This is a genomic window from uncultured Nocardioides sp., from assembly GCF_947488025.1.
In the GTDB taxonomy this organism is placed as follows: domain Bacteria; phylum Actinomycetota; class Actinomycetes; order Propionibacteriales; family Nocardioidaceae; genus Nocardioides.
In genome coordinates this window covers 56,841-112,677 of sequence record NZ_CANKYS010000002.1, presented here as the reverse complement: position 1 = coordinate 112,677, position 55,837 = coordinate 56,841, and the positions used below count along the sequence as shown (strand labels likewise).

At 72.2% G+C, this 55,837-nt stretch carries 59 protein-coding genes (1 of these 59 running past the window's edge); 44 read left to right on the top strand and 15 right to left on the bottom strand.

Annotated features, from left to right (window positions below):
* The 19 genes from Q1B24_RS03905 to Q1B24_RS03815 form a co-directional block, all read left to right on the top strand.
* Positions 1 to 1,295, top strand: the 3' portion of a protein-coding gene (locus tag Q1B24_RS03905) for a dipeptide ABC transporter ATP-binding protein (RefSeq protein WP_366916421.1). 34 nt of this gene lie to the left of the window's left edge; 1,295 of the gene's 1,329 nt are visible here — the last part of the coding sequence; the start codon falls outside the window, past its left edge; its stop codon occupies positions 1,293 to 1,295.
* A 46-nt stretch (positions 1,296 to 1,341) separates the two neighbouring features.
* A complete protein-coding gene (locus Q1B24_RS03900) occupies positions 1,342 to 2,700 on the top strand; it encodes a replication-associated recombination protein A (protein WP_299925063.1) in 1,359 nt (452 codons plus the stop codon).
* A gap of 18 nt (positions 2,701 to 2,718) precedes the next feature.
* A complete protein-coding gene (locus Q1B24_RS03895) occupies positions 2,719 to 3,675 on the top strand; it encodes a TIGR03885 family FMN-dependent LLM class oxidoreductase (protein ID WP_299923483.1) in 957 nt (318 codons plus the stop codon).
* Between the two features lie 32 nt (positions 3,676 to 3,707).
* Complete coding sequence (locus Q1B24_RS03890; RefSeq protein WP_299923480.1) at positions 3,708 to 5,378, top strand: alpha-amylase family protein; 1,671 nt, start codon at positions 3,708 to 3,710, stop codon at positions 5,376 to 5,378.
* A gap of 19 nt (positions 5,379 to 5,397) precedes the next feature.
* Complete coding sequence (locus Q1B24_RS03885) at positions 5,398 to 5,901, top strand: hypothetical protein (protein ID WP_299923477.1); 504 nt, start codon at positions 5,398 to 5,400, stop codon at positions 5,899 to 5,901.
* Complete coding sequence (locus Q1B24_RS03880; protein ID WP_299923474.1) at positions 5,901 to 6,191, top strand: DUF6167 family protein; 291 nt, start codon at positions 5,901 to 5,903, stop codon at positions 6,189 to 6,191. The genes Q1B24_RS03885 and Q1B24_RS03880 overlap by 1 nt, the downstream gene beginning before the upstream one ends.
* Positions 6,191 to 8,908: an alanine--tRNA ligase gene (gene alaS, locus Q1B24_RS03875; RefSeq protein ID WP_299923471.1), complete on the top strand. Its 2,718-nt coding sequence runs from the start codon at positions 6,191 to 6,193 to the stop codon at positions 8,906 to 8,908. The genes Q1B24_RS03880 and alaS overlap by 1 nt, the downstream gene beginning before the upstream one ends.
* Before the next feature lie 2 nt (positions 8,909 to 8,910).
* On the top strand, positions 8,911 to 9,378 hold the full coding sequence (ruvX, locus tag Q1B24_RS03870) for a Holliday junction resolvase RuvX (protein WP_299923468.1): 468 nt from the start codon (positions 8,911 to 8,913) through the stop codon (positions 9,376 to 9,378).
* On the top strand, positions 9,371 to 10,567 hold the full coding sequence (gene mltG / locus Q1B24_RS03865) for an endolytic transglycosylase MltG (RefSeq protein WP_299923465.1): 1,197 nt from the start codon (positions 9,371 to 9,373) through the stop codon (positions 10,565 to 10,567). Before ruvX ends, mltG begins: the two co-directional genes overlap by 8 nt.
* Positions 10,561 to 11,415 carry a shikimate dehydrogenase gene (locus Q1B24_RS03860; RefSeq protein ID WP_299923462.1) on the top strand — a complete coding sequence of 285 codons (855 nt, stop codon included), beginning with the start codon at positions 10,561 to 10,563 and terminating at the stop codon, positions 11,413 to 11,415. The genes mltG and Q1B24_RS03860 overlap by 7 nt, the downstream gene beginning before the upstream one ends.
* 8 nt (positions 11,416 to 11,423) lie before the next feature.
* Positions 11,424 to 12,182 carry an A24 family peptidase gene (locus Q1B24_RS03855; protein WP_299923459.1) on the top strand — a complete coding sequence of 253 codons (759 nt, stop codon included), beginning with the start codon at positions 11,424 to 11,426 and terminating at the stop codon, positions 12,180 to 12,182.
* Between the two features lie 12 nt (positions 12,183 to 12,194).
* Positions 12,195 to 13,373 carry a chorismate synthase gene (aroC, locus tag Q1B24_RS03850; protein ID WP_299923456.1) on the top strand — a complete coding sequence of 393 codons (1,179 nt, stop codon included), beginning with the start codon at positions 12,195 to 12,197 and terminating at the stop codon, positions 13,371 to 13,373.
* A 13-nt stretch (positions 13,374 to 13,386) separates the two neighbouring features.
* Positions 13,387 to 13,887, top strand: coding sequence for a shikimate kinase (locus Q1B24_RS03845; RefSeq protein ID WP_299923453.1), 501 nt, complete (start codon positions 13,387 to 13,389; stop codon positions 13,885 to 13,887).
* The gene (gene aroB / locus Q1B24_RS03840; protein WP_299923450.1) at positions 13,884 to 15,059 is read left to right on the top strand and encodes a 3-dehydroquinate synthase; all 1,176 of its coding nucleotides are present in this window, start codon (positions 13,884 to 13,886) and stop codon (positions 15,057 to 15,059) included. Before Q1B24_RS03845 ends, aroB begins: the two co-directional genes overlap by 4 nt.
* Entirely contained in the window at positions 15,056 to 15,499 is a 444-nt protein-coding gene (locus Q1B24_RS03835; protein WP_299923447.1) for a type II 3-dehydroquinate dehydratase, read from the top strand. The genes aroB and Q1B24_RS03835 overlap by 4 nt, the downstream gene beginning before the upstream one ends.
* Positions 15,500 to 15,574: 75 nt before the next feature.
* A complete protein-coding gene (locus tag Q1B24_RS03830) occupies positions 15,575 to 16,273 on the top strand; it encodes a hypothetical protein (protein WP_299923444.1) in 699 nt (232 codons plus the stop codon).
* Positions 16,274 to 16,397: 124 nt separating this feature from the next.
* The gene (locus tag Q1B24_RS03825) at positions 16,398 to 16,964 is read left to right on the top strand and encodes a hypothetical protein (protein WP_299923441.1); all 567 of its coding nucleotides are present in this window, start codon (positions 16,398 to 16,400) and stop codon (positions 16,962 to 16,964) included.
* Positions 16,965 to 17,014: 50 nt separating this feature from the next.
* Positions 17,015 to 17,854 (top strand): PhzF family phenazine biosynthesis protein, encoded by an 840-nt coding sequence (locus Q1B24_RS03820; RefSeq protein ID WP_366916420.1) that lies wholly within the window; start codon positions 17,015 to 17,017, stop codon positions 17,852 to 17,854.
* A 263-nt stretch (positions 17,855 to 18,117) separates the two neighbouring features.
* A complete protein-coding gene (locus Q1B24_RS03815; protein WP_299923438.1) occupies positions 18,118 to 18,306 on the top strand; it encodes a hypothetical protein in 189 nt (62 codons plus the stop codon).
* 138 nt (positions 18,307 to 18,444) lie between these two features.
* On the opposite strand, the gene Q1B24_RS03810 is transcribed toward Q1B24_RS03815, so the two are convergent.
* From Q1B24_RS03810 to Q1B24_RS03795, 4 genes are all read right to left on the bottom strand, one after another.
* Positions 18,445 to 19,983 carry a Ppx/GppA family phosphatase gene (locus Q1B24_RS03810; protein WP_299923435.1) on the bottom strand — a complete coding sequence of 513 codons (1,539 nt, stop codon included), beginning with the start codon at positions 19,981 to 19,983 and terminating at the stop codon, positions 18,445 to 18,447.
* Positions 19,980 to 21,746: a SulP family inorganic anion transporter gene (sulP, locus tag Q1B24_RS03805; protein ID WP_299923432.1), complete on the bottom strand. Its 1,767-nt coding sequence runs from the start codon at positions 21,744 to 21,746 to the stop codon at positions 19,980 to 19,982. The genes Q1B24_RS03810 and sulP overlap by 4 nt, the downstream gene beginning before the upstream one ends.
* 253 nt (positions 21,747 to 21,999) lie before the next feature.
* The gene (locus Q1B24_RS03800; RefSeq protein ID WP_299923429.1) at positions 22,000 to 22,410 is read right to left on the bottom strand and encodes a DUF4186 domain-containing protein; all 411 of its coding nucleotides are present in this window, start codon (positions 22,408 to 22,410) and stop codon (positions 22,000 to 22,002) included.
* A 17-nt stretch (positions 22,411 to 22,427) separates the two neighbouring features.
* Positions 22,428 to 23,078, bottom strand: a complete 651-nt coding sequence (locus Q1B24_RS03795) for an SDR family oxidoreductase (RefSeq protein ID WP_299923427.1) — start codon at positions 23,076 to 23,078, stop codon at positions 22,428 to 22,430.
* A gap of 50 nt (positions 23,079 to 23,128) precedes the next feature.
* Here Q1B24_RS03795 and Q1B24_RS03790 point away from each other — a divergent pair, with 50 nt between their 5' ends.
* The 4 genes from Q1B24_RS03790 to Q1B24_RS03775 all read left to right on the top strand — a co-directional run bounded on the left by Q1B24_RS03790 (position 23,129) and on the right by Q1B24_RS03775 (position 25,913).
* Positions 23,129 to 23,944: an aminoglycoside phosphotransferase family protein gene (locus Q1B24_RS03790; RefSeq protein ID WP_299923424.1), complete on the top strand. Its 816-nt coding sequence runs from the start codon at positions 23,129 to 23,131 to the stop codon at positions 23,942 to 23,944.
* Between the two features lie 77 nt (positions 23,945 to 24,021).
* Positions 24,022 to 24,585, top strand: coding sequence for an elongation factor P (efp, locus tag Q1B24_RS03785; RefSeq protein ID WP_299923420.1), 564 nt, complete (start codon positions 24,022 to 24,024; stop codon positions 24,583 to 24,585).
* Positions 24,586 to 24,591: 6 nt separating this feature from the next.
* Positions 24,592 to 25,002 carry a transcription antitermination factor NusB gene (nusB, locus tag Q1B24_RS03780; protein ID WP_299923416.1) on the top strand — a complete coding sequence of 137 codons (411 nt, stop codon included), beginning with the start codon at positions 24,592 to 24,594 and terminating at the stop codon, positions 25,000 to 25,002.
* A gap of 98 nt (positions 25,003 to 25,100) precedes the next feature.
* A complete protein-coding gene (locus Q1B24_RS03775; RefSeq protein WP_299923413.1) occupies positions 25,101 to 25,913 on the top strand; it encodes a DUF1206 domain-containing protein in 813 nt (270 codons plus the stop codon).
* On the opposite strand, the gene Q1B24_RS03770 is transcribed toward Q1B24_RS03775, so the two are convergent.
* A complete protein-coding gene (locus Q1B24_RS03770; RefSeq protein WP_299923409.1) occupies positions 25,910 to 26,635 on the bottom strand; it encodes a TetR/AcrR family transcriptional regulator in 726 nt (241 codons plus the stop codon). The two genes, Q1B24_RS03775 and Q1B24_RS03770, sit on opposite strands and share 4 nt — an antisense overlap.
* 54 nt (positions 26,636 to 26,689) lie before the next feature.
* On the opposite strand from Q1B24_RS03770, the gene Q1B24_RS03765 reads away from it, so the two are divergent.
* Complete coding sequence (locus tag Q1B24_RS03765; protein WP_299923406.1) at positions 26,690 to 27,550, top strand: serine protease; 861 nt, start codon at positions 26,690 to 26,692, stop codon at positions 27,548 to 27,550.
* Positions 27,551 to 27,566: 16 nt separating this feature from the next.
* On the opposite strand, the gene Q1B24_RS03760 is transcribed toward Q1B24_RS03765, so the two are convergent.
* A complete protein-coding gene (locus Q1B24_RS03760; RefSeq protein WP_299923402.1) occupies positions 27,567 to 29,084 on the bottom strand; it encodes an ATP-dependent DNA ligase in 1,518 nt (505 codons plus the stop codon).
* A 60-nt stretch (positions 29,085 to 29,144) separates the two neighbouring features.
* Here Q1B24_RS03760 and Q1B24_RS03755 point away from each other — a divergent pair, with 60 nt between their 5' ends.
* Positions 29,145 to 29,759, top strand: a complete 615-nt coding sequence (locus Q1B24_RS03755) for an FMN-binding negative transcriptional regulator (protein WP_299923397.1) — start codon at positions 29,145 to 29,147, stop codon at positions 29,757 to 29,759.
* Complete coding sequence (locus tag Q1B24_RS03750; protein WP_299923394.1) at positions 29,756 to 30,364, top strand: hypothetical protein; 609 nt, start codon at positions 29,756 to 29,758, stop codon at positions 30,362 to 30,364. Before Q1B24_RS03755 ends, Q1B24_RS03750 begins: the two co-directional genes overlap by 4 nt.
* Here the strand turns inward: Q1B24_RS03750 and Q1B24_RS03745 are convergent.
* Positions 30,361 to 31,311, bottom strand: coding sequence for a class II glutamine amidotransferase (locus Q1B24_RS03745; RefSeq protein WP_299923391.1), 951 nt, complete (start codon positions 31,309 to 31,311; stop codon positions 30,361 to 30,363). The genes Q1B24_RS03750 and Q1B24_RS03745 overlap by 4 nt on opposite strands.
* 77 nt (positions 31,312 to 31,388) lie before the next feature.
* Positions 31,389 to 32,405 (bottom strand): phosphatase domain-containing protein, encoded by a 1,017-nt coding sequence (locus tag Q1B24_RS03740; protein ID WP_299923388.1) that lies wholly within the window; start codon positions 32,403 to 32,405, stop codon positions 31,389 to 31,391.
* Positions 32,406 to 32,645: 240 nt separating this feature from the next.
* On the opposite strand from Q1B24_RS03740, the gene Q1B24_RS03735 reads away from it, so the two are divergent.
* Positions 32,646 to 33,422: a resuscitation-promoting factor gene (locus tag Q1B24_RS03735; protein ID WP_299923385.1), complete on the top strand. Its 777-nt coding sequence runs from the start codon at positions 32,646 to 32,648 to the stop codon at positions 33,420 to 33,422.
* Positions 33,423 to 33,497: 75 nt separating this feature from the next.
* On the opposite strand, the gene kynA is transcribed toward Q1B24_RS03735, so the two are convergent.
* Complete coding sequence (gene kynA, locus Q1B24_RS03730; protein ID WP_299923382.1) at positions 33,498 to 34,364, bottom strand: tryptophan 2,3-dioxygenase; 867 nt, start codon at positions 34,362 to 34,364, stop codon at positions 33,498 to 33,500.
* A gap of 40 nt (positions 34,365 to 34,404) precedes the next feature.
* Here kynA and Q1B24_RS03725 point away from each other — a divergent pair, with 40 nt between their 5' ends.
* The 3 genes from Q1B24_RS03725 (at position 34,405) to Q1B24_RS03715 (ending at position 37,990) form a co-directional block, all read left to right on the top strand.
* Positions 34,405 to 35,352 (top strand): DNA-3-methyladenine glycosylase 2 family protein, encoded by a 948-nt coding sequence (locus Q1B24_RS03725; RefSeq protein ID WP_299923379.1) that lies wholly within the window; start codon positions 34,405 to 34,407, stop codon positions 35,350 to 35,352.
* Between the two features lie 80 nt (positions 35,353 to 35,432).
* A complete protein-coding gene (locus tag Q1B24_RS03720; protein WP_299923376.1) occupies positions 35,433 to 37,124 on the top strand; it encodes an FAD-dependent oxidoreductase in 1,692 nt (563 codons plus the stop codon).
* Positions 37,121 to 37,990, top strand: a complete 870-nt coding sequence (locus Q1B24_RS03715) for a hypothetical protein (protein ID WP_299923373.1) — start codon at positions 37,121 to 37,123, stop codon at positions 37,988 to 37,990. Before Q1B24_RS03720 ends, Q1B24_RS03715 begins: the two co-directional genes overlap by 4 nt.
* On the opposite strand, the gene Q1B24_RS03710 is transcribed toward Q1B24_RS03715, so the two are convergent.
* Positions 37,950 to 39,194: a phospholipase D-like domain-containing protein gene (locus Q1B24_RS03710; protein ID WP_299923370.1), complete on the bottom strand. Its 1,245-nt coding sequence runs from the start codon at positions 39,192 to 39,194 to the stop codon at positions 37,950 to 37,952. The two genes, Q1B24_RS03715 and Q1B24_RS03710, sit on opposite strands and share 41 nt — an antisense overlap.
* 62 nt (positions 39,195 to 39,256) lie before the next feature.
* Here Q1B24_RS03710 and Q1B24_RS03705 point away from each other — a divergent pair, with 62 nt between their 5' ends.
* Complete coding sequence (locus Q1B24_RS03705) at positions 39,257 to 39,841, top strand: dihydrofolate reductase family protein (RefSeq protein ID WP_299923367.1); 585 nt, start codon at positions 39,257 to 39,259, stop codon at positions 39,839 to 39,841.
* A 19-nt stretch (positions 39,842 to 39,860) separates the two neighbouring features.
* On the opposite strand, the gene Q1B24_RS03700 is transcribed toward Q1B24_RS03705, so the two are convergent.
* Complete coding sequence (locus tag Q1B24_RS03700; RefSeq protein ID WP_299923364.1) at positions 39,861 to 40,667, bottom strand: hypothetical protein; 807 nt, start codon at positions 40,665 to 40,667, stop codon at positions 39,861 to 39,863.
* A gap of 62 nt (positions 40,668 to 40,729) precedes the next feature.
* On the opposite strand from Q1B24_RS03700, the gene uvrB reads away from it, so the two are divergent.
* A complete protein-coding gene (gene uvrB / locus Q1B24_RS03695) occupies positions 40,730 to 42,859 on the top strand; it encodes an excinuclease ABC subunit UvrB (RefSeq protein ID WP_299923361.1) in 2,130 nt (709 codons plus the stop codon).
* 113 nt (positions 42,860 to 42,972) lie between these two features.
* Here the strand turns inward: uvrB and Q1B24_RS03690 are convergent, their stop codons facing one another.
* Positions 42,973 to 43,488: a DUF1707 domain-containing protein gene (locus Q1B24_RS03690; protein WP_299923358.1), complete on the bottom strand. Its 516-nt coding sequence runs from the start codon at positions 43,486 to 43,488 to the stop codon at positions 42,973 to 42,975.
* Between the two features lie 78 nt (positions 43,489 to 43,566).
* On the opposite strand from Q1B24_RS03690, the gene Q1B24_RS03685 reads away from it, so the two are divergent.
* The gene (locus Q1B24_RS03685; RefSeq protein ID WP_299923355.1) at positions 43,567 to 44,127 is read left to right on the top strand and encodes a hemerythrin domain-containing protein; all 561 of its coding nucleotides are present in this window, start codon (positions 43,567 to 43,569) and stop codon (positions 44,125 to 44,127) included.
* A gap of 24 nt (positions 44,128 to 44,151) precedes the next feature.
* Here the strand turns inward: Q1B24_RS03685 and Q1B24_RS03680 are convergent, their stop codons facing one another.
* Complete coding sequence (locus Q1B24_RS03680; RefSeq protein WP_299923352.1) at positions 44,152 to 44,811, bottom strand: ion channel; 660 nt, start codon at positions 44,809 to 44,811, stop codon at positions 44,152 to 44,154.
* Between the two features lie 66 nt (positions 44,812 to 44,877).
* Between Q1B24_RS03680 and Q1B24_RS03675 the strand changes: the two genes are divergently transcribed.
* The 7 genes from Q1B24_RS03675 (at position 44,878) to Q1B24_RS03645 (ending at position 50,598) form a co-directional block, all read left to right on the top strand.
* Entirely contained in the window at positions 44,878 to 45,372 is a 495-nt protein-coding gene (locus Q1B24_RS03675) for a hypothetical protein (RefSeq protein WP_299923349.1), read from the top strand.
* 4 nt (positions 45,373 to 45,376) lie between these two features.
* Positions 45,377 to 45,907: a hypothetical protein gene (locus tag Q1B24_RS03670; protein WP_299923346.1), complete on the top strand. Its 531-nt coding sequence runs from the start codon at positions 45,377 to 45,379 to the stop codon at positions 45,905 to 45,907.
* Between the two features lie 64 nt (positions 45,908 to 45,971).
* Complete coding sequence (locus tag Q1B24_RS03665; RefSeq protein ID WP_299923343.1) at positions 45,972 to 46,943, top strand: NAD(P)/FAD-dependent oxidoreductase; 972 nt, start codon at positions 45,972 to 45,974, stop codon at positions 46,941 to 46,943.
* A gap of 42 nt (positions 46,944 to 46,985) precedes the next feature.
* The gene (locus tag Q1B24_RS03660; RefSeq protein WP_299923340.1) at positions 46,986 to 47,360 is read left to right on the top strand and encodes a hypothetical protein; all 375 of its coding nucleotides are present in this window, start codon (positions 46,986 to 46,988) and stop codon (positions 47,358 to 47,360) included.
* A 76-nt stretch (positions 47,361 to 47,436) separates the two neighbouring features.
* The gene (locus Q1B24_RS03655; protein WP_299923337.1) at positions 47,437 to 48,705 is read left to right on the top strand and encodes a glycosyltransferase family 4 protein; all 1,269 of its coding nucleotides are present in this window, start codon (positions 47,437 to 47,439) and stop codon (positions 48,703 to 48,705) included.
* Positions 48,692 to 49,438: a class I SAM-dependent methyltransferase gene (locus Q1B24_RS03650; RefSeq protein ID WP_299923334.1), complete on the top strand. Its 747-nt coding sequence runs from the start codon at positions 48,692 to 48,694 to the stop codon at positions 49,436 to 49,438. The genes Q1B24_RS03655 and Q1B24_RS03650 overlap by 14 nt, the downstream gene beginning before the upstream one ends.
* Before the next feature lie 62 nt (positions 49,439 to 49,500).
* Positions 49,501 to 50,598, top strand: a complete 1,098-nt coding sequence (locus tag Q1B24_RS03645) for a prenyltransferase (protein ID WP_299923332.1) — start codon at positions 49,501 to 49,503, stop codon at positions 50,596 to 50,598.
* On the opposite strand, the gene Q1B24_RS03640 is transcribed toward Q1B24_RS03645, so the two are convergent.
* The gene (locus Q1B24_RS03640; protein ID WP_299923329.1) at positions 50,557 to 51,204 is read right to left on the bottom strand and encodes a class I SAM-dependent methyltransferase; all 648 of its coding nucleotides are present in this window, start codon (positions 51,202 to 51,204) and stop codon (positions 50,557 to 50,559) included. The genes Q1B24_RS03645 and Q1B24_RS03640 overlap by 42 nt on opposite strands.
* A gap of 86 nt (positions 51,205 to 51,290) precedes the next feature.
* Here Q1B24_RS03640 and Q1B24_RS03635 point away from each other — a divergent pair, with 86 nt between their 5' ends.
* Positions 51,291 to 51,629 (top strand): VOC family protein, encoded by a 339-nt coding sequence (locus Q1B24_RS03635; RefSeq protein WP_299923326.1) that lies wholly within the window; start codon positions 51,291 to 51,293, stop codon positions 51,627 to 51,629.
* On the opposite strand, the gene Q1B24_RS03630 is transcribed toward Q1B24_RS03635, so the two are convergent.
* The gene (locus tag Q1B24_RS03630; protein WP_299923323.1) at positions 51,616 to 52,923 is read right to left on the bottom strand and encodes an alpha/beta hydrolase; all 1,308 of its coding nucleotides are present in this window, start codon (positions 52,921 to 52,923) and stop codon (positions 51,616 to 51,618) included. The genes Q1B24_RS03635 and Q1B24_RS03630 overlap by 14 nt on opposite strands.
* 219 nt (positions 52,924 to 53,142) lie before the next feature.
* Between Q1B24_RS03630 and Q1B24_RS03625 the strand changes: the two genes are divergently transcribed.
* From Q1B24_RS03625 to Q1B24_RS03615, 3 genes are all read left to right on the top strand, one after another.
* Positions 53,143 to 53,769, top strand: coding sequence for a hypothetical protein (locus Q1B24_RS03625; protein WP_299923319.1), 627 nt, complete (start codon positions 53,143 to 53,145; stop codon positions 53,767 to 53,769).
* Positions 53,770 to 53,794: 25 nt separating this feature from the next.
* The gene (locus Q1B24_RS03620; protein ID WP_299923316.1) at positions 53,795 to 54,688 is read left to right on the top strand and encodes an aminoglycoside phosphotransferase family protein; all 894 of its coding nucleotides are present in this window, start codon (positions 53,795 to 53,797) and stop codon (positions 54,686 to 54,688) included.
* Between the two features lie 83 nt (positions 54,689 to 54,771).
* A complete protein-coding gene (locus Q1B24_RS03615) occupies positions 54,772 to 55,782 on the top strand; it encodes a MerR family transcriptional regulator (RefSeq protein ID WP_299923313.1) in 1,011 nt (336 codons plus the stop codon).
* Positions 55,783 to 55,837: the final 55 nt, after the last annotated feature.

Below are 55,837 nucleotides of genomic sequence, written 5' to 3'. Positions count from 1 at the left end.
ACGCCAGCGAGGTCGGTGCCAATGCTGCGGAGACGGGCGATCGCGACCTGTCGCACCACACCGACGTCGTGGACGATCACGAGGCGTCCCGCGAGTCGCCGGACTTCCACGCGCTGGCCGAGCACGGGCACGTCGCCACCGCGCTCGACCCCGACGCCGAGCCCATCATCAGCGTCGACAACCTCAAGATGTACTTCCCCGTGAAGTCCTCCGGCCTGGTCCGGCGCACGGTCGGCCACGTGCAGGCGGTGGACGGGGTGTCGTTCCAGGTGCCGCGCGGCGGCTCGCTCGGCCTGGTCGGCGAGTCCGGTTGCGGCAAGTCCACGACCGGTCGGCTGATCACGCGCCTCTACACGCCGACCGGCGGATCGATGATGTTCGAGGGCCAGGACCTGGCCAAGCTCTCCAACCGCGAGATGCGACCCCTGCGCCGCGACGTGCAGATGATCTTCCAGGACCCCTACACCTCGCTCAACCCCCGTCACACCGTCGGCTCGATCGTGGGGGCGCCGCTCGCGGTCCACAACGTCGTGCCGAAGAACAAGATCCTGTCGCGGGTGCAGGAGCTGCTCGAGGTCGTGGGCCTCAACCCGGAGCACTACAACCGCTACCCCAACGAGTTCTCCGGCGGCCAACGCCAGCGCATCGGCATCGCGCGGGCGCTCACCCTCAACCCCAAGCTCCTGGTGGCCGACGAGCCGGTCTCGGCCCTCGACGTGTCGATCCAGGCGCAGGTCGTCAACCTGCTGCAGGACCTGCAGAAGGAATTCGACATCGCGTTCCTGTTCATCGCCCACGACCTCGCGGTGGTGCGTCACTTCTGCCCCGAGGTGGCCGTGATGTACCTCGGCAAGATCGTCGAGATCGGTGACCGCGAGACCATCTACGGCCACGCCCACCACCCGTACACGCAGGCGCTGCTCTCGGCCGTGCCCGACGTGAAGCAGGCCGCCATCGGTGGTCGGCGCGAGCGCATCCGGCTCGAGGGTGACGTGCCCAGCCCGATCAACCCGCCGTCGGGGTGCCGGTTCCGCACCCGGTGCCAGTTCGCCCAGGAGATCTGCGCGAAGGTCGAGCCGCCGCTCCTGCAGATCGGCAAGCGCCACAAGGTGGCCTGCCACTTCGCCGGCGAGCTGGGTGCCCACCCGGCGACCCCGGTCACCACCGACCTGCTCGCCGTCGACGACCAGGGCAGCCCGGTTCCGGGTGCCACGCCGACCAACGAGCAGCTCACCATCCCGGGCTACGAGAAGACCTGGTACGACCTGGAGTCCAAGCAGACCACGGGGGCCTGAGGCCGCCGCCTGACGCGGTCGGGGGATACTTCCCGGCGTGGACGGCTTGTTCGAGATTCCGGGCGCGGGGCAACCCGCGCCCGGAGCCGTACCCAGCGCCGGTTCGCTCGGTGCCAACACCCATGCCTCGGCGCCCCTGGCCGTGCGGATGCGTCCGCGCACGATCGACGAGCTCGTCGGTCAGCAGCAGCTGCGGGCCGCGGGCTCACCGCTGCGCCGGCTGATCGAGGGCGACCAGTCGATGTCGCTGCTGCTCTGGGGACCCCCGGGCACCGGCAAGACGACCATCGCGGCGATCGTGAGCCAGCAGACGCGGCGCAGGTTCGTGGAGGTGTCGGCCGTCGCCGCGGGCGTGAAGGAGGTGCGCGCCGCGATCGACGGCGCCCGCGCCGAGCTCGCCCGGGGTGGGCAGGAGACCGTCCTGTTCGTCGACGAGGTGCACCGCTTCACCAAGGCCCAGCAGGACGCGCTGCTGCCCGGGGTGGAGAACCGGTGGGTCACCCTGATCGCCGCCACCACCGAGAACCCCTTCTTCTCCGTCATCAGCCCGCTGCTGTCGCGCAGCCTGTTGCTGCGGCTGCAGTCGCTCACCGACGACGACGTCGCGGAGGTGATCGACCAGGCACTGGCCGACGAGCGCGGGCTGGCCGGCGGCACCACGCTCGACGAGGACGCCCGCGCCCACCTCGTACGACTGGCGGGCGGTGACGCGCGGCGTGCCCTGACCTACCTCGAGGCAGCCGCCGGTGCCGCGGCGAGCAACGGTCACGCCGCGATCGACCTCGCCACCGCCGAGACCGCCGTCGACCAGGCCGCCGTGCGCTACGACCGGCAGGGCGATCAGCACTACGACGTCATCTCCGCCTTCATCAAGTCCATCCGCGGCTCCGACCCCGACGCCGCGCTGCACTACCTCGCGCGCATGATCGAGGCGGGGGAGGACCCGCGGTTCATCGCCCGGCGCCTGGTCGTGCACGCGAGCGAGGACGTCGGCCTGGCTGACCCGACCGCGCTGCAGGCGGCCGTCGCTGCGGCTCAGGCCGTGCAGCTGATCGGCATGCCCGAGGCCCGGATCAACCTCGCGCAGGCCACCATCCACCTCGCCGTCGCGCCCAAGTCCAACGCGGTGATCACCGCGATCGACGCAGCGATCTCCGACGTGCGGGCCGGCAAGATCGGCCAGGTACCCGCCCACCTGCGCGACGCGCACTACGGAGGCGCCAAGGACCTCGGCCACGGCAAGGGCTACGCCTACCCGCACGACGAGCCCTACGGCGTGGCCGAGCAGCAGTACCTCCCCGACGTCCTCGTCGACGCCAGCTACTACCGGCCGACGGCGCTGGGGGCCGAGGCCGGGGTGAAGGAACGCTGGGAGCGCGTACGACGCATCGTGCGGGGTGGCTGACGCGGCTACGGTGGCGACATGCGCCTCGGATTCCACGCCTCCCACGAGCAGATCGCGCCGTCGCAGCTGCTCACCGATGTTCAGCACGCCGAGCGGGCCGGGTTCGACATGGCCATGTGCTCGGACCACTTCGGCCCCTGGAGCCGCCGGCAGGGTCACTCCGGCTATGCCTGGTCCTGGTTGGGGGCGGCGCTCGCCACGACAGGGCTCGAGCTCGGCTGCGTGTGCGCCCCGGGTCAGCGCTACCACCCCGCCGTCGTGGCGCAGAAGATCGCCACCCTCGCGGAGATGTTCCCCGGGCGGTTCTGGACCGCGTTGGGGAGTGGCGAGGCCAGCAACGAGCACATCACCGGTGAGCGGTGGCCCCGGAAGGAGGTGCGGACCCGACGGCTCGAGGAGTGCGTCGAGGTGATCCAGCGCCTGCTCGACGGCGAGGAGGTCAGCCACGACGGTCTCATCACTGTCGATCGGGCGCGCCTCTGGGACGTCCCGGCGGTGCGGCCCCGCCTCATCGGCCCGGCGGTGTCCGTCCCGTCCGCTGCGAGGGTGGCCGCGTGGGCCGACGGTCTCGTCACGATCAACCAGCCCGTCGACGTGCTGCGCGACATCGTGGCGGCCTATCGCGACGCGGGCGGCCGTGGACCGCTCGCGCTCCAGGTGCACCTGTCGTGGGCTCCGACGAGCGAGGAGGCGAACGCCATCGCCTTCGACCAGTGGCGCAGCAACGTCTTCACCGAGCCGGTGAACTGGGACACCGAGACCCCGGAGGGGTTCGACGTCATGGCCGAGCACGTCGACATGGAGGCGGTGCGCGGCGCCGTCGAGGTGTCTGATGACCTCGCGTGGCACCGCGACCGGATCGCCGAGCTGGCCTCCGTGGGCTTCGACGACGTCTACCTCCACTTCGTGGGCCAGCAGCAGGAGGGTTTCCTCGACACCTTCGGCGAGCACGTCCTCCCCGCCCTCCGGGGCTGACGCCGACGTCCGGTGTCTGCTTGTCTGGTCCGGTGAGAGTGACCGACACGAGCGACCTGTGGTGGAAGAGCGCAGTGATCTACTGCCTCGACGTCGAGACCTTCTACGACGCCGACGGCGACGGGACCGGCGACCTGGAGGGCCTGGCGCAGCGCATCGACTACCTCGCCGAGCTCGGCATCACCTGCCTGTGGCTCATGCCGTTCTATCCCAGCCCGGACCGCGACGACGGCTACGACCTGACCGACTTCTACGGCGTCGACCCGCGCCTGGGCAACCACGGCCAGCTGGTCGAGGTGATCCGCACCGCGCACGACCGCGGCATCAACGTGATCGCCGACCTGGTGGTCAACCACACCTCCGACCGGCACCCGTGGTTCCAGGCGGCGCGGCGCAGCACGTCGAACCGCTATCGCGACCACTACGTCTGGCGTGACACCGAGCCCCCGGACACGTCGAAGCTCGTCGTCTTCCCCGACCGGGAGGACTCCATCTGGGAGCTCGACGACCGCACGGGGGAGTGGTACCTCCACAACTTCTACAAGCACCAGCCCGATCTCAACCTCGCCAACCCCGAGGTGGTCGATGAGATCCTGCGGGTCGTCGGGTTCTGGCTGGAGCTGGGGTTCGACGGCTTCCGGGTCGACGGCATCCCGTTCCTGGAGCAGAACGCGAAGAACATCGGTGACCCGGCGCTGGTCGTCGACCCGCACGAGCTGATGCGGACCATCCGCAGCTTCCTCAACCGTCGCGCCGGCCACGCGATGATGCTGGGCGAGGTCAACCTGGCGCACGCGCAGCAGCTGGCGTTCTTCGGCGGCGAGGCGGCCGACGAGCTGCAGATGCAGTTCGACTTCATCGGGATGCAGGCGACCTACCTCGCGCTGGCCAGGGAGGACGCAGGTCCGATCGTCACCGCGCTCGAGGAACGCCCGGCCATCGGGGCCACCTGCCAGTGGGCGACGTTCCTGCGCAACCACGACGAGCTCACCCTCGACAAGATCTCCGACGCCGAGCGCCAGGAGGTCTTCGCGGCCTTCGGGCCGGAGCCGGAGATGCAGCTCTACGACCGCGGCCTGAAGCGGCGGCTCCCCACCATGCTCGGCGGCGACCCCCGTCGGATCCGGATGGCCTACAGCCTGATGTTCTCCCTCCCCGGCACGCCGACGCTCTACTACGGCGAGGAGATCGGCATGGGCGAGGACCTCGAGGCCGAAGGCCGCATGGCCGTACGCACCCCGATGCAGTGGAGCGGCGGGCGCAACGGCGGGTTCTCCACCGCCGCACCCTCCCGTCTCGTGCAGCGGGTCGTTCCGGACGCCTACGGGCCCGAGCACGTCAACGTCGTGTCGCAGATGCACGACCCGGAGTCGCTGTGGAGCTTCATGCGCAAGCTGATCAGCATCCGGCGCACCTGTCCCGAGCTGGGGTGGGGGACGTGGAGCGTGGTCGAGCAGCCGTCCGCCCAGGTGCTGGTGCAGCGGTGCCAGCTCGACGGCAGCGCCGTCGTGACGGTGCACAACCTCGGTGCCGAGCCCGTCGTCGTCGACGTACCGGTCGATCCGCGCGACGAGGACCTCGAGGCGGTGGACCTGATGGCCGAGGAGGTGGTGACCGGGGCCGCGACGACGCGCGTGGCGCTGGACGGCTACGGGTTCCGCTGGCTGCGGGTGCGCCCGACGGGTGACCTCTCGATCCCATGAGGCTTGTAGGCTCGGCGCCGTGACGAACGAGCAGGTGGGGCTGGCGGCAGCCGGTGCGGTGGCGCTGGTGGCGCTCGTCGTCGCCCTGCTCGCGCAGCGCCGCGCCCGCCGCGCCGAGGCGCTGGTGTCGTCGCTGGCCGAGCGTGTCGCCCTGGTGTCGACCCCCGCCGCCCAGGCGCCCCCCGTCGCCGACAGCGGCACGACCGCCTTCGTGATCACCGAGGTGGGAGCGTCCGACGACGAGCCCGACGAGGCACCCGGTGCCGCTGCGGCGGTGCCCGTGGCCCGGCCCACCGACGGCCGGCTCTTCACCGACATCGTCGCGCGCGAGACGGTGGTGAAGGCCGCCGGCTGGACCCACGGCCTGCGCCGCGCCCTGTCGCCCGAGACGCGCAACCGGATCCGGTTCGCGGTGCGGCAGGAGACCAGGGTCGCCGGACGCGAGCGCCGCGCGGAGATGAAGCAGGCCCTGCGTGAGTTCCGCGCCCGCGAGCGCGCAGCCGTGCGGGAGGACGTCGCCTGATGGGTCGCCCTCTCTGGTTCGTCGCCGGGGCGGGGGTCGGGGTGTACGCCGCTGCCCGCGCCCGCCGCGCCGCCGAGTCCCTCACCGCCGACGGCCTGCGCGACCGGGTCCGCGGCTGGCAGGCCGGTGCCCGGGTCTTCGCCGAGGAGGTCCAGCAGGGCCGCACCGAGCGCGAAACCGAGTTGCGCGAGCAGCTCGGGCTGAGGCCCCATGGACCACCCGAGCTCTCGAGTGGTTTCGAGGCTCGCACCGCTCGCCCCTCAACCACCGACGCAGAGAAGGACCACTGATGGACACCGCCGAGATCCGCCGCCGCTTCCTCGCGCACTTCGAGGCCGCCGGACACGCCGTGGTGCCCTCCGCCTCGACCCTCGCCGACGACCCCAACCTGCTGTTCGTCAACGCCGGCATGGTGCCGTTCAAGCCCTACTTCCTCGGGCAGGAGACGCCGCCGTTCGACCGCGCGACGAGCGTCCAGAAGTGCATCCGCACGCCCGACATCGAGGACGTCGGCAAGACCACCCGGCATGCCACCTTCTTCGAGATGTGCGGCAACTTCTCCTTCGGCGACTACTTCAAGGAGGGCGCCATCGAGCTGGCGTGGTCGCTGGTCACCAACTCCGTGGAGGAGGGCGGCTACGGCCTGGACAAGGAACGCCTCTACCCGTCAGTGCTGGTCGGCGACGAGGAGGCCATCGGCCTCTGGATGAAGGTCACCGGGCTGCCCCGCGAACGGATCGTCCAGCTCGGCCCCAAGGAGAACTACTGGTCGATGGGCGTGCCCGGACCCGGTGGACCGTGCTCGGAGATCCTCTTCGACCGCGGCCCCGAGTTCGGCCCGGACTTCGACGTCGCCACCCTCGGTCCCGACATGCCGGTCGAGCTCGAGGACCGACTCCTGGAGATCTGGAACCTCGTCTTCATGCAGGACGACCTGAGCGCCGTGCGATCGAAGTCCGATTTCGACATCGCCGGCTCGCTGCCGAAGAAGAACATCGACACGGGCATGGGCCTCGACCGCGTCGCCCTGCTGCTCCAGGGCAAGAAGAACATGTACGAGATCGACATCGTCTACCCCGTCATCGCGCGGGCCGAGGAGCTGACCGGCAAGAAGTACGGCGTCGATCGTGCCGACGACGTTCGCTTCTGCGTGGTTGCCGACCACGTCCGGTCCTCGATGATGCTCATCGGCGACGGCGTCACCCCCGGCAACGACGGACGTGGCTACGTCCTGCGCCGGCTGCTGCGCCGCGCGGTGCGCTCCATGCGCCTGCTGGGCTGCGAGGACCGCGTGCTGCCCGAGCTGATGCCCCTCTCCCGCGACGTGATGGGGCCGGTCTACGGCAACCTGGTCTCCGACTGGGAGCGCATCTCGCAGGTGGCCTACGCCGAGGAGGACGCGTTCCGCAAGACGCTGCAGGCCGGCACCCAGATCTTCGACACCGCCGCGTCCGAGGTGAAGACGTCAGGCGGGACCACGCTGTCCGGTGAGCGGGCCTTCGCCCTGCACGACACCTACGGCTTCCCCATCGACCTCACGCTCGAGATGGCGGCCGAGCAGGGCCTCGCCGTCGACGAGCAGGGCTTCCGCGGCCTGATGGCCGAGCAACGCGAGCGCGCCAAGGCCGACGCCCGCGCCAAGAAGGGCGCCCACGGCGACACGGCCGTCTACCGCGGCGTCTTCGACGAGCACGGCCCCACCGAGTGGCTCGCCTACGAGACGCTGGAGACGGAGTCGAAGCCGCTCGCCCTCCTCAGCGGAGGTTCACCGGTGACGCGGCTGGCCGAGGGCGAGGTCGGCGAGCTGGTGCTCGACCGCACCCCGTTCTACGCCGAGTCCGGCGGCCAGGTCGCCGACGCCGGCACGATCGTCTTCGACGGCGGACGGCTCGAGGTGCTCGACGTCCAGCGCCCCATCAAGGGTCTCGTCGTCCACCAGGTGCGCGTGCTCGAGGGCGAGCTGGTTTCGACAGGCTCAACCGGCGAGAAGGGGCTGCTCCACGCCCGCGTTGACCCCGAGTGGCGCACCGGCGCCCGTCAGGCGCACTCCGGCACCCACGTCGTGCACGCCGCGCTGCGCGAGGTGCTCGGCCCGACCGCGCTGCAGTCCGGCTCCTACAACCGCCCCGGCTACCTCCGTCTCGACTTCGGCTGGACCTCGGCGCTCAGCCCCGAGCAGGTGCGCGACATCGAGCTCGTCTCCCAGCAGGCGCTGCGCGCCGACCTGCCGGTGTCGTGGGACTACATGACGCTCGAGCGGGCCAAGGAGTGGGGCGCGATCGCCCTGTTCGGCGAGACCTACGACAACACCAAGGTCCGGGTCGTCGAGATCGGCGGACCCTGGTCGCGCGAGCTCTGCGGCGGCACGCACGTCGACCACGCCTCGCAGATCGGCACCGTCGTGGTCACCGGCGAGACGAGCGTGGGGTCGGGCAACCGGCGCATCGAGGCGCTCACCGGCGTGGAGGGCTTCGGCTACCTCGCCCGCGAGCGCGACGTCGTCGCCCAGCTCACCGGCCTGCTCAAGACCCAGCCCGACGACCTCGTCGGCCGCGTGCAGGGCCTCACCGAGCGGCTGCGCGCCGCGGAGAAGGAGCTGGAGAAGGCCCGCCTCGCCCAGCTCCTCGGCGCGAGCGCCGACCTGGCTGCCGGTGCGGCGCAGGTCGGTCCCGTCAAGGTCGTGGCCCACCGCGCCGACGGCGCCGGCGGGGGTGACGTACGCAACCTGGCGATGGACGTGCGTGGCCGGCTCCCTCAGGGTGAGCCCGGCGTCGTGGTCATCATCGGTCAGGCCGACGGCAAGGTGTCGGTCGTGGCCGCCACCAACGACGCGGCACGGGCGCGCGGGTTGTCCGCCGGCGAGCTGGTCCGCTCGGTCGGACCGTTGCTCGGCGGCAAGGGCGGCGGCAAGGACGACGTCGCCCAGGGCGGCGGCACCGACGCCTCGCGCATCGACGAGGCCCTCGAGCTCGTCACCCGTGAGGTCGCCGCGAGGGCGCAGGTCTGAGCGTGCGGTTCGGAGTGCGGCTGGGCGTCGACCCGGGGGATGCCCGGATCGGCGTCGCCAGCAGCGACCCCTCCGGGTTCCTCGCCACGCCGGTCGAGACGGTGCGCAGCGGCGGGGGCGACGTACGTCGTCTTGCGCAGCTGGTGACCGAGCTCGGGGCGGTCGAGGTCGTGGTCGGCCTGCCGCGCTCCCTCAACGGGACCGAGGGGCCTGCCGCGGCGAAGGCGCGTGCGCTCGCCGGGCGGCTGGCCCGCCGAGTTGCCCCCGTGCCCGTCAGGCTGTGTGATGAACGACTGACCACGGTGTCGGCCGAGTCGATCCTGCGCGAGCAGGGCCGGCGCGGGGCCAAGCGACGCGCCGTGGTGGATCAGGCAGCCGCTGTGCTGATCCTGCAGACTGCACTCGACACGGAGCGGTCGAGCGGGCAGCCACCGGGAGAGATCGTCGAGGTGACGGAGACAGATGACTGAGCACGAGGGCCGGGCGGACGAGGCCGTGCGTCCGGACGAGCGCGAGGAGCTCGACGAGCTCGAGGACCGCGACTACGTCCCGGGCGGCAGGCGCCGCAAGGGACGCGGTCTCAAGGGCTGCGTCGCCGTCCTGGTCGCCCTCGTCGTGCTCCTCGGGGGCTTCTACGTCGCGCTGACCCAGGGCGTCTCCTGGGTCGCCGACCAGTTCCAGGGTCCCGACGACTATCCCGGGCCCGGCACCGGCTCCGTCGAGTTCACCGTCAACGAGGGCGACTCCACCGCCCAGATCGGTCGCAACCTCAAGGCCGACGGCGTCACCAAGTCCGTCCAGGCCTTCATCGACGCCGCCGCCGGGGAGCCCGACGCGGCCGGCATCCAGGTCGGCGCCTACGAGCTCCAGAAGGAGATGAAGGCCGCCGACGCCCTCGAGGTCCTCATCGACCCCGACAACCTCATCGGCTTCCCGACCGTCACGATCCCCGAGGGCCTGCGGCTCACCGAGATCGTCTCGACGCTGGCGCAGAACACCGACTTCCCCGAGCGCGCCTGGAACCGCGCGCTCCAGCAGCCCGACCGCCTCGGCCTGCCCGACTACGCCGAGGGCAACGCCGAGGGGTACCTGTTCCCCGCGACCTACGAGGTCAAGCCGGGGATGAAGCCGGTCCGCATCCTCAAGATGATGGTCGACCGCTGGCGCGAGGCGGCCGACGCCGCCGGCCTGGAGGAGCGGGCCGCCGAGCTGGGCAAGACGCCCGGCGAGCTGATGATCATCGCCTCCCTCATCGAGGCCGAGGGCCGCGGCGACGACATGCCCAAGATCTCGCGGGTCATCTACAACCGCCTCGACGGTCCCGGCGACAAGGGCGGCACCAACGGCACGCTCGGCATCGACGCCTCGATCGCCTACGGGCTCGGGCTCTCGCCCGGCTCGACCGAGCTGACCCCCGAGCAGCTCGCGGAAGACACGCCCTACAACACGCGCATCAACGCCGGCCTCCCGCCGACGCCGATCGAGGCCCCGGGTGACGACGCCATCGCGGCGGCGGCCAACCCGGCCGACGGGCCCTGGTACTACTACGTCACCGTCAACCTGGAGACCGGCGAGACGAAGTTCTACGAGGACTACGACGACTTCCTGGTCGGACGCGACGAGTACAAGACCTACTGCGAGACCTCGGACCGGTGCTGACCCGCCGGTGCGGCGTGCTGGGCGACCCGATCGCCCACTCGCTGTCGCCGGTGCTGCACCGAGCGGCGTACGCCGAGCTCGGGCTGGACTGGGCCTACGACGCCCACCGGGTGGCCTCCGGTGGGCTCGGGGCCTTCCTCGACGGGCTCGACCCCGAGTGGCGCGGGTTGTCGCTCACCATGCCCCTCAAGCGTGAGGCGCTTCCGCTGGTCGACCGGCTCAGTGACCGGGCGCGCCTGGCGGGGGCGGTGAACACCGTGGTCCTCGAGGACGATGGCACCCGCTCGGGGGACAACACCGACCTGCCGGGTGCCGTCGCCGCGATCCGGGAGCGTACGACGTCCCCGCTGGCGACGGCGGCGATCCTCGGCGGCGGCGCCACGGCCACGTCGGTCGGGCTGGCGCTGGCCGACCTCGGCGTGTCGCTGATCAGGCTGGCGGTGCGTGACGCGGCCCGCGCCGAGGAGACCGTGACCGCCCTGCGCGCCCACCCGGCTGCTCCGGAGGTGGTCGTCGAGCCACTGGAGGGCGGACAGTGGAGCATCGGGCCCGACCTACGGGCCGCGGGCTCCACCGTCGACATCGTGGTCTCGACCATCCCCGCGTCGGCGCAGACCCCCGAGCTGGTCGCCGGTTGCGCCGACGTGGCGGCCGTCTTCGACGTCCTCTACGCCCCGTGGCCGACCCCGCTGGCCGCCTCGGCCGACGGACGGGTGCTCGTCGGCGGTCTCGACCTCCTCGTCCACCAGGCGGCGCTGCAGGTCGAGCTGTTCACCGGTCTGGTCGCTCCGCTGTCGGTGATGCGAGAAGCAGGCGAACGCGCCCTCGCGGCGCGCAGTGCCGGTTGAATGTCCCCGTGACCGACACCGTGCTCGACCCCGCGCTCGCCGCGCTCGTCGCGGCCGTGCTCGCCGGGCTGGGCGGGCTGCTGGTGCCGCGACTGATCGCGCGGGTGCCGGAGCCCGCCCCCCAGCCCGCCGCCGTACCCGTGCCGGCGGACGGCGCCCACGCGGACGAGCCGCCCAAGATGCTCTACGCCGAGATCGCGGCGCGGCCCGGGCTCGCGTGGCGGAGCGGGCTGCTCTCGGCCGCCGCCGGCGCGTTGCTCGGCGCCGCCACCGGTCTCGACTGGCCGCTGCTGTGGCTGGTGCCGCTCACCCCGGTCGCGGTCGCGCTGTCCGTCATCGACTGGCACACCCGGCTGCTGCCCCGCGTCGTCGTCGTACCCGCGACCCTCGCCGCGGTCGTCGTGGTCACGGCCGTGGCGCTGGCCACCGGGGAGCGTGACGCGCTCGTGCGCGCCCTCGTCGCGATGGTGATCGCGCGCTCGTTCTTCTGGGTGCTGTGGTTCGTGCGGTCGGCCGGCATGGGCTTCGGTGACGTCCGGCTGGCGGCGCCGGTGGGGTTGGTGCTCGGCTGGACCGGCTGGGGCGCGCTGGCGATCGGGCTGTGGGCCAGCTTCATGCTCTTCGTCGTCCCGGCGCTGGTGGTGCTGATGGCGCGGCGGGACCGCAGCCTGCTGAAGAAGTCGTTCCCCTTCGGCCCGTTCATGGTCGGCGGGGCGCTGGTGGGTCTCGTCTGGGGGACCGCGCTCGCTGGGCGCATCTGGGGCTGAGAGACTTCACCCATGCTCCGATGGCTCACAGCAGGCGAGTCCCACGGTCCCTCGCTGGTGGCGATCCTCGAGGGGCTGCCCGCCCACGTCCGCGTCACGACCGACGACCTCGCCGAATCCCTGGCCCGCCGCCGGCTCGGCTACGGCCGCGGTGCACGGATGAAGTTCGAGCAGGACCAGGTTCGGGTGCTCGGCGGTGTGCGCCACGGCGAGACCCAGGGCGGCCCGGTCGCCATCGAGGTCGGCAACACCGAGTGGCCGAAGTGGGAGAAGGTCATGTCGGCCGACCCCGTCGACCCCGTCGAGCTCGAGGCGCTGGCCCGCAACGCCCCGCTGACGCGGCCCCGCCCCGGTCACGCCGACCTCGTGGGCATGCAGAAGTACGCCTTCGACGAGGCCCGTCCCATCCTCGAGCGCGCGTCGGCCCGCGAGACCGCGGCCCGCGTCGCCCTCGGCCGGGTGGCGTCCAACTTCCTCGAGCAGGCCGTCGGTGCGCGGATCGTCTCGCACGTCGTCTCGCTCGGAGGCGTCAAGGCGCCCGCCGGCCTCGTGCCCGCTCCCGACGACGTCGAGCGGCTCGACGCCGACGAGGTCCGGTGCCTCGACCCCGAGGCGAGCGCGGCGATGGTCGCCCGCATCGACCAGGCCCACAAGGACGGCGACACCCTCGGCGGTGTCGTCGAGGTGGTCGTCCACGGTCTCCCGCCGGGCCTCGGCTCGCACGTGCACTGGGACCGCCGGCTCGACGCCAGGCTCGCCGGGGCACTGATGGGCATCCAGGCGATCAAGGGCGTCGAGGTCGGCGACGGCTTCGAGCTCGCCGACACCCCCGGCTCGCTCGCCCACGACGAGATCGTCACGACCGACGACGGCCTGCGCCGTACCTCCGGACGCTCCGGCGGCACCGAGGGCGGCATGTCCACCGGCGAGGTGCTCCGGGTGCGGGCCGCCATGAAGCCGATCGCCACCGTCCCGAAGGCCCTGCGCACCGTGGACGTGGCCACCGGCGAGGCGACCGTCGCCCACCACCAGCGCTCCGACGTGTGCGCCGTCCCCGCCGCAGGGATCGTCGCCGAGGCCATGGTCGCGCTCGTGCTCGCCGACGCCGTGGTGGAGAAGTTCGGCGGCGACTCGGTGCAGGAGACGCGGCGCAACGCCTCGTCCTACCTCGACACCCTGCGATTCCGATGAGGGGGGTCCGCTGATGGCCCCTCGCGTCGTCCTCGTCGGCCCGATGGGGGCCGGCAAGACGACGGTCGCCGGCCTGCTCGGCGAGGCGTGGGACCTGCCCGTCCGCGACACCGACGCCGACATCGAGTCGAGCACCGGTCGCGAGATCTCCGACATCTTCGTGGAGTCGGGGGAGGACCACTTCCGCGACCTCGAGGCTGCCGCGGTGGCCGCAGCCTTGGCCGAGCACGACGGCGTCCTGGCGCTGGGCGGAGGTGCGGTCCTGCGCCCCGAGACGCGCGAGCTGCTGGCCGGGCTCCCGGTGGTGTTCCTCCGGGTCGGCCTCTCCGACGCGGTGAAGCGGGTCGGCCTCGGGGTCGGGCGACCGCTGCTGCTCGGCAACGTGCGCTCCCGCATCAAGGCCCTGCTGGACGAGCGCACCCCGGTCTACGAGTCGGTGGCCGCGCACAGCGTCGACACCGACGGCCGAACGGCGGCCGAGGTGGCGGCCGAGGTTCGGAGGCTGGTCGGATGACCAAGCGCCAGACCCGCAGGCAGCACCGGTCCCAGCAACAGCAGGACCAGCGGGCTGACCACGCCGCCCCGACGGCCGGCGACACCGTCGTGCACGTGGGTGGCGCCTCGCCGTACGACGTCGTCATCGGCCACGGGCTGGCCGGGCGGCTCCCCACGCTGCTCGGCGAGTCGGTCGAGCGGGTCGCGGTGCTCTACGCCGGCACGCTCGGTGCGCTCGCCGACCCGGTGGTCGACGCGCTGGTCGAGCACTACGACGTCCTCGCGCTCGGCCTCCCCGACGGTGAGCGGGCCAAGACCGCGCCCGTGGCCTCCGACTGCTGGGAGGCTCTGGGAGAGGCCGGCTTCACCCGTTCCGACGCGGTCGTGACCATCGGCGGGGGAGCCACGACCGACCTCGGCGGCTTCGTCGCCGCGACCTGGCTGCGCGGCGTACGCGTCGTCCACGTGCCCACGACGCTGCTCGCCATGGTCGACGCCGCGGTCGGTGGCAAGACCGGCATCAACACCGGCGCCGGGAAGAACCTCGTCGGCTCGTTCCACGAGCCCGCCGGCGTCCTGTGCGACCTGGCCCTGCTGGAGTCGCTGCCCCACGAGGAGCTCGTCGCGGGGATGGGGGAGGTCGTGAAGTGCGGCTTCATCGCCGACCCCGCCATCCTCGACGTCGTCGAGCGCACCGACCCGGCCGCGCTGACCTGGGACTCCGCCGAGCTGCGCGAGCTCGTCGAGCGGGCGATCCGGGTCAAGGTCGACGTCGTCGTCGACGACCTCAGGGAGACCGGCGGCGCCGACGGCCACCCGGGCCGTGAGGTGCTCAACTACGGCCACACCCTCGCCCACGCGATCGAGCGCACCAGCGACTACACCGTCCGCCACGGCGAGGCGGTCGCCATCGGGTGCGTCTACGTCGCCGAGCTCGCGTCCCGCGCCGGCTCGCTCGACCCCGCGCTCGTCGAGCGGCACCGGGCGGCGTTCGCCCGCGTCGGGCTGCCGACGTCCTACGACGCCGCCACCTTCGACGACCTGCACGCGGCGATGAAGGTCGACAAGAAGGCACGCGGCTCCCAGCTGCGCTTCGTGGTGCTCGACGACCTCGCCGCGCCGCGCATCCTCGCCGGCCCGGGCGAGGACGACCTCCGGGCGGCCTACGCCGCGATCGGAGCCCCGTCGTGAAGGTCCTCGTCCTCAACGGCCCCAACCTGGGGCGGCTCGGCCGTCGGCAGCCGGAGATCTACGGGTCGACCACCCACGCCGAGCTCGCCCACCAGTGCGTGGAGTGGGGTCGGGCGCTGGGGCTCGAGGTCGAGGTGCGCCAGACCAACCACGAGGGCGAGCTGCTCGACTGGCTCAACGCCGCGGCCGACGACGGCGTACGCGTCGTGCTCAACGCCGGCGCGTGGACCCACTACTCCCTCGCGCTCTGGGACGCCTGCGCCCAGCTCACCGCGCCCCTGGTCGAGGTGCACATCTCCGACCCGAAGCAACGCGCGGAGGAGTTCCGGCACACCTCCGTCATCGAGCCGCACGCCGTGGCCACGATCGCCGGGCAGGGGATCGACGGTTACCGCCAGGCGCTGGAAGTGGTGGCAGCTGCCGACGGAGGCCACCCCTAGGGGTGTATCACCGGCCGACGGCGCATCTCCTTTACCTTGAGGGCGCTGAGGGGCGCCCACCCGGAGGTGTTCCACATGTCCAGCGTCGTCCACACCTGGCGGAGGCCCGCCGTCCCGGCCCTGATCTTCGTCCTCACGGCCCTGCTGCTCGTCCCGGGCGTGGCGTCGGCGGCGCCACCGGTGGCCGAGTCGGGTCCTGACGTCACCGTGGTCGCGGGGGCCTCCGCGCAGCTCTCCGGAAGCGTGAGCGATCCGGACGGTGACGCGCTGGAGATCCGCTGGATGGCCACGGTCGTCACCCAGGGCGACGTCTCGTCCTGCACCTTCAGCGGTCCGTGGAGCTGGGCGCCGGTGACGCCCCAGGGGCTCTCGCCGTCATTGAGCTGCACGGAGCCGGGGTCCTACCTCCTGCAGCTGGTCGTCGGCGACGGCACCTCCTCCGACGACGACACCGGGGCACTCGTCACCTTCACCGACCCGGACACGAGCCCGGCGACCTGCACCTTCCGGTCGTGGTCCAAGCGCTTGACGAGCCTCAGGATCGGCGATGCGCAGTCCGGGGTGTCGTCCTACACCGTGCTGCACACCTACAACCTGACGCTGGAGCCGATGTCCGGCACGTGGGCCCCGCCCACCTCGTCGACGACCCTCCAGTGGTCCCGACCGAGGCGCGGGGCGGGTCTGGCGCTCATCAGCCACACCAACGGCGCGGGGCTCAGCGGCGAGTGCGTGGTGCTCGTACGCCGCGACGGAACCGCCAGGGTCACGGGCTGACGGTGTCGCGCCTCGGCAGGTCGCTGAGCCCTCCGCGGGACCCGTCTGGACCTGTCTTCCGCCCGGCCCGCCGGAGGGGGACGATGCACAGCAGGGCGGGACGAGAAGGAAACGGGGGTGTGCCGTGCGCGTGCGCTACGTCCTCTCGGCGCTGGTGGTCGCGGTCGCGACGGGCGTCTTCTGCGTCGGCGTGGTCTCCCGGCTCGCGATGTCCCTGCTCGCCCGCCAGAACCCGCAGGCGCACGGGCTGATCAGCGACGACGGCTTCGAGATGGGCGTCGTCACCCTCGCCGGCTCGGCCAGCCTGGCCGTGGTCGGGATCCCCGTGGGCATCGTCGGGTGGCTGACCTACCTGGTCGCGCGGCCCCTGCTGGTCGGGCCGGCGTGGTTCCAGTGGTTCAGCCTGAGCGTGCCGCCCGGTGTGGTGGCCGCAAGCCTCGTGGTGCACCCGACCGGGGTCGACTTCACCGTCCTGGACCCGCTGTGGCTCGCGGTCGGGCTGTTCGTGGCCGTTCCGGCCGCCTACGGCCCGATCATGCACGCGGTGATGCTCCGTGTGGGTGGTACGCCGCTGGGCCTGGGGCTCGCCGCCCGCGCACCAGCCGTCGCCTGGACCCTGCGCGCCCTGTTCGCCGTCTGGGCGACCGTCGCACTGGTCGCGCTCTGGCGTGACGTCCTCGCCCTGACCTGAGGGCGTCACGCCCGACCCGCACCCGGGTGGGCCTGTGCTTGGATCACCGGGTGCTGCCCTTCCGCCAGGTCGATGTGTTCAGCGCCGAGCCGTGGCTCGGCAACCCGCTCGCCGTCGTGCACGACGCCGACGGCGTCACCGACGAGGAGATGGCCCGCTTCGCGCGCTGGACGAACCTGTCCGAGACCACGTTCCTGTGCACGCCGACCGACCCGGAGGCCGACTACCGCGTGCGGATCTGGACGACCACCGGCGAGCTGCCGTTCGCCGGCCATCCCACCATCGGCAGCGCCCACGCGTGGCTGGAGGCCGGGGGAGTGCCCCGCGGCGACGTGGTGGTGCAGGAGTGCGGCGCCGGGCTCGTCGACGTACGACGCTCGCCGCGGCTCGGCTTCGCGGCCCCGCCGTTGCGTCGATCCGGCCCCGTCGACGCCGACCTGCGGGCACGCGTCGTCCGCGCGCTCGGCGTCACCGACGCGGCGGTCGAGGACGTCGCGTGGATCGACAACGGCCCGGGGTGGGTCGGCGTCGACCTCGGGACGGCGGACGCGGTCCGCGCCGTCGTGCCGGACATCGCCGCCTTCACCGACCTCAAGGTGACCGTCCTGGGGCGGTGGGACACCGCGACCGCAGCCGGGCTCGGTGCCGACGTCGAGGTTCGCGCGTTCTACGCCGACGGCCGGGAGTTCGGGGAGGACCCCGTCACCGGTAGCGCCAACGCCGGGCTCGCGCAGTGGCTGATCGGCACCGGTGCGCTGCCGTCGTCGTACACCTCCCGGCAGGGCAGCGCCATCGGCCGGGAGGGGCGGGTCCGGCTCGAGGCCGTCGACGGCCAGGTGTGGGTGTCCGGCGACGCGGTGACCCGGATCGTCGGCGAGGTCGACCTCTAGCCGACCCAGCCGCGGGTCGAGGGACTCGCCCGACGGTCGGCCAGAGGCACCGAGGGCTGGGTCCGGGATCGAGGGTAGGCGAACCGACGGCCGCTGTCCGCAGAACGTGTGGACCGGTGTGGACCGGTGGTCGCTACACGGCGCACTGCCCGCACGCCTGGCCGACCTCGCGGACTGAGCGGTCCAGACATCCGTAGTAATGCTGATGCGACTGCAGCGATGCCCCGGTCACACTCGAGGTGCGACGACAGGGGAGGAAGACCATGCGAAGCGTCCTGAGCAGGAGCGCCCACGCTGACCAGCTGGAGGCCGAGGTCCGCGACGCCATGTGCTGCGTCCCGACCGACCGGTGCTGGGACTGCCAGGTGAAGCTGGGCGAGGTGCGAGCGGCACGCCGCGACGCGCTGCTCCACACGATCAGCACGGTGCGACCGCGACGGCCCGTCTGGTGATGGTCCGAGACGGCGCGGCCGGCGCCGGCAGCGGGGGACGCGTCCCGCACTCGGTCGCGGCGAGCAGCAGGGACGAGCGGAGCGAGGGCGACCGCGCCGACCCGGCCCTCGACCTCGTGGAACCTCTCGACTCCGTTCCTACGGGTGTTCGGGGGGGCCGAACCTCTCGGCGGTGACGCCGTGCCTCAACCCGCGGTCGCTGACGGTCAGGGCGTCCTGGCCGGTGAGCGTGAGGATCGCGCGGACGACACACGCCCCGGCGAGGATGACCTCGGCCCGGGCCGGCTGCAGGCCGGGGATCTCACGCCGCTCCGACGCAGGGCGGGTCCGGAACACCTCGATCTGTCGGTCGACCTCGTCCGCGTCGAGGACGGTCGCGTGCACGACGTCCGGGTCGTAACGGTCCAGGCCGTGCATGATGGTTGCCAGGTTGGTGGAGGTGCCTCCCATCGCGATCACCATGTCCGGGCGCGGTCGGTCCGCCAGGTCGGTGAGGTCGGCCGCGATCGCGTCGAGAGCCGTGTCGACGGTCTCCCGGGGCACGGCGGCGGCGAGCCCGAAGCGCTCGGCGAACCGCGCGGCGCCCACGTCGACACTGAACTGCTCGTCGATCCGGTCCGCGCTCCCGAAGGTGAACTGGCTGCTGCCGCCGCCGGAGTCGAACACCAGCAGCCGGTCGCCTGCCAGTGGCAGGGTCGACACGGCGGCCAGGTACGCGAGCCGCGCCTCCTCCCGCCCCGAGATGACCTCCACGGCGACCCCGCAGCGGCGGTGGACGGCCGCCAGGAAGTCGTCCCGGTTCGGTGCCTGTCGTAGGCCTGCGGTGCCCACGGCGACGATGTCGAGCGGACCGCCTCGTCGGGCGTCGTCGACGAGGTCGTGGATGGCGTCGACGGTACGGCCCATCGAGGCGGCGGTCAGCCCACCTGCCGCCACCAGCCCCTCGCCGAGCCTGGTGACCACGGAGGTCTCCATCTCGATCCGCGCGGTGCCGTCGTCGTCGCGGTGACCGAGCGCGAGCTTGACCGAGTTGGTGCCCACGTCGATGACGGCGAACCGCCTCGGTCCCCACCCGAGCATCGACTTGAGGCACCGGGGCAGGCTGGTGTTGCGCCGGTCGCTGAGCCCGAGCCGGTCGATCTCCTTCGACACGAGGTCCGGGTCCGGGGACTCCACGGCGACGGTGCGGACGGTCCGTCCCTCCGCGTTCACCTCGGTGAGCTCGACCATGCAGTCGCCCACGACTGACCGGCGACGACTCTTGCGGATGTCCACGAGGCGCAGGTCGTCACGCGGAGCGACCAGGTCGTCCAGCAGCTGCTCCAGGCTGAGATCAGACGGCGGGGTCTTCGGCAGCGGCGCACCGAGCGCCGCGAAGGCGGCCGCGACCGCCCCGGGCTCGAGGGGGATGGGGGCCTTCATCGTCGGAACCCACAGCTGCAACCCGGCGCCGTTCACCTGCTGCAGCACCTTGACGTCCAAGACGCCGTCCCGCACCTTGACGGAGGCGTCGCCGTACATCGACAGCACGTAGGTCTCGTCGCTCTCGACGGATGCCGCGGCCCGCAGCGGTGCAAGGGTGTCGAGGTCGGCGAGGTCGTCGCCGAACGTGCGCCACTCCCACCGCGGTACGACCTGCGGCGCGGACCGGTGGATCGGGTGGTCGCTCGTGGTCATGGTCTTTCGCCTTCCTCGACGACCCCGGACCCGCTGACCGGGCGATCGGGAACGGCGCGGGTCGTTCCCAACGCGGCCACGGCTCGGTGCACGTTGCCGTGGATGTGATCGGCCCCCAACAGCTCAACCGCACCCTGCCGCTCGAGCACGCGCCGCACCGCCGGCCGGACGGCCGCCAGCCGTAGCTCCACACCCGACGCGTCCGCCATCCGGATCATCTCCGACACCGTCGCCGCCCCTTGCGAGTCGATGAAGTTGACCCCCGCGAAGTGCAGCACCACACCGTCCACCTCGGGGTCGAGCACGGCGACGCGCACCTGGTCGACCAACGCGTCCGCGGTGGCGAAGAAGATTCCGCCGTCCACCCGCAGCACCACGGTGCCCGGGGTTGTCTCGTCCTCGGGATGGGTGTCGAGGTCCCGGAACACCTGGGTGCCGGGCTCCCGGCCGAGCGTCGAGACGAGCGGGTGCGTGACGACGTACACCAGCCACACGAGCGACAGCGCGATGCCGATGACCACGCCGGCGAGGATGCCGAGGACGAGGGTTCCGAGGATCGCGGCCGCAGCCACCCAGAAGTCGGCCCTCGACACCCTCCGCAGGCGCCGCATCTCCCCGACGTCCATCATCCCCATGACGACGGCCTCGATGATCAGGGCGGCGAGGACCGGCTTGGGCAACGAGGAGAAGAGCGGTGCGAGGAAGAGGAGCGCCAGGAGGACGGTGACTCCCGACGTCAGCGACGCGAGGCCGGTGCGGGCGCCCGACCGGTCGTTCAGGGAGGTGGCGGAGAGACTCGTGGAGACCGGCATCCCGTGGAGGAGGCCCGCGCCGACGTTGGCCGCCGACTGGGCGACGGACTCCTGGTCGATGTCGACCCGGTAGTGGTGCCTGGCCGCCATGGCGCGGGCGTCCCCGGCGGTCTGGGAGAACCCGATCATCACGAGTGCGAAGGCGGCCACGAGGACGGTGCCGGCGTGGTCCACCAGCAGGCTGGGATCGGGCACCTCGAACGACGGCAGACCGCGCGGGATGTCCCCGACGAGGGCCACCCCCCGGTCCGCGAGGTCGAGCACGCGCGCCGCGACGAGCCCGCCCACGAGCAGCACGAGCGCGCCGGGAACCTGCGGGGCGATCCACCGGAGACCGAAGACGACAGCCAGGGCCACGACGCCGACCGTCACCGTGGCGAGGTGCGTCTGGTCCAGCGTGGACAGCCACGACCACAGCTCCTGGAACGAGGTGTTGCCCTCGGCGTCGGTGCCGGTCAGCTTGGGGAGCTCCCCGATGACGACGTCGATGGCGGCACCGAAGAGGAATCCGGTGACCACGGCCCGGGACAGGAACTGGGACAACCACCCCATGCGGAACACCGCGAGCGCGAGGAAGAACAGGCCACTCGTCAGCGTGATGCCAGCCACGAGGGTGGCCGCGTCGGCGGGGTCGGTCACGCTCGCCGCCAGCACGGCGCCGCCGGCGACGGCCGCCAGGCCCGAGCTGGGACCCATCGAGATCTGACGGCAGGTGCCGAACAGGGCGTAGAGGATCGTCCCGGCGGCGGCGGCATAGAGCCCGCTCTCGAGCGGCACCCCGGCGATCTCGGCGTAGCCGAGGTTCTTGGGGATGATCAGCGCCGCGACCACGACCCCGGCGACGAGGTCACCGCGCAGCCATCCCCCCTGGTAGTGGCGCAGCTGGTCGAGGATCGGCAGGAAGCGGAGCGCCGACCTCCGCGGGGGAGCCGTGGCGCTGTCGGGGGGCACAGCCGTGCTCATGAGAACTCGACCGGGCGGTTCACTCCGGCCCGACGGGCGGCGCCGCGCCCGACTCCCGCCCCTGGACGTCCGCAGCCATCCTTGGCTCCCTTCGTTGACGGGACGTCGCGCCGCCACGACACCGTCCGAACACTCTCCAGCGCCGCGCGGTGCTGGAGATCACCCGGGGCGTGTGACGTGCGGCCACGGCCGCGACCCGGGAGCGCTGACCGGTCGCCGAGGCGCGGACGCACGCCACATCTCACGATCGGCGTGAGCGGGAGCTGCCGGAGTCTCGACCTACGATGGAGGACGCCAGCTCGCGGTCGATCCAGCGCCCGATGACCTCGACCACGTAGGCCCGCTCGTCGCGGTCGAGCAGATGTCCTCTCGCGATGCCGTGGCAGGTCTCCAAGCAGCTGCGGCAGCAGGTCGCGGTGGCGTGCTGAGCCACGAAGACGGGGTGGTTGCGGTACGGGGTCTGCCGGCCGTCATTGCGTGGCGCGGCCGGCGCCAGCCGCTCGGCGATGATCTCGGCGGCGTGAGCCCGCATGGTCTGCGGACCGCGCAGCTCAGCCGTGGCCCGCTCGCGCCCGCGCAGGTGGAACCGCCGACCGAACGGTCGCGCCGTGGCGCGGTCGATCCGGTCCTCGATCTCGGCGGGCTCGGACACCCAGCGCAGCTGGTGCGTCAGAGAGAGGCGAGCCAGTCCTCGATCGGGACGTCGCCGTCGCCGAAGACGAGGGTCTTGCGGTGGGCGCGCGGGTCGGCCAGCACCGCGAGGGCGACCTGCGCGACGAGCTCGCGCGAGGTCGTGTCACCGTCGCCGGAGCGGGCGTCGGGGTTGACCGAGCCGCGTCCGGGCTCGAGCGTCAGGCTGCCCGGGCCGAGGATCGTCCAGTCGAGGCCGGACGCGCGCAGGTGCTCGTCGGCGGCGATCTTCGCGTCCTGGTAGGCGCGGAAGGGGTTGTCCTCCGGCACCAGGTTGTCGTGGTCGGCCCCGGAGAACGAGACCATGACGTAGCGACCGGCGCCGGCGGTCTGCGCCGCGTCCATCGACCGGATCGCGGCATCGCGATCGACCGCGAAGGTCCGCTCGGGGTCGCCGCCCCCGGCGCCCGCCGACCAGACGACCGCGTCCTGGCCGGACAGCACGTCGGCCAGCGCATGGACGTCGGCGTCCTCCACTGACGAGACCAGCGCGGTCGCGCCCGTGGCCTCGACGTCCGCGACGTGCTCGGGGTTGCGGATGACCGAGGTGACCTCGTGTCCCGCCTCCACGAGCATGGGCGCGAGGAGGAGAGCGATCTTGCCGTGTCCGCCGATGATGGTGACTCGCATGGTGTCGACGCTACAAGGGGCAGGGTTGGCCGGCGGTTAGGTTGGCGCGGGTGCAGTCCTCGACCCACGACCTGACCATCGGTGCCACGGAGGTCCGCAAGGCCTTCGTCGACGACCACGAGGCGCAGGCCGAGCGCGAGTGGGCCTGCCTCACGCTCCTCGCAGAGCACGCGCCCGGGCTCGCACCGCGCCCGTTGCGTCGCGAGGACGGCACGACGCCGGTCATCGTGATGGAGCGACTGCCCGGCGCGCACCTCGCGTCCCGTCCGCTGACGGCCGACCAGACCGTGGCCCTCGGCACGGCGCTGCGCCGGCTGTACGACGTACCGGTGGAGGCCGTGCACGACGCGGGCATCGGCCCGCGGCGCTACGGAGCCACCGCCCTGGCCGCGGTGCTCGTGGAGTGGCTCGCCGACGACCACGAGCTGGGGGAGTGCCGCGACCCGGCCCTGGTCGCGGACGCGCTGGCCCGCGCCCGGGCGTACGTCGCCGCCCCGCCGCTCCCGGAGCCGCGCACCACAGTGCTCGGCATCGCCGACCTCAACCCGGCCAACGTGCTGTGGGACGGGCGCACGGTCCGGCTGGTCGACTTCGAGGACGGAGGACTCAGCGACCCGGCGTACGAGCTCGCAGACCACGTCGAGCACCTCGGCAGCCGCCTGCCCGGGGTGTACGACGCCCGCGCACTGGCCGACGCGGTCGGGCTCGACGACGGGGACTGCGCCCGGATGGCCGCCTGCCGGCCGCTGTGGGCGGCGTTCTGGCTCGCGATGCTGCTGCCGGGCAACGGTGGGTGGCGGCGCAACCCGCCGGGCACGACCGAGGAGCAGGCCGTGCATTTCATGGCTCTCGCGGGCCACGACTAGACTTGCGCGTCGGCGCGGGGCCACGGCCACGCCGCCCGCACTTTCTTTGACAACTCGACGAAGGCGGAAAGACTCACATGGCAACCACCAACGACCTCAAGAACGGCATGGTCCTCAAGATCGAGGGTCAGCTCTGGTCCGTCGTCGAGTTCCAGCACGTGAAGCCCGGCAAGGGCCCGGCCTTCGTCCGCACCAAGCTCCGCAACGTCGAGTCGGGCAAGAACGTCGACAAGACCTTCAACGCCGGCACCAAGGTCGAGACGGCCAACGTCGACAAGCGCACCATGCAGTACCTCTACAACGACGGCTCGTCCTACGTCTTCATGGACACCAGCACCTACGAGCAGCTCGAGGTCACCCCCGAGGTGGTCGGCGACGCCAAGAACTTCATGCTCGAGAACCAGGAGGCCATCGTGGCCACCAACGAGGGCCGCGTGCTCTTCATCGAGCTCCCCGCCTCCGTCGAGCTGCTGATCGCCGAGACCGAGCCGGGCCTGCAGGGCGACCGCTCGACCGGTGGCACCAAGCCCGCCACGCTCGAGACCGGCCACACCATCGCGGTGCCGCTCTTCATCACCTCCGGCGAGAAGGTCAAGGTCGACACCCGCGACTCGTCCTACCTCGGCCGCGTCAAGGCCTGACACCAGGTGGCTGCCCGCTCCAAGGCGCGCAAGCGCGCGCTGGACATCCTGTTCGCCTCCGAGCTCCGCTCGGAGGACCCCGTGGTCGCGCTCGAGCGCGCCATCGAGGCCGGCGAGGGCCCGACCAACGACTACACCACGACGCTGGTGCGGGGCGTGGTCGAGCACCGTGAGCGCATCGACGAGGTACTGACGACCTACAGCAAGGGCTGGACGCTGGCCCGGATGCCCGCGGTCGACCGCAACGTGCTCCGCATCGGCGTCTTCGAGCTGCTGTGGGGTGACGACGACGTGCCCGACACCGTGGCCGTGAGCGAGGCGCTGCACCTCGTGCAGGACCTCTCGACCGACGACTCGCCGGCCTTCGTCAACGGGCTTCTCGGCTCCGTCCAGCGCGACCGCGCCAGCCTGGTCTGACCGTGTCCGGGACCGCCCTGAGGGGCGGTCCGGACCGGCCTCACCCGCAGGGGTCAGCCGGCTCGCGGCGGCAGCGTCCGAGGACCTAGGTTGACCCCATGAACGCCTCCACCTCCGCCGCCGAGCAGGCCCACCACAGCGACTGGATGGACCACGCGATCCGCGCCGGGCTGGTGGCGTACGGCGTCGTGCACCTCCTGGTCGGCTGGCTCGCACTGCAGCTGGCCTTCGGTGAGAAGGAGGACAGCGCCTCCAACTCCGGCGCGCTGCACTACCTCGCGCAGCAGCCCATGGGCGGCGTGCTGGTGTGGATGATCGCCGTCGGCATGCTCTTCCTGGTCGTGTGGCGGCTGCTGGAGTTCGGCTTCGGGTTCCGCGACGAGTCCGACGACGCCAAGCGGTGGCGCAAGCGCGCGACGTCCCTCGGCAAGGCGGTGATCTACGGCGCGATCGGCTGGAGCGCGGTGCAGACCGCCACCGGCTCGGGCGGCGGCAAGGGCGGCACGGACTCCACCACGGCGAAGATCATGAACCTCCCCGGCGGCCAGCTCCTCGTCGGTGCGATCGGGCTCGCGATCATCGGCTACGGCATCTCGCTCGTCGTCCGCGGGTGGACCGAGAAGTTCCGCGAGCACCTCGACGCGCAGGGCCAGGCCGGCCAGGACGGCTCGGCCTACGTCCTGATGGGCAAGATCGGCTACATCGCCAAGGGCATCGCGATCATCATCGTGGGCGGCCTGTTCGGCTACGCCGCGATCACGCACGAGGCGAAGAAGTCGGGCGGTCTCGACCAGGCCCTGCAGACGGTGCTCGAGCAGCCCTTCGGGCAGGCGATGCTGACCGCGATCGCGTTCGGCATCGCGGCCTACGGCGTCTTCTGCTTCGCGCGGGCGAAGCACCTCTCGCGCTAGCGACCCCGCCCGGGTCTCCCCGCGCTCGCCGGTGCCCCGGCGGCGACGGCGAGGGCCGAGGCGACCATGTGGTCGCGCACCTGCTCGACGGTGACCCGGCTGATCCGCGGCACCCCCGGCTCGTCCTCGGAGACCAGCATCGCGACCCGGCCGAGCTGCAGGGTGCCCAACCCGCTGGCGTAGAGCATGTTGGCGAGCAGGCCGGGGTCGTCGACGTGGAAGTCGCCGCTCTCCACGCCGGCGGTGATGGTGCGGGTGAGCACGGACAGGCAGCCGCTGATGGCCTGCCCGAGGCGGTACATCGCGCTCTCGCTGACCTCCTCGAGCAGGTCGCCCCCGGGGCGCCGCATGATCGCCTGGGCGCAGTCGACGAACGCCGGGTGGGCCAGGCCGTAGTCGACGAACGCCTCCACGAGGCGCACGAGCTGGTCGCGCGGCTCGCTCGTGCCGGCGGCCGCCTGCTCCAGCGCCAGTCGCAGCTCGTCGAGGTACTGCACCAGCGTGAGGCTGAAGAGCTCCTCCTTGCCGGTGAAGTGGCGGTAGATGATGGCGCGGTTGATGCCGACCGCCCCGGCGATGTCCTCGATCTGGGCGTCGCGGACGCCGCGCTCGTCGAAGAGGCGGCGCGTCGCGGAAATGATCTCCGCCTCGCGCAACCGGCGCCGCGCGGCCGCGGTGCCACCCCGTCCGGGTCCGGGCGCGTGGGTCGGCTCGGTGCTCATGGCGGCCAGTCTAGGTACGTCGTCGCGCGACGCCGGGTGTGGTTCGATGCCGGGGTGCTGCTTGCCACCGCCCGTCGTGCCGCGCTCGTGCCGCTCGTCGTCGCCGTCGTCGTCACCGTGCTCGTCTCCGTCGTCGGCGCGCTGGTCGCAGCCCCCACCGCCTCGGCTGCCACGGACGGTGGCCGGTTCGCCGGCACCGTCCGGCTGCCCGGCTGCTCCGGGTCGGTCGTGCGGTGGCCGGCCGCCCTCGACACCGACCGCGCGGTCGTCCTGACCAACGGCCACTGCGTCCGCCGGCCGTTCCTCGGCGCCCGCGAGGTGCTGGTCGGCCACCGGCGGTGGACGCGGGTCGAGCTGCTCGACGGCCTCGGCAGGGTCGCCCGGGTGGGCCGCGCCGTACGGCTGCAGTACGCCACGATGTACCGCACCGACGTGGCCGTCCTGCGGCTGCGTGACACGTACGCCGACCTGGCCCGCGCAGGCGTGGCGCCGCTGGTGCTGGCCGCCGAGGGTCCGTCGCGAGGGGACCGGATCCGGATCCCGTCCGGCTACTGGACCGAGCAGCGGGCGTGCACGACCACCGGCACGGCGTACCGCCTGCACGAACGGATGTGGGACTGGTGGAGCTCGATCCGGCTGCCGGCGCGCGACGGGTGCGCGATCCGCGGCGGCTACTCCGGCTCACCGATCGTCTCCCGGCAGACCGGGCTCGTCGTGGGGATCGCCAACACCGGCTACGTCGGGGGTCGGCGCTGCATCGACTCCGCGTGCGAGGAGAACCGGCGCGGGCGGGTGGTCATGCGCCGGGGCATGAACTACGGCCAGCAGACGTCGTGGTTGCTCGGTTGCCTCGACGCCGGCCGCACCTTCGACCTCGACGTGCCCGGGTGCCGCCTGCCGAAGCCCCGCCGCTGAGCGCTGCGATCGCGCTTCACGTCGTGACGTGCGCGCGGACCGCCTCGATCGTGTCGGCCTCGGACGGCCCCTTGTCGTCGCGGTAGCGCAGGACCCGGGCGAAGCGCAGCGCGACGCCGCCGGGGTAGCGGGTGGAGCGCTGGAGCCCGTCGAAGGCGATCTCCACCACCTGCTCGGGACGGACGTGGACGACATAGCTGTCGCGGTGCGTCTCCAGCGCGAGAAAGCGCTCGGTCTGCCACGCCAGCATCTCGTCGGTCATCCCCTTGAAGGTCTTGCCGAGCATCACGAAGCCGGTCGCCGAGGACTCGTCGCGCGCGCCGAGGTGGATGTTGGAGAGCCAGCCGTCGCGCCGTCCGGACCCCCACTCGACGGCCAAGACGACGAGGTCGAGGGTGTGGCGCGGCTTGACCTTGACCCACGCCGCGCCGCGGCGGCCGGCGGCGTAGGGGGCTGACAGGTCCTTGAGGACGACACCCTCGTGCCCGGCGGCGACGGTCTCGGACGCGAAGGCGTCGGCGGCCTCCGGGTCGGCCGTGACGAGGCGGCGTACGCGGTGGGGCTCGGGGACCAGCGCGTCGAGCGCGGCGAGGCGCTCGTGGCCGGGGGAGTCGAGCAGGTCGCGGCCGTCGACGTGGAGCAGGTCGAAGAAGTGGGGCGTCACCGCGACGCCTGAGTCCTGAGCGGTGCGGCTCGCGGTGTCCTGGAAGGCCATCGGGCGGCCGTCGTCGGACAGCGCGAGTGCCTCGCCGTCCAGGACGAAGCGCTCCGCCGGCAGCGAGCGGGCGACCTCGACGACCTCGGGCAGCCGCCCGGTGATGTCGTCGAGGCTGCGGGTCACCACGAGGACGTCGTCGCCGTCGCGGTGGACCTGGATGCGGATGCCGTCGAGCTTGGCGTCGATCGCGACCTCGGTCGCGCCGTCGGGGGACAGGCCCGCCATCGCGGCCGCGACGTCGGGTGCGCTGGAGGCGAGCATCGGCATGATCGGACGCCCGACCTCGAGCCCGATCGCGGCCAGCGCCTCCTCGCCCGCGAACGCCGCCCCGGCGGCCGCGACGGTGGAGCCGGCGAGCATCGCCGCACGGCGCACGGCGGCGAGCGGGACGCCTGCCACCTGGGCCACCGCTTCCTGGGTGACCGCGTCGAGAGCGCCCTGGCGCACGTTGCCGGTGACGATGGCGCGCAGCCACGCCTGCTCGGCCTCCGTCGCTCGGCCGAAGAGGTCGGCGACGGCGTCCTTGCGGGCCAGCTGCGAGCCGGCGCCCGAGAGCCGCGACATCGCCTCGAACCCCTCGTGGACCTGCAGCACGGTCAGCGACGGCTCGTCGGCGGCGCCGGGGAGGGCGCTCACCCCGCGCCAGCCCAGGCCGGTGCGCCGCTGGCGCAGCGCGCCGCCGAGGTAGGACACGACCACCTCGAGCTCCCCGGGCTCGACGCGCGCCAGCAGCTCGGCGAGCGCGGCCACCTTGGCCTTGCGGGAGCGGGTGGCGGCCACGGCGGCGGAGGTGGCGACGAGCTCGGCGAGCAGCATGCGCCCATCCTGCCGCCCGGCACCGACAGCGGTGCCACCCGAACGGGCAGGATGGTGCCCGTGCCCGACCCCCAGCTCTACGTGCCCCGGTTCAACGTGATGGACCCCGACGAGGTCCGCCCGTTCGTGCACGCGGTCGCGGCGGCGCAGCTGGTCACGGTCGGTGACGACGGCGTCCCCGACGCGACGTTCCTGCCGGTGCTGTGGGAGGGCGACCGGCTCGTCGGACACCTGGCGCGCGCCAACGCCCACTGGCGGCGCATCGTCGCCGGGTCGCCCGCGCTGGCGATCGTCACCGGTCCGGACACCTACGTCTCGCCGTCCTGGTACGCCACGAAGGCCGAGCACGGCAAGGTGGTCCCGACCTGGAACTACTCGGTCGTGCACCTCCGCGGGCGTGTCACGGTGCACGACGACCCCGCCTGGGTGCGCGGGCTGGTCACCCGGCTCACCGATCGCCACGAGCAGTCCCGCGCCGAGCCGTGGGCGGTCACCGACGCGCCGGCCGACTACGTCGAGAAGAACCTCCGACCCATCGTCGGTGTCGAGGTGGTCGTCTCGTCGGTCGAGGCCAAGGCCAAGCTCAGCCAGAACCGCTCCGACGAGGACCGCGCCGGCGTCGCCGCCGGGCTCGCCGCGGACGGCCGTGAGCCGGACGGGCTCGTCGCCCCGTGACCCGGGTCCGCGAACGCTTCACCGGCCGCATCGCGGGCGTGGGCAGCACCAGCGGCGTACGCGTCGTCGTCGGCCGCTGGGACGGCTCTCCCTGGGACGCCTTCGCCGACGTGATGGTCGAGGACGCGTCGGGACACCGGGTGCTGCTCGCGCCGTCGGAACGGGTGCGGGACTTCGTCGCGGCGACCTACACCTTCGACGAGCGCGTCATCGAGCCGGTGGCGGTCGAGGACACCGCCGACGGCTGGCAGGTGTCGACGCCGTCGCTGTCGCTGCGGCTGGTGGTCGGCGGTCGTACGCCGCTGGGCGCGCTGCTCGGCCTCGTGCCGGACCGCGTGGCGACCGCGCCCGCCTGGTGCGCCGCCGTCGACCCCGTCGCCCGCGTCGTGCTGAGCGGCGTACGCACGCGCGGGACCGCCGGCAACGACCGCCGGGAGTGGTACGGCGCGACGTCGGTGTCGGCCGTCACGGCCCTCGAGGGCTCGTGGCGGGGGAGCGGCATGGGCTCGCTCGCCCCGGTCGACCCGCCCTGCCGGTTCGGCTTCTCCAGCACCCCGAGGCGGCCGTCGGTGACGAGCGTGGTGACGACGGTCGAGCGAGCCTAGACCTGCAGCTTCTCGACCCTCCGGGTGACGTGCTCACCCTTCCTCTCGAGGAACACGATCTCGCCGAAGTCGACGTGCGACCACCCGTCCTCGTCGTCGGTCAGGGCCTCGGAGGCGAAGACGGCGGCCGTCGCCTCCGCCTCGTCGCACGACGTGAACTCGTAGGAGGTGTCGTCCGACCCGGCGCGGCGACCGACGAGCAGGTACATCGGCTCCAGGAGCATCGAGAGGGCGTAGTCGTCGGTGCCGGGGTCGGACTTCCTCAGCTCCTTCCAGTCCCCGGCCGGGTCGGTCTCGCCGTGGTGCCCGAGACCGACGTTGACCCCGATGATCCGGTTGGGCGACACCAGGGCCATCTTCATCTTGGTCAGGGCAGGGAGGTCGAGGTCCTTCATCGCCCGGGCGATGAGTCCGACCATCTCCTCGATCGCGCGCTGGACGTCCTCGTCGCTGTCACCGTCCAGCAGGGAGAGCAGGAGCGTGTAGAGGAACTCCGTGTCGGTCGTGCCCCGCATCTGCTTCAGGTACCGGTCCTCGCAGTGCTGCAGCAGCTCCCTCTGCAGGAGCATCCAGTTGGGCAGGTCGCCGTTCTGGGCGAGGATCCACGGGGTCTCGTCGAAGGAGAAGGGGTGGCAGTTCTCGTCGACCATGACGACCTTCGAGTCGTAGCTCGCCGCGCGCACGTGGCCGAGCATCGTGCTCGCCTGCAGGCTCGGGATGATGCGGGTGGCGTTGTCGTCGTAGAACGCGGCCATGGGCCGGCGGTAGACGAAGGGGTCCTCCGGCTTGAGCAGGTGCTCGCTCCACAGGCCGAACCCCCATCCCGCCAGCTGGAGGTCCGGGTAGTGCTCGGGGTCGAGGGCCTGGTTGACCAGGCTGTTCGACGGGGTGAGCAGCAGGTTCTCGAGCGGCGTCTCAGGCCCGATGTAGGCGAGCACTCGGCACATGTGGTTCCTTCACTGACGGGAGGACGTGCCGCGGTCGGCGTCCCAGAGCGTCGCCACCCTACGGGCGAGCCGGTTCGTCAGAGCAGCCCGAGTCCCCGCGCGTGCCGTCGTACGGCGTCGGTGTCGGCAGCCAGCACGAACGGGACGTCGGCAGCCCACGCGTCGGCCACCTTCTCCACGCGCCCGTCGCCCGGGTCGAGCCGCACCTCGCGGATGTAGACCGCGAGGACCCGGCCGGGGTGCTCGCGCACGATGTCGGCGTAGATCTCGGGGTCGTGCTCACCGGAGTCGCCGATCAGGACGAAGGACAGGTCCGGGTGGAGGTCGAGGACCTCCCGGATGCGGTCGTGCTTCTGCTCGCGCCCGCGCCAGGTGCCGAGCAGGTCGCGCAGCAGGACCGGGCCGAGGGGGAAGCCACGGTGCCGCAGGAAGCCGACCAGGAACGAGTGCAGGTTCCAGGGGCTGGACGAGACGTAGAAGACCGGGTTCACGCCGGCGGCGAGGTCGCGGTAGAGCGCCGCCGCACCGGGGAACGGCGTACGGGTGAGGGAGGAGCCGGTGAAGGTCTGGAGGATCATCCGCCCCACCCGCTGGACGCCGGTCTGCAGGATCGTGTCGTCGACGTCCGAGACGATCCCGAACCGCGCGTCGGCCGACGGGACCCGCACCTCGACGGGCGCCGGGTGCCGACCTGTCACGCCCCGGTACTCCTCGCGGAGCTCGACGGTCCCCCGTGCCCACGGGCTCGGGACGGCCTCGGTCGACGGCACCCTGACCAGGAAGTAGCCGTCGGCATCGGTGACCGCCTCGACACTCGCACCGCCCAGCGTGACCAGGAGGGGGACACCGGGCAGCTCGTCGGTCAGGAAGTGGCGCATGGTGCGACGTACCGCGTCCCCGACGCCCTCCCCGTCGACGGCCTCGGAGGCCATCGGGTTGTCGAGCACGCGACCTCGTACGACGGCTCCCGCAGGCCCGCCGTGACCGATGTAGGGCTCGATGCGGAAGTGCGCCGGCGTCCCCGATCGACGACGGCGCAGGCGGGCGCCGTCCCAGGCGCGTTCCAGCGAGACGAGCAACCGTTGGGCGTTCACGGGGCCACCGTAGGCGGGCCCGGATCGGCGGCGACGGCCGGGTGAACTCGCTCACACCGCCTCGCAGGGACCGCGCCGCCGCGTCGGCTCGGGATTCGACATGTCCTCGCGATCGTGTTCTGGTGGATGAGCCGCAGGCAGTGCTCCCCGTCGTGGACGGGCGCCTCCCATCGCGAGGTGATGCATGCCGCGGCCCGTCGCCCCCAACCCCCCCCGTGAGGTCTGAAGCACGTGTCTGTCGTGTCCCCCCGTTCCCTGTCCGCCGGTCTCGCCGCAGCCGCTCTCGCGCTGACCCTCGTCCCCGGCAGCGCTGCTGCCGAGGAGTCGCGCGAGGCCGTCGGCGTACGCCTCAAGGTGGCGGACCAGCCGCCCGTCGAGGTCGCGACCGTCCCGCGCGCGTGGCCCGGCCAGCTCCTCGAGACGCACGGCGTCCCGGTCGACGGCAACGACCTGGTCGACGTCGTCCGCGACGGTCGTGAGGTCTCGGGCAAGCGCAAGCGCCTGCGCCAGGGCGACGTCGTACGCCTGACCGACGTCGTCAAGAAGCGCAAGACCAAGCGCGTGCGCGTCCGGCCCCGCACCGTCGAGGTCGCCACGACCAAGCTGAAGCCCGGCCGTCGCAAGGTCGTCCGCGAGGGCCGGCCCGGCGTCCGCGAGGTCGTCGCGGTGAAGACCCTCCACAACGGCGAGCCGGCGAAGTACCGCGTGGTCAAGCGCAAGCTCGTGAAGGACCCGCGCCCGCGTCGGGTGCTCGTGGGCCGCAAGGCGCACGCCGTCACCGGCGCGAACGGGCTCAACTGGGGCGCCCTCGCCAACTGCGAGTCCGGCGGCAACCCGAAGGCGGTCAACCCGGCCGGCTACTACGGGCTCTACCAGTTCGACCTCGGCACCTGGCGCAGCGTCGGCGGCTCCGGCGTCCCGACCGCCGCCTCGGCCGGCGAGCAGACCTACCGCGCCAAGCTGCTCTACAAGCAGCGCGGCCGCTCGCCGTGGCCGCACTGCGGCCGCCTGCTCTGAGCTGACCCCCTCACGTCGGGGAACCGTCGGGCTGTCGATCGTGCTGATCGGCAGCCCGATCGTTCCCCAGCTGGGCTACTGCCCGATGCGCGTGCGCACCTCGTAGAGCTCGGGGAAGAACGTCAGGTCGAGCGCCCGGCGCAGGAAGTCGACGCCGGACGACCCGCCGGTGCCCGTCTTGTGGCCGATGACCCGCTGCACGACCTGGAGGTGGCGGAAGCGCCACTGCTGGAAGGCGTCCTCGACGTCGACGAGCTCCTCGCACGTCTCGTAGACCCCCCAGTGCTCGGCCGGCGCGGCGTAGACCGTGGCAAAGACGTCGACGAGGTCGGTGTCGGTGGTGTGCGGCAGGGTCCAGTCACGGTCGAGCAGCCGCTGCGGGACGGCGTACCCCTGGCGTGAGAGGTGGGCCAGGAACTCGTCGTAGAGGGACGGCTCGTGCAGCAGCTCGTCGAGCACGGAGCGAGCGGCCTCGTCGTGGGAGAAGACCTTGACCATGTCGGCGTTCTTGTTGCCGAGCAGGAACTCGACCTCGCGGTACTGGTGGGACTGGAAGCCCGAGCTGGTGGCCAGGAACGGTCGGATCTCGGCGTACTCCGAGGGCGTCAGCGTGGCGAGCACCGACCACTGGTCGGTGAGGGTGTGCTGGATGTGCTTGACGCGCGCCAGGCGCTTGAGCGCGGGGGACAGGTCGTCGGCACGCAGCAGCGCGCGGGCCGAGCGCAGCTCGTGGACCATCAGCTTGAGCCAGAGCTCGCTCGTCTGGTGCTGGACGATGAAGAGCAGCTCGTCGTGCTGCGGCGGGTCGGACAGCGGCTGCTGCGCCGACAGCAGGACGTCGAGGCGCAGGTAGTCGCCGTAGGACATCGACTGCGAGAAGTCCTTCTGGATGCCTTCCTCGAGGTCGCGCGTGTTCGGTGTGTCGGCCGGTCCCTGTCCCATGGGCTGCAAGGTAGTCGGTGCCCTCGTCTACCGTCGCCCCATGGCCACCGCGACCAGCCCTGAGGCAGGGGGGCGCACCCGCACCTGGGTGCCCGACTGGCCGTGCGCTCCTGCGCAGGTGCTGCGCCCGCAGCGCCGCGGGGCCGGCGACCCCACCCAGCGCCACGAGGAGTCCGGCCGCATCTGGCGCGCCATGCGTACGCCGGTGGGGCCGGCGTCGCTGTGCGTGCAGCCGCGGCCGTCGGCCGGCGAGGTCCTGGGCCGGGCGTGGGGGCCGGGCGCGGAGTGGGCGCTCGACCGGATGCCCGCGCTGCTGGGCGCCGAGGACGACCCGACGGGCTTCGAGCCGCACCACCACCCCGAGGTCGAGGCCGGCTGGCGCACCCACCAGCACTGGCGCATCGGGCGCACCGGGCTGGTGATGGAGTCCCTGGTGCCCTCGATCCTCGAGCAGAAGGTGACGGGCAAGCAGGCATTCGGCTCCTTCCGCGAGCTCGTCCGACGCCACGGGGAGCCCGCGCCCGGGCCCGTCGCCCCACTGCGCCTGATGCTGCAGCCGACGCCCGGGACGATCGCCGCGATCCCGTCGTGGGAGTGGCTGCGCCTCGGCGTCCAGCCGGCCCAGTCCCGCACGATGGTGACCGCCTGCCGGCTGGCGTCGTCGCTCGAGCGCGTGAGCGAGGTGTCCGGTGAGGAGGCCGAGCGGCGGCTCTGCTCGATCCGCGGCATCGGGGTGTGGACGAGCGCGGAGGTGCGCCAGAGAGCGCTGGGCGACCCCGACGCGGTCAGCTTCGGCGACTACCACCTCGCCAACTGGGTGGGCTGGGCGCTCGTCGGCCACGACATCAGCGACAAGGAGATGGGCGAGCTGCTCGAGCCCTACCGGCCCCAGCGCGGCCGGGCCGCCGCGATGGCGATGGCCGGCGGCCGGCACCGCCCGCGGCGCGGCCCGCGGATGAGCATCCCGACCCACCTCCCGACCCGCTGACGGGCGTTCCCGGACGCGGTCCAGACCCCCCAGAAATGGTGTCGCCGCCCGTCACGGCCGGGAGTAGCGTCGAGGCGGACGTGAGGCTGAGGGAGGTCGACATGGGCGACGTCGATCCTGTCCTGCTGCTCGCCACGACCGACGAGGCGTCGAGGGACGTCCTGGGGTCGGAGCTGCGGGGGAGGTACGGGGGCGACTACGAGGTGGTCGTCTGCGCCGAGTACGACCACGCCCGGGCGGTCCTCGAGGGGCTGCGCCGGTGGGGTCGGCAGGTGGCGCTCGTGGTCGCGTGCTTCGGCCCTGACGACCGCGGGGGGCTGGACTTCCTGCGCCGTGCCTACTCCCTCCACCCGTCGGCCAAGCGGGCCGTCGCCGGGATCTGGGGCGACTTCGCCAGCACCCGCGAGGTCTTCACCGCGATCGGCCATGGGCACGCCGAGCTCGTCCTGCTCCGCCCCGAGCGCCGGCGCGACGAGGAGTTCCACGGCACCATCACCGATGCGCTCGACGACTGGCACCTCGCCCAGGGCATCGGCTTCGAGGCGGTGCGGATGATCGGCGAGCAGCGTGACGAGCGCACCCACGCCCTGCGCGACCAGTTCGGCCGCAACCACATCCCCGTCGGCTTCCACCAGGTCGGCACCGAGTCGGCCAACCGGCTGCTCGCCGGCCTGGGGCTGACCGAACCCGAGCTGCCCGTGCTCCAGCTCGCCTTCACCAACCCGCCGACCACGCTCGTGGCGCCCACCGACCTCGAGATCGCCGACGCCTTCGGGCTGATGAGCCCCCTGTCACCCGAGCACGTGTACGACGTCGTCGTGGTGGGCGCGGGCCCGAGCGGGCTCGCCGCCGCCGTCTACGCCTCCTCGGAAGGACTGTCGACGATGGTGGTCGAGCAGTCGGCGGTGGGCGGCCAGGCGGGCACCTCGTCGCTGATCCGCAACTACCCCGGCTTCTCGCGGGGCGTCAGCGGAGCCCACCTGGCGTGGCGCTCGTTCCAGCAGGCGTGGTCGTTCGGCAGCGAGTTCTCCTTCCTCCGCGAGGTCCAGGCGCTCGGCGCCGACGGCGACCTCCGCACGGTCTCGATGTCGGACGGCAGCGTCGTCCGCACCCGCAGCGTGGTGATCGCCACCGGCGTCGACTACCGCCGTCTCGACGTCCCGGCGCTGGAGGGCCTCGTCGGTCGCGGGGTCTTCTACGGCGCGGCCGTCGCCGAGGCGCCGTCGATGGCCGGGATGGAGGTCTACGTCATCGGCGGTGGCAACTCGGCCGGGCAGGCAGCCCTCCACCTGGCCCGCTACGCCCGCCACGTCACGCTGCTGGTGCGGGGGGCGTCGCTCGCGGCGAGCATGTCGGACTACCTCATCGCCCAGCTCGACGCGACCCGCAACGTCGGCATCCGCTACGGCACGGCGGTGCTCGACGGGCGGGAGGAGGACGGCTGCCTGGCCGCGCTGACGCTGGGGGAGCAGCACAGCGGTCCGGGCGGGGGCGAGGAGGTGCCCGCCGGCGGACTCTTCGTGCTCATCGGCTCGGTGCCCCGCACCCAGTGGCTGCCCGCCGAGATCGTGCGCGACCAGGCCGGGTTCGTCGTCACGGGCGAGGACGGGCGACTGCCGCAGGAGACGACCATGACGGGCGTCTTCGCCATCGGCGACGTGCGCGCCGGGTCGGTCAAGCGGGTCGCGACGGCGGTCGGGGACGGTGCGAGCGTCATCGCCACGCTCCACGGCTACCTGGCGGCGCACCCGCAGGCGACCTCGACCCCATGAGCCGACGCCACGCCGGGGCCGGGGCGCCGGTGACACGCGGGATGCGGGTGCTCCTCGTCGTCGCGGCCGTGCTCGTCTTCCTCGCGGGCTTCCAGCTCACGGTCTTCGCGACCCGCACGGCGGAGTGGTTCTCGTGGACCATCGACGTGCCGATGACGGCCGTCTTCCTCGGCGCGGCCTACTGGTCCAGCGCCGTGCTCGAGGTGGCCGGAGCACGCTCGCGGACGTGGAGCCGCGCGCGGCTGACCGTGTGGCCGGTGCTCGTCTTCACGGTCCTCACGCTCGTCGTGACGCTGGTGCACCTCGACAAGTTCCACCTCGGCGCCGAGCACCCCGCCAGCGCCCGTGGCGTCGCGTGGGGCTGGCTGGCCATCTACGCCGGAGTACCGCTGGCCATGGTGGTGGGCCTGGCCCTGCAGGCGCGGGCCACGGGCGCGCCGACGGACGCGGACGACGTACGACGCCTCCCCGCCGCCCTGCGCGGGCTGCTCGTCGGCCTGGCGGTCCTGCTGCTCGTCGCCGGGGTCGCACTGCTGCTGGCGCCCGGATGGGCCGCCGAGGCCTGGGCCTGGCCGCTCACGCCGCTGACGGCCCGCGCCGTCGGCGCCTGGCTCGTGGGGCTGGGCTGGGCCGCGGGCCAGGCGGCCCTCGTCGACGACGCAGCGTCCGTGCGCCCCGTCGGGCTCACCGGCGCGGCGTTCGTGGTGCTGGAGGCGGTGGCCCTGCTCCGGTACGGCGACGCGCTGGACTGGTCGGGCTGGCAGGCGGCGGCGTACGTCGCCGGGCTCGTGTGGATCGCGCTCGTCTCCGCCTGGATCCTCGCGCTCAGAGCAGGGGGCGCAGGGGCGCGAGGAAGCTCTCGGTGAACTTCCGGTTGAGGTCGCGCGCCTCCCACTCGGCGAGGGTCAGCTCGAGGCAGTTGGACTCGTCGTTGGCGAAGACCTCCTCCATCACCGCCGCGAAGTCGGGGTCGATGACCTCGAGGTTGATCTCGTAGTTGCCCTGGAGGCTGAGCCGGTCGATGTTGGCGGTGCCGACGGTCGACCAGCTGCCGTCGACGGTGGCGGTCTTGGCGTGCACCATGGCGTCCTTGAACCGCAGGATCCGCGCGCCGGACGTGAGCAGCTGGCCGTAGTAGCCGCGGGAGATCCAGTCGGCCACGATGTGGTTGGACTTCAGCGGCAGCAGGATCCGCACGTCGACACCGCGGCGCGCCGCCTCGCACAGCGCGTCGACGAAGTCCTGGTCGGGCAGGAAGTACGCCGTCGTCAGCCAGATGTTGCGGGTGGCGCGGGCGATGGCCTCGAGGTACATGCTGCGGATCGGGAAGTTCCACTGCCGCGGGATGTTCTTGTGCACCCGGATCTGCGGATCCCAGTCGGACGCGGTCTCGACCAGGAGGGGGCGGTCGTCGCGCCGCAGCCGGTGGCGGCGGTTGAGGTTCCAGAAGTCGGCGAAGGCACGCTTGAGGTCCCACACGCCGGGTCCGGTGATCCGGACGTGGGTGTCGCGCCACTCGGTCGCGTAGGCCGAGCCGATGTTGTAGCCACCGAGGAAGGCGACCTCCTCGTCGACGACGAGCATCTTGCGGTGGTTGCGGCCGTAGCGGCGCAGGTCCCAGACGCGGAAGCCCGCCGTGTAGACCGGGTAGCGCAGCACCTTGAGGGACGGCGGGAAGCGCTTGAAGGCCGGGGAGACGACCATGTTGGCGAAGCCGTCGTAGATGCAGTGGACGTCGACCCCGCGGTCGGCGGCGGCGGCGAGGGCGGTCTTGAACTTCCACCCGATGTCGTCGCCCTTCCAGATGTAGGTCTCGAAGAGGATCTGCTTCTTGGCGCCGTCGATCGCGGCGAGCATGTCGTCGTAGAGGTCACGGCCGAAGGTGTACGTCGTGATCTCGCCGTCGCCGACGGGCACCGTGCCGGGGCCGGTGACGGGGAACGGCTTGGGTCGTTTGCCGCGCCGGCGGTAGGAGTCGACCAGCGAGAGCGCCACCGCGACGGTGAGCTGGAGACCGACGAGCGCGAGCAGGGTGCGCCGGACGGCTGTCAGCGTGCGGGCGACGGTCACGGGGTCAATGTAGCGATGGACCCCAGTCGGGGTGACCGCGGCGCGGCTGGCAGCATGCGGGGATGCGCCGCCTCGTCTACCTGGTCGCCGTCACCCTCGACGGGTTCATCGCCGGTCCCGACGGTGGGGACCCCACCGGTTCCGACTTCTTCCCGGTGACCCCCGACCTCGTGGAGCACCTGGTCGGGTCCTGGCCCGAGACGCTGCCCGGGCCGGCGCGCGAGGCGATGGGGATCACCGCTCCGGGCGCCCACTTCGACACCGTGGTGGAGGGGAGGGCGTCGTACGACGTCGGGCTGGCAGCGGGCCTCGTCGACGCCTACCCGCACCTGCGGCACCTCGTCGTCTCGCGGTCGCTCGCCGGCAGGTCCGACCTGCCGGTCGAGGTCGTCTCCGGCGACCCGGTCGCCCGGGTCCGGGAGCTGAAGGCCGAGGACGGGCTCGACATCTGGCTCGTGGGCGGGGGCACGCTCGCGCACACGCTGCTGCCCGAGATCGACCGGCTCGTGCTCAAGGTCAACCCGTCCGTGATCGGCGACGGCCGCCGCTTGTTCGCCGGCCCGTTCGCCCACGCCCGCTTCGAGCCGGTCGACCAGGTCGACCTGACCGGCGGCGTGCGCGTCGTCACGCTCGACCGGGTGCGCTGACCCCGGCTCAGGCTCAGACTCAGGCCAGGTCGAGAGCGGCGTAGCGGGCGACGTCGCACGGCTGGTCGGCCAGCACCCGGAAGAGCGCGGCCCGCAGCATCGCCTGGCGCCGGGCACCCGCGCGCCACTCGTCGAGAGCCTCGGCCCGGCCCCCGTGCCACAGCACGGCGTCGAGCACGCAGACCGCCTCGGCCCAGAGCGGCGAGCGCCAGGCGGGGGAGAGGTCGATGACGAACGGCGCCCCGGTGGCGTCGAGCAGCACGTTGCCCGCGAGGTCGGCGTGGACCAGCTGCTCGCGACCGAGGTCGGTGTGGTCGAGGCCCGCCACGAGGGCGCCGACGAGCCCGGCGAGGCCCGGCTCGGGACGATCCCCGGCGGCCGCGTCGGCGGCGTCGGCGTCGTACGCCTGCCGCTCGGCCACCGCCCACTGGTCGGTGCGTGCATCGAGTACGGCGGGCCGCTCGGGGACCGCGCTCGCGAGGTGGGCGTGCAGCAGGTGGGCGGTGGCCCGCAGCGTCGCGAGGTCGCGGCAGGGCGTCGTACCCGGCTCGAAGCGGGTGGCCGACCACCCCTCGACAACGAGGCTCCCGTCACGCGCCGGCACCGGCAGCGCGAGCCGGAGCGAGCGGGGCGACTGCTCGTCGAGGCGGACGGCGAGCCGCGCCTGGATCGGAGCCAGCCAGGCTTCGGAGGCGTCGTGACCCGGTGAGAGCGCCAGGTCGCCGGCGCGCCACGTCGTGCCACGGCCGCCCGGGAGGGGCTCGAGCACACCCTCGGCGACGAACAGGTCGAGCACGCGGTCGGGTGGGGCGGCGTCCGAGACCATGCCCGTGAGCGTAGGGCGCCAGCGAGGGAGTCGCTGTCGGTGGCCCCGCGTACGCTCGACGCATGCGTCCAGTCACCGATCTCCAGCGCCGGGTGGCCCCCTTCAAGGTGGTGTCCGACTACGAGCCCTCCGGCGACCAGCCGGCGGCGATCAAGGAGATCGTCGGCCGCCTCCAGGGCGGCGAGCAGGACGTCGTGCTCCTCGGCGCGACCGGCACCGGCAAGACCGCGACGGTCGCGTGGGTGGCCGAGCAGGTCCAGCGGCCGGTGCTCGTGCTCCAGCCCAACAAGACGCTGGCTGCGCAGTTCGCCAACGAGCTGCGCCAGCTCTTCCCCGACAACGCGGTGGAGTACTTCGTCTCCTACTACGACTACTACCAGCCCGAGGCCTACGTCCCCCAGACCGACACCTACATCGAGAAGGACTCCTCGATCAACGAGGAGGTCGAGCGGCTGCGCCACAGCGCGACCAACAGCCTGCTCACCCGCCGCGACACGATCGTGGTCTCGACGGTGTCGTGCATCTACGGCCTCGGCACTCCGCAGGAGTACGTCGACCGGATGCTGCGGCTCAAGGTCGGCGAGGAGCACGACCGCGACTCGGTGCTGCGCCGGCTCGTGGAGATCCAGTACACCCGCAACGACATGTCGTTCACCCGCGGCACGTTCCGGGTGCGGGGTGACACCCTCGAGATCTTCCCGGTCTACGAGGAGCTCGCGATCCGCATCGAGTTCTTCGGCGACGAGATCGAGCGGCTGATGACGCTGCACCCGATCACGGGCGAGGTCATCTCCGAGGACACCGAGCTCCACGTCTTCCCGGCCACCCACTACGTCGCCGGCCCGGAGCGGATGGAGAAGGCGATCACGGGCATCGAGCTCGAGCTCGCCGACCAGCTCGCCGCGTTCGAGAAGCAGGGCAAGCTGCTCGAGGCGCAGCGGCTGCGGATGCGCACGACCTACGACGTCGAGATGATGCGCCAGGTCGGCTCGTGCTCGGGCATCGAGAACTACTCGATGCACATGGACGGCCGCAAGCCCGGCAGTGCGCCCAACACGCTCCTCGACTACTTCCCGGAGGACTTCGTCCTCGTCGTCGACGAGTCCCACGTCGCCGTCCCGCAGATCGGCGGCATGTACGAGGGCGACATGTCGCGCAAGCGCAACCTCGTCGACCACGGCTTCCGGCTGCCGAGCGCCATGGACAACCGTCCGCTCCGCTGGGACGAGTTCGTCGACCGGATCGGCCAGACCGTCTACCTGTCGGCCACCCCCGGCAACTACGAGCTCGACCGCGTCGGCGGCGTCGACAACACGGTCCAGCAGATCATCCGCCCGACCGGCCTGGTCGACCCCGAGGTCGTGGTCAAGCCGACCAAGGGACAGATCGACGACCTGATCCACGAGATCCGCACCCGCGCGGACAAGAACGAGCGCGTCCTGGTCACCACGCTGACCAAGAAGATGTCCGAGGACCTCACCGACTACCTCCTCGACGCCGGCATCCGCACCCGCTACCTCCACTCCGAGGTCGACACGCTCCGGCGCATCGAGCTGCTGCGAGAGCTGCGCATGGGCGAGTACGACGTCCTGGTCGGCATCAACCTCCTCCGCGAGGGCCTCGACCTGCCCGAGGTGTCGCTGGTGGCGATCCTCGACGCCGACAAGGAGGGCTTCCTGCGCTCCGACAAGTCGCTGATCCAGACGATCGGCCGCGCGGCGCGCAACGTGTCGGGCCAGGTCCACATGTACGCCGACAAGATCACGCCCTCGATGGAGGCCGCGATCGGCGAGACCAACCGTCGTCGTGCCATCCAGGTCGCCTACAACAAGGAGCGGGGGATCGACCCCCAGCCGCTGCGCAAGAAGATCGCCGACATCACCGAGATGCTCGCCCGCGAGGACGAGACGACCCAGGAGCTGCTCAAGACCTGGGCCGACGTCGGCCAGAAGGGCCGCGCCGGCGGCGTGAAGGCCGGCAAGTCGCCGACGCCCGCGCTGTCGAAGATCCACCACGAGGCGCCCGACACCGCCGGCATCCCGAGCAGCGACCTCGCCGAGCTCATCCAGGAGCTCACCGAGCAGATGAAGCACGCCGCCGCCGAGCTCCAGTTCGAGGTGGCGGCGCGGCTGCGCGACGAGGTCAACGACCTCAAGAAGGAGCTCCGCCAGATGATGGAAGCGACGAAGTGAGGAGAGGGCCTCGAGCGAGGAACGAGCTCGGAAGGTCCTCGACGAGCGAGGAGCTGCGGGCGAGCGAAGCGAGCACGCCGGCGACGGAGTGACGAGCGGCGGGCTGATCGGCCTCAGCCCTCCTCTTCCCGCTTCCTGAGCTCCTTGCGCTGCTTCCTCTCCAGCCGGCGGGCATGCTCGTCGACGATGTCGCGCTTGTTCACGACGATGCGCGCGAGGTGCATCAGCGCGAATCCCATCGGGAACAGCGGCCAGGGGAACTCGCCCCACATCGTGACCGCCCAGATCGTCCACAGCAGCGCGGAGAGCCCGATGAGGCCGAGCAGTGCCTCACGCCGGTCGGCCTCCCACTTCCGGACCGCCTGCGCGTGGAAGTCGGCCGTGCCGGGCCGCGGTGGCAGGGCGACGGGCAGGTCCTCGACTAGCGGCACCAGGTCGCCGAGCGTCCGGCTCGAGAGCGCCGCGTCGGTGCGCTCGTCGTACTCGTCACGCGTGAGGCGTCCTTCGGCGAAGGCGTCGGTGAGCACGGCCTCGATGACCGCGCGGTCGCGGTCCGACGCCCGCATCGACCGGTTGGCGGGGACGCGGGGGTCGTGGTCGAACTGGTTCCACACCTCGATCCCTGACACCTCACCATGGTAGGCACGCCCCACCCCTCTGGAGGTGGGCCGAAGGGCCCTGGTCGGACCAGGCGCTAGGTTCGCGGCATGAGCACTCCCATCGACCTCGGTCGCCCCGTGTCCGGCGACGTCATCGACCTGATCCTCGAGGACCACCGCCGCTTCGAGTCCCTCATGCGGCAGCTGCGGGACAGCACGTCGGACCGCGATGCCGTCCGCAAGGCGCTGGCCGCACTGCACGTCGCCCACGCGGAGGCGGAGGAGAAGCACGTCTACCCCCGGCTGCGCCGCAAGAACGCGATCACCGAGCACGAGGCCGAGCACGGCGAGGAGGAGCACGCCGAGGGCCACGAGGCCATGCTCACGGTGCTGGAGCTCAAGGGCACCGACACCCAGGCCTTCGACGACGCCGTCGAGGAGCTCGCCACCGCGCTCAACCACCACCTCACCGAGGAGGAGCTGACGATCCTCAACCCGGCCCGCGAGGAGGTCAGCGAGAAGGTGCGCGCCGAGCTGGGCGAAGCCTTCGCGACCGAGCGCAACAAGCAGCTCGACGCCGACTGCGGCAGCATCGACAACGTCCGCCGGATCGTGCAGGAGGCGGAGAAGGAAGGCCTCCTCGACGACGAGGACGAGGACGAGGACTGACCGCGCCGGCCCCCGGAGGTCGACTCAGCGGCGAAGCAGGATGGTGAGGCCGACCATGCGGGCCACGACCATCGCGATGTAGAACACGCCGGTCATCATCTCCACCATCACCACCGACCTCGCTTGTGCGCCGACGGCCACGATGTCGGAGAGCCCGACGCTCGTGAGGATCGAGAACGACAGGTAGAGCAGCTCGAACCAGGTGTGGTCGCCGAGGCCGTCGCCACTGCTGAACGACCCGGGCCAGACCACCTGCACCGCCGAGTACAGGTAGGCGAAGCCCCAGGCGACCACCGTGAAGGCGGCCCCGGTCGCGAAGTACTCGTCGGTGGTGACCTTGTCGTCGTGCAGCAGGTAGCGCAGCAACGCGTACGAGACGTAGAAGTAGAACGGTGCGTGCAGCACGCCCGAGAGCAGGACGACAGCGTCCTGGTCCGGGAAGACGGGCTCGATCAGCGTCAGCACCATCGCGGGTGCCCCGAGGAGCAGGATGATCCTGCTGGCCATGGGCGTGCGTCGCACGGCCAGGACGGCCGCTCCGACGGCCAGCATCCCGATGGCGCCGAGGCCCGCCCGGCCCACCACCGAGTCGTCGAGGAACGGCCACAGCAGCACCTGGAGGAGCTGTGCCCCGAGCAGCATCGCAGAGGGGTGCTCGGTGAGGTAGCGCAGCGGTCGGGTCACGACGACGCAGTCTAGGGACGCGCGGATCACCGCCACGGCGACGCTCCGCTGGGCTAGGTTCGGCCCGTGGGCGAGCGAGCGGGGAGGTGGGTGGCCGGCGGCCTCGTCCTCGTTCTCCTCGCGCTGCTGGTCGCGACCGCGCTGGTGGTCACCGGTGGGGACGAGGCGGACGGGGAGCTCACCGCCGCCCAGCACGACGTCGCGGGCGCGGCGCGCACCGAGGCGCTCGCCTTCCTCACCGTCGACCACCGCGACATGGACCCGCTGATCGATGCGGTCCTCGACGGCGCGACCGGTGACTTCGCCGAGCAGTACGCCTCCCAGCGCGAGACCCTCACCAGGGAGGCGGTCCGCACCGAGGCCACCTCGTCCCCGGAGGTGGTCGCCCTCGGGGTGGGCGACCAGGACGACGACTCGGCCACGGTCCTGGTGGCGGCCAACAGCACCGTGACCAACACCGGCACCACCGGCGAGGGCCAGGTCCGCTACTACCGGCTGCGCCTGGAACTGGTCCGCGAGGACGGGCGTTGGCTCACCGACGACCTGCGGTTCGTGAGGTGAGGACGTGACGAGCGGTACGGCGCTGAACCGGTGGCTGGTGGTGCTCGTCGCGCTGGTCGTGCTCGCGGCCGGTGCGCTCGTGTGGGCGCTCCGCGACTCCCGCGACGTCGCCGCCACCGACGTCAGCAGCGCGGACGCGGCGGAGGCCGTCGTCGCGTCTCCCGTGGTGAAGGAGTCGGCGCGGCTGGGTGCGGCTGCAGCCGCACGCAAGGCCTACAGCTACTCGTGGAGGTCGCTGTCCTACGACAAGGACGCCGCCCGCAGGTTGATGACGCCGACCATGCAGCAGCGCTACGACCGCACGATGGCGGGTGTCACCACCTCGAGCCGCCGTGACCGCACGGTGGTCGAGGCCGAGGTCGTCGACACGGCACTCGTGACCGCCTCGGCGACGTACGCCCGGGTGCTGGTCTTCGTCAACCAGCGCACCTCGGGCCGGGGGCTGGAACGGCCCACGCTCGACCTCCACCGCGTGCTGGTGACGCTGCGGCGCGTGGGTGGGGAGTGGAAGGTCGACGAGCTCGACGCGCTCTGACGACGCACGGACAGCCGCGGACCGGCCCTTGTGGCCGGGCCGCCCCGACGGAAGGATCCGCGACGTGGACGACGTGACGACCGACCTGCTGATCATCGGCGCGGGCCCGACGGGGCTGTTCTCCGCCTACTACGCCGGCTTCCGCGGCCTGAGCGTCGCGGTGGTCGACTCGCTGCCCGAGCTCGGCGGCCAGATCACCGCGATGTACCCCGAGAAGGCGATCCTCGACGTCGCCGGCTTCCCCAGCGTGAAGGGGCGCGACCTCGTCGAGGGGCTGGTGGCGCAGGCTGCCACGGCCGACCCGACGTACCTCCTCGACCGGACGGCGACCACCCTCGAGCACGGCGAGGACCGGGTGGTCGTCACCCTCGACGACGGCACGACCGTGACGGCCGGCGCCGTGCTCATCACCTCGGGCATCGGCAAGTTCAGCCCGCGGCCGCTGCCGGCCGGTGACGGCTGGGTGGGGCGCGGCATGGAGTTCTTCGTGCCCAGCTTCGCGCCGTACGCCGGCAAGGACGTGGTGATCGTCGGGGGAGGTGACAGCGCGTTCGACTGGGCCCAGCACCTCGAGCCGATCGCCTCCTCGGTGACGCTCGTGCACCGCCGCGACGCGTTCCGCGCGCACGAGCGCACCGTGGCCGCGGTCAAGGACTCGAGCGTCCGGATCATCACCAACGCCCAGGTGACCGAGCTGCGCGGGGAGAACCACCTCGAGGAGGTCGTGGTCAGCGTCGACGGGGAGGAGCCGCACGTCCTGGAGGCGCAGGCTCTCGTCGCCGCGCTGGGCTTCATCGCCGACCTCGGGGCGATCCAGCAGTGGGGACTGGAGACGCAGAAGCGCCACGTGGTCGTCGACTCCTCGATGCGCACCAACCTGCCGCGCGTGTTCGCCGCCGGTGACATCACCGACTACCCGGGCAAGGTCCGGCTCATCGCCGTCGGCTTCGGCGAGGCGGCCACCGCCGTGAACAACGCCGCCGTCGTGCTCGACCCCTCCGCCCACGTCTTCCCCGGCCACTCCAGCGAGGCGTGAGCCGCGATGGGCCTGTTCTCTCCCCGTGCCGGGGGTGTCGACGTGCGCGACCGGGACTACGTCCTGACCGGCTGCCCGGTGGTCGCGCAGGACGACCTCGTCGTGCTGATCGACGTCACGGTCCGCCTCGCGGTGCGGCCTCCGCGCGACGGCGCTCCGGCGCTGGGCTACGACCCCGCCGACCAGCGGGCCGTCCACGCCGTGTGTGTGCTGGTGCTCCGCCAGCTCGGCACCGAGGTCGCGTCCGAGGAGCTCCTGGTGGGGCGCGCCCGCGTCGTCGGTGCCGTCGAGCAAGGCCTCGCGCTGGCGCCGGTCGGGTCAGGGGTCTACGCCAGTGTCACCCACGCCGAGGTGCGGCCGCACGACCCGGACGGGGTCCGCCTCCACCACGAGTTCCGGTTGGCCGGCGGGTCCTGAGCCCCGGCCACGTCGGGGCCTACCGACGAGTAGGCATAATGGGCCACTCACGGAGCGCCACGAAAGGCAGACCACAGTGCGCATCGCCATGCTGTCCTACCGCAGCAAGCCGCACTGCGGCGGACAGGGCGTCTACATCCGCCACCTCAGCCGCGAGCTCGTCCGGCTCGGTCACGAGGTGGAGGTGTTCTCGGGCCAGCCCTACCCGGACCTCGACGAGGGTGTCGTGCTCACCAAGGTGCCGAGCCTCGACCTCTACCGCGAGCCGGACCCGTTCCGGGTGCCGCACCTGCGGGAGTTCCGCGACCTCATCGACGTCGAGGAGTTCCTCACCATGTGCACGGCCGGGTTCCCCGAGCCGAAGACCTTCAGCTCGCGCATCGCGCGGCTGATGAAGGACCGTGCCGGCGACTTCGACGTCGCCCACGACAACCAGGTGCTCGGCACCGACATCCTGGAGCTGGAGTCCTACGGCCTGCCGGTCGTCGCGACGATCCACCACCCGATCACGATGGACCGCCGGATCGACCTGCAGACCGCGCCGACGTGGCGCAAGCGGCTCACCCTGCGCCGGTGGTACGGCTTCCTGCGGATGCAGACCCGGGTCGCCAAGCGCTACCGCAAGGTGCTCACCCCGTCGGAGTCCTCGACCCGCGACGTGGCCCGTGACTTCGGCGTCGACCCGGCCCGGATGCAGACGATCCTGCTCGGTGTGGACGACGTCTTCGCGCCGCCCACCGCCCCGCGCGTCCCCGGCCGGATCCTGGCCATGGCCAGCGCCGACGCCCCGATGAAGGGCATCGCGACCCTCCTCGAGGCCTTCGCCAAGCTCGCCGTCGAGCGCGACGTGTCGCTCGTGCTCGTGACCCGGCCGGAGCCGGGCGGGCGCACCGAGAAGCTCATCGACCAGCTCGGCATCGTCGACAAGGTGTCCTTCGTCAGCGGCGTCAGCGACGCCGAGCTCGTCGAGGTGATGGGGTCGGCCGAGGTGGCCTGCGTGCCGTCGCTCTACGAGGGCTTCTCGCTGCCCACCGCCGAGCTGATGGCCTGCGCGACGCCGCTGGTGGTCTCGCGCGCCGGCGCGATCCCGGAGGTCGTCGGTCCCGACGGCCAGTGCGCCGACCTGGTCACCCCCGGCGACGTGGGCGAGCTGGAGCAGGCGATCGCCGCGCTGCTCGACGACCCCGAGCGACGTACGACGATGGGCGCGGCCGGACGTGCCCGGGTCGAGGAGCTGTTCAGCTGGCGGGCCGTGGCCGAGGCCACCGCCGCCGCCTACGAGGAGACCATCGCCGCCTTCCAGCGAGCGCAGAGCCACAGGGAGAACACCCGTGCTGACCGTTGACTTCGACCGGCTCGGCCTGCGCCCGGGCGACCGGGTGCTCGACATGGGCTGCGGCGCGGGGCGCCACGCGTTCGAGATGTACAAGCGCGGTGCCGACGTCATCGCCTTCGACCAGGACGCCGACGAGCTCGCGACCGTGCGTGAGTGGTTCACCGCCATGCGCGAGGCGGGCGAGGTGCCCGAGGGCGCCGAGGCCGACGTCAAGGAGGGCGACGCCCTCGCCCTGCCCTTCGCCGACGGGGAGTTCGACCGCATCGTCGCCGCCGAGGTGCTGGAGCACATCCACGCCGACGTCGACGCGATCAAGGAGCTCGTACGGGTCCTGCGCCCGGGCGGCACGCTGGCGGTCTCCGTGCCCCGGTGGCTGCCCGAGATCGTCAACTGGAAGCTCTCCGACGACTACCACAACGCCGAGGGCGGCCACATCCGTATCTACACGGCCCAGGAGCTCGTCGACAAGGTCACCAAGGCCGGTCGCTCCAACGACGGCACCCCCGGCGACGCGATGGTCTTCATCGGCCGGGACCACGCGCACGGGCTCCACACGCCCTACTGGTGGATCAAGTGCGCGGTCGGCGTCACCAACGACGACCACCCGCTCGCCAAGGCCTACCACAAGCTCCTGGTGTGGGAGATCATGAAGAACCCCAAGGCGCTGCAGTACGCCGGCAAGGTGCTCGACCCGCTCATCGGGAAGAGCATGGTGCTCTACTTCCAGAAGCCGGCCGCGTGAACACCCCACGACGTTCTCCTCCTCCGCTGCGCTCCCCCGAACAACGCCGCGGGGACCCCGACGTGAGCCTCACCCGCGCGCAGGTCGAGCAGACCGCGGCGTCGATCGCGGCCATGCAGGAGCCGTCCGGCGCCGTCCCGTGGACCCCGGGCGAGCACACCGACGTGTGGAACCACCTCGAGTCGGCGATGGCGCTCATGGTCGGCGGGCAGAGCGACGCCGCCGAGCGCGCCTTCGAGTGGGCGCGCGAGACGCAGCGGGCCGACGGCTCGTGGCCGATGAAGATCGTCGTCGGCGAGGTCGAGGACCACTCCGGCGAGACCAACATGTCGGCGTACGTCGCCGTCGCGACGTGGCACCACTGGCTGGTCGCGCGCGACGAGGCGTTCGTCCGCCGGATGTGGCCGACGGTGCGCCGCGCGCTCGACTTCGTGGTCGGCATGCAGCTGCCGTTCGGCGGTGTCGCCTGGTCGCAGGAGTGGGCGCACGGCGAGCCCGGCCCGGTCAACGCCGACGCGCTGCTGGCGGGCTCGTCGAGCATCTACCACTCGCTGCGCGCGGGTGTCGCGCTCGCGGAGCTGGTGGGGGAGCCGCAGGTCGACTGGGAGCTCGCGGGCGGCCGGCTCGGCCACGCCCTGCGCGAGCACCGCGACCTGTTCCTGGACAAGTCGACCTTCTCGATGGACTGGTACTACCCGGTGCTGGGCGGTGCGGTCCGCGGGCCCGAGGCCCATGCGCTCCTCGCCGAGCGCTGGGACACCTTCGTGGAGCCGGGCCTCGGCATCCGCTGCGTCTCGGAGAACCCCTGGGTGACGGGGGCGGAGACCTGCGAGCTGGTGATGGCGCTCGACGCCCTCGGTGACCGCGCGCGGGCGCTGCAGCTGCTGGCCGACATGCAGCACCTGCGCACCGACGAGGGCGCCTACTGGACCGGCTACGTGTTTCCCGACGGGGTGAACTGGCCGGTCGAGCAGACCACCTACACGGCCGCCGCGGTGGTCCTGGCCGTCGACCAGGTGACCGACCGCACCCCGGGTGCCGACATCATGCGCGGGACGACCCTCGCCCCCGACTTCGCGGAGCTCGGCCTGGAGTGCGGCTGCCCGTCCGGTGACGGGTCAGCCGATCGGGTCGCCGGCGTCTCCGGTCGTACGTCGTAGCACGCGCATCGACCCGACCACGTCGACCTCGGTGAAGGCGCCACTGGCGACGGCGGGGAGGTAGATGTCCTCGTAGGGCGGCCGGCCGCCGTCGGCCGGGTCGGGGAAGACGTCGTGGATGACGAGGACCCCGCCGGCCATCACCCACTGGGGCCAGGTGCGGAAGTCGGTGCGCGCGGGCTCGACCCCGTGCCCGCCGTCGATGAAGAGGAGGGCCAGCGGGGTGCGCCACCACGCACCCACCGTCGCGGAGCGGCCGACGACCGCCACGACCTGCTCCTCCAGACCGGCTGCGGCCATGGTGCGACGGAAGGTCGGCAGCGTGTCCATCAGGCCGATCTCCGGGTCGACGAGGCTGTCGTCGTGGTGCTCCCAGCCGGCCTGGTTCTCCTCGGAGCCCCGGTGGTGGTCGACGGTGAACACGGTGCCGCCGACCTCGCGGGCCGCCGCACCGAGCCAGACGGCGGACTTGCCGCAGTAGGTGCCGACCTCCAGGGCCGGTCCGTACGGAAGCCGCTCACGCGCCCAGCGGTGCAGCAGCGCACCCTCGTCCTCGGGCATGAAGCCCTTGGCCGCGCGGGCGTGGGAGAGCAGGTCGGCAGGCATCACAGGAGACGACCCTAGTGCGGTCACACCTGGGTCCTTCCGCACGTCGGGTGGGTGAAGGGACCCACATCGACGAAGGAGCAGTCATGACCAACCACACGATCGTCATCCCCGCCGCGGACCTCGAGATCGCAACCGCCTTCTACCGCACGGCGTGGGGCGCCGAGCCGCACACCGAGACGCCCTACTACGTCGGCTTCAACCTCGACGGGCAGGAGATCGGGCTCAACCCCCAGGGTGAGCGCGACCAGATGGCCGGCCCGGTCGTCTACTGGAAGACCGACGACCTCGCCGCCACGGTGGCCGCGGTCGAAGCAGCCGGCGGCACCGTCGTACGCCCCGTGACGGAGGTCGGGGGCGGCACCTCGCTGGCCCTGCTCACCGACCCGGCCGGCAACCAGGTCGGGTTCATCACCCAGGGCTGAGCCCGGCCTGGCCGGCGTCGTCGCCGAGCTCGTCGGGCCCGACGCCGCTGTCGGCGCGCAGGCCGTGGCGCCAGGTGTTCCAGTGCCACGTGAGGTAGCGGTCGACCGCGCGCACCGCGTGCGTGCTGCGGATCGAGTGGAAGACGTCGAAGGCGTGCTGTGCGCCCGGCAGCTCGGCGTACACCACCGACCTCTTCGACGTGCGCCGCAGCTCTGCCACGAACATCCGGGCCTGGTCGACGGCGACGAGGCTGTCGAGGTCGCCGTGGATGACGAAGAAGTCGGGCGCGTCGGGCGTGATCCGGAGGATGGGGGAGGCGGCCTCGTAGACGTGGGGCGCGTCCTGCCACGACGTCTGCACGACCCGCGGGCCGAGGAAGGCGTCGCGCATCCCGATGGCGTTGGCGAGCCCGGTCGAGCCGGCGAAGTCGTAGACCCCGTAGAACGGCACCGCCGCCCGCACGGACGTGTCGGCGTCCTCGAAGCCCGGCTGCCACTCGGGGTCGCCGGGGGTCAGCGCTGCCAGCGCGGCGAGGTGGCCTCCGGCCGAGCCGCCGGTGATCACGAGGTAGTCGGGGTCGCCCCCGTGGTCGGCGATGTTGTCCCGGACCCAGGCGATGGCGCGCTTGACGTCGACGATGTGGGCGGGCCACGGGTCGCGGGGGGAGAGGCGGTAGTTGATCGCCACGCAGACCCAGCCCTTGGCGGCCATCCGGTTCATCAGCGGGCGCGCCTGGTGCTCCTTCTGGCCCACTGACCAGGCGCCGCCGTGGACCTGGAGGAGCACCGGCGCGTCCGTGATCGCGTCGTCGCTCGCAGGCAGGTAGATGTCGAGGTGGCCGCGGCGCCCGGCCTCGGAGTAGGGCAGGTTGCGGATCACCCGGACGGCGTCGTCGCGGAAGTCGAAGGGCCGCGCGAGCCGTCGCCACGGGGTCGCCAGGTCCGCCGGGTCGGGAGCCTCGTCGAGCTGCTCGACGTAGTCGACGCCGAGGCCCTCGACGAGCGCGTCGTCCAGGACCTCGGCGGACCGGTGGCTCTGCCGGACCATGTGGGCCAGGCCGAGCGCGCTGGCCCCGGCGAGGGCGAGCCCCGCCTTGGCACGGATCCCCGTGCGCCGGCTCCTCGTGAGGTGGGCAGCAGCGTCGAGGACAGTCAGCGCCAGCACCTGCGGGGCGGTCTCGCCGAAGAGCCACCCGGCGGCGAACGACGGTACGCCGCTGCGCTGGCCACGAGGCGGCCTCAGGGCGTTGGCGGTCAGGGCGGCGATCACGGTCTGGCGCGACAGGAAGCTCACGGCCGCCATGTTACTCGTCGGTACGCGGCGGTGTCAGAGCAGGAAGACGACGACCAGGATCGCGGTGACGGCCAGCGAGACCAGCACCGATCCCGCACAGCCGAGACGGTTGCTGAAGAAGAGGAACATCGGGGGCCTCCATCGAGACGGTCGTGCGGACGCCGACGCCGTACCCAGCTTGCCGCCGGTGATCCCCACCCGTCCGTCATGATCCCTCGTGTGACGACTCCCGCCGCAGACCCGTGGACCTACGTGGTGACCGACGTCGAGCTCGACGGTCCGTGGCCGGGAGTCCACTCCATGCGCTCCTTCGCGTCCGTCGCGGTGACGGCCGACGGGCTGGAGCACGGCCGTTTCGAGGCCGTGCTGGAGCCGTTGCCCGGCACCTCCCCGGACGCCGCGACGATGGAGTGGTTTGCCACGCAGCCGGGCGCGTGGGAGGCCGCCACGCGCGATGCCGAGCCGGTCGCGCGGGTGATGGAACGCTACGTCGCATGGCTGCAGGACCTGCCGTGGCCGCGGATGTTCGCTGCCTTCCCGCTGGCGCTGGACGGCATCTGGATGGATCACTACCTGCGCCGCTTCACCGCCTACGGCATCCGGCAGGGCCACCACGAGACCGACCGGCTGTTCGTCGGCCCCGGGCTGTGCCTGCGGAGCTACGCGGCGGCGGTGACCGGGACGTCGGCCGGCCTCGTCGACGTCGACACGCTCCCGGATGCCTGGTTCGGCGACGTCGAGCACACGCACCGGGCGATCGACGACACCCTCGGCTACGCCCACCTGCTGGTCGAGCTGTTCCGACGGGCGCGAGAGGGCGGGGCGGAAACCCGCGTGCCCGAGTGACCGGCGCCCGCTACGGTCCTGCCTGATGACGACCGGGATGCATGCCGACGAGCTCGTGGTGGACGACGGGACCGTACGACGCCTCGTTGCCGAGCAATTTCCCCAGTGGTCCGCGCTGCCCGTACGGCGGCTCCCGCCCCTGGGCACCGACAACCAGCTGTTCCGCCTCGGGGACGACCTGCTGGTCCGGATGCCGCGCATCCCCGGACCGGCCGAGACGGTGGCGTTCGAGCACACCTGGCTGCCGCGTCTCGCGCCCCACCTCCCGGTGGCGATCCCCGCCCCCGTGGCGCTCGGCGAGCCGGGTGACGGCTTCCCGTGGCCCTGGACGGTCGTGCCGTGGATCGACGGCACGACCCCCACCGAGTCGTCGTACGACCCGGAGACGTGGGCGGCTGAGCTCGGCGCGTTCGTGCGCGCGTGCCGTGACGTGCCCGCGATGGGTGGCCCGGTGACGACCGAGGGGCGGGGCGGTCCGCTGCCCGCCCTCGACGCCTGGGTGCGGGAGTGGACCGCGAAGGCGGACCCCGCCGAGGTCTCCCGCGACGCGGTCCTCGCGGTGTGGGAGGACGCTCTTGCCGCACCGGCGTACGACGGCGAGCCCTGCTGGTTCCACGGCGACCTGCACGACGGCAACATCCTGGTGCGCGACGGTCGGCTGGCGGCCGTGATCGACTGGGGCGCGGCCGGCCGGGGCGACCCGGCGATCGAGCTCAATGCGATGTGGGGCTACGTCCCGCTGGCCGCCGCGGAGCCCTACCGCCAGGCCGTCGGCCTCGACGAGGCCGCCTACCGCCGCGCCCGCGGCTTCGCGCTCGCCCCTGCCATCAGCGGCTGGACCTACTACCGCCACACCGCGACCGAGACCTCCCGCGGGGCGCTCGTGACCGTACGGCGGTTGATCGCGTCGCTGGAGTGAGTGCGACCGAGTTGTTGACCTTGCCCCGAGGGAAAGCCGCAGGGTCGTCCCACCGGTGACCGACACCGGGGAGGATGGAGACGATGACCACGGAGCTCTGGACGATCGGCGACTTCGCCCGGGAGTCGGGCCTGACGCCGAAGGCGTTGCGGCTGTACGACGACCTGGGGTTGCTGCGTCCGGTCGAGGTCGATGCGAGCTCGGGCTACCGGCGATATGCGCCGGAGCAGCTCGCGCAGGCTCGGCTGGTGGCCACGCTCCGGCTGGTCGGCATGCCGCTGGCCCGGATCGAGGAGGTCCTCGGGTCGCCGCCTGCAGCGGCGGCGCGGCTGGTCAGGGCGTACTGGCTCCAGGTCGAGCGCGACACGGCCAGCCGCCGGGACATCGTCTCCGCCCTCGTCGACCAGCTCGAGAGCGAGGAACCACCCATGACCACCTCCACCGACACCCTGCGTGCAGAGATCGGCACGAGTCATCGCACGGGCAGCCGCGCACAGCAGCAGGACGCCCTGATCGCCAGGACCGGCCTGGTGGCGGTGGCGGACGGGTTCGGCGAGCGCGCGGACCTCGCTTCCGCCGTGCTCGCTGCATTCGCCTCAGGCGGTCTCGACGATGCCGTCGCAGTGGTGGCGTCCGACATCGCGGAGTCGTTGCCCGATGCGCCGAGGTCAGGCACGACGCTCACCGCCGTGACGGTCACGGGCACCACCGCCTCGGTCACGCACGTGGGGGACGGACGCGTGTGGCTGGTGCGCGGCCGCGAGGTCCGGCAGGTCACCCACGACCACACGGTGGTGGCGGGGCTGCTCGAGAGCGGTCAGCTGACCGTGGACGAGGCCCGCTCCCACCCGCACCGCAACCTGCTGAACCGGGCCCTCCTGCCGGGCGATGTGCCCGACGAGCTCGAGGTCGGGCTCGAGCCAGGGGATCGCCTCGTCCTCACCACCGACGGCGTCCACTCGGTCGTCGAGGACCTCCCGGCGCTCCTGGTGTCTCCTGCGCCGGCCCAGAGCGTCGCCGACGAGGTCGCGAACGCGGTGACGGCCGCCGGGGAGCCGGACAACCACACCATCGTGGTGGTGGACCTGTCGTGAGAGCGACGTGGGACGGAGCCGGCGACGACTACGCGGTGGCTGTGGTCCATCCGGT

Excerpts from the sequence above, each read along its gene's own strand:
- Q1B24_RS03640 (WP_299923329.1), bottom strand. The coding sequence starts at position 51,204 with ATGCCTGCCGACCTGCTCTCCCACGCCCGCGCGGCCAAGGGCTTCATG.
- Q1B24_RS03775 (WP_299923413.1), top strand. The coding sequence starts at position 25,101 with ATGAACGCCTCCACCTCCGCCGCCGAGCAGGCCCACCACAGCGACTGG.
- kynA (WP_299923382.1), bottom strand. The coding sequence starts at position 34,364 with ATGGGACAGGGACCGGCCGACACACCGAACACGCGCGACCTCGAGGAA.
- Q1B24_RS03615 (WP_299923313.1), top strand. The coding sequence starts at position 54,772 with ATGACCACGGAGCTCTGGACGATCGGCGACTTCGCCCGGGAGTCGGGC.
- Q1B24_RS03700 (WP_299923364.1), bottom strand. The coding sequence starts at position 40,667 with ATGGTCTCGGACGCCGCCCCACCCGACCGCGTGCTCGACCTGTTCGTC.
- Q1B24_RS03715 (WP_299923373.1), top strand. The coding sequence starts at position 37,121 with ATGAGCCGACGCCACGCCGGGGCCGGGGCGCCGGTGACACGCGGGATG.
- Q1B24_RS03635 (WP_299923326.1), top strand. The coding sequence starts at position 51,291 with ATGACCAACCACACGATCGTCATCCCCGCCGCGGACCTCGAGATCGCA.
- alaS (WP_299923471.1), top strand. The coding sequence starts at position 6,191 with ATGGACACCGCCGAGATCCGCCGCCGCTTCCTCGCGCACTTCGAGGCC.
- Q1B24_RS03810 (WP_299923435.1), bottom strand. The coding sequence starts at position 19,983 with ATGACCACGAGCGACCACCCGATCCACCGGTCCGCGCCGCAGGTCGTA.
- uvrB (WP_299923361.1), top strand. The coding sequence starts at position 40,730 with ATGCGTCCAGTCACCGATCTCCAGCGCCGGGTGGCCCCCTTCAAGGTG.
- aroC (WP_299923456.1), top strand. The coding sequence starts at position 12,195 with ATGCTCCGATGGCTCACAGCAGGCGAGTCCCACGGTCCCTCGCTGGTG.
- Q1B24_RS03705 (WP_299923367.1), top strand. The coding sequence starts at position 39,257 with ATGCGCCGCCTCGTCTACCTGGTCGCCGTCACCCTCGACGGGTTCATC.
- Q1B24_RS03895 (WP_299923483.1), top strand. The coding sequence starts at position 2,719 with ATGCGCCTCGGATTCCACGCCTCCCACGAGCAGATCGCGCCGTCGCAG.
- aroB (WP_299923450.1), top strand. The coding sequence starts at position 13,884 with ATGACCAAGCGCCAGACCCGCAGGCAGCACCGGTCCCAGCAACAGCAG.
- Q1B24_RS03845 (WP_299923453.1), top strand. The coding sequence starts at position 13,387 with ATGGCCCCTCGCGTCGTCCTCGTCGGCCCGATGGGGGCCGGCAAGACG.
- Q1B24_RS03795 (WP_299923427.1), bottom strand. The coding sequence starts at position 23,078 with ATGCGAGTCACCATCATCGGCGGACACGGCAAGATCGCTCTCCTCCTC.
- Q1B24_RS03620 (WP_299923316.1), top strand. The coding sequence starts at position 53,795 with ATGACGACCGGGATGCATGCCGACGAGCTCGTGGTGGACGACGGGACC.
- Q1B24_RS03815 (WP_299923438.1), top strand. The coding sequence starts at position 18,118 with ATGCGAAGCGTCCTGAGCAGGAGCGCCCACGCTGACCAGCTGGAGGCC.
- Q1B24_RS03725 (WP_299923379.1), top strand. The coding sequence starts at position 34,405 with ATGGCCACCGCGACCAGCCCTGAGGCAGGGGGGCGCACCCGCACCTGG.
- Q1B24_RS03745 (WP_299923391.1), bottom strand. The coding sequence starts at position 31,311 with ATGTGCCGAGTGCTCGCCTACATCGGGCCTGAGACGCCGCTCGAGAAC.
- Q1B24_RS03880 (WP_299923474.1), top strand. The coding sequence starts at position 5,901 with ATGGGTCGCCCTCTCTGGTTCGTCGCCGGGGCGGGGGTCGGGGTGTAC.
- Q1B24_RS03685 (WP_299923355.1), top strand. The coding sequence starts at position 43,567 with ATGAGCACTCCCATCGACCTCGGTCGCCCCGTGTCCGGCGACGTCATC.
- Q1B24_RS03830 (WP_299923444.1), top strand. The coding sequence starts at position 15,575 with ATGTCCAGCGTCGTCCACACCTGGCGGAGGCCCGCCGTCCCGGCCCTG.
- mltG (WP_299923465.1), top strand. The coding sequence starts at position 9,371 with ATGACTGAGCACGAGGGCCGGGCGGACGAGGCCGTGCGTCCGGACGAG.
- Q1B24_RS03760 (WP_299923402.1), bottom strand. The coding sequence starts at position 29,084 with ATGCTGCTCGCCGAGCTCGTCGCCACCTCCGCCGCCGTGGCCGCCACC.
- efp (WP_299923420.1), top strand. The coding sequence starts at position 24,022 with ATGGCAACCACCAACGACCTCAAGAACGGCATGGTCCTCAAGATCGAG.
- Q1B24_RS03770 (WP_299923409.1), bottom strand. The coding sequence starts at position 26,635 with ATGAGCACCGAGCCGACCCACGCGCCCGGACCCGGACGGGGTGGCACC.